56 protein-coding genes, 2 tRNA genes and 1 other RNA gene (2 of these 59 cut by a window edge) are annotated in these 54,864 nt (G+C 73.5%); 22 read left to right on the top strand and 37 right to left on the bottom strand.

The annotated features are described in order from the left end of the window. Nucleotides 1-313, top strand: partial view of an NAD(P)-dependent oxidoreductase gene (locus C1N80_RS08910; protein ID WP_137770433.1) — the 3' end only. The gene continues 470 nt to the left of window position 1, outside the view; only the last 313 of its 783 coding nucleotides appear in the window; its start codon lies beyond the left edge, outside the window; it ends in the stop codon at nt 311-313. Nucleotides 314-553: 240 nt separating this feature from the next. Here C1N80_RS08910 and C1N80_RS08905 read toward each other — a convergent pair. Further along, nucleotides 554-627, bottom strand: a tRNA-Lys gene (locus tag C1N80_RS08905). Nucleotides 628-855: 228 nt separating this feature from the next. Here C1N80_RS08905 and C1N80_RS08900 point away from each other — a divergent pair. Further along, nucleotides 856-1,752 (top strand): NAD(P)-dependent oxidoreductase, encoded by an 897-nt coding sequence (locus tag C1N80_RS08900; protein ID WP_137770432.1) that lies wholly within the window; start codon nt 856-858, stop codon nt 1,750-1,752. A 69-nt stretch (nt 1,753-1,821) separates the two neighbouring features. On the opposite strand, the gene C1N80_RS08895 is transcribed toward C1N80_RS08900, so the two are convergent. Continuing rightward, complete coding sequence (locus C1N80_RS08895; RefSeq protein ID WP_137770431.1) at nt 1,822-2,406, bottom strand: sugar O-acetyltransferase; 585 nt, start codon at nt 2,404-2,406, stop codon at nt 1,822-1,824. Between the two features lie 113 nt (nt 2,407-2,519). On the opposite strand from C1N80_RS08895, the gene C1N80_RS08890 reads away from it, so the two are divergent. Then, on the top strand, nt 2,520-2,957 hold the full coding sequence (locus C1N80_RS08890; protein WP_137770430.1) for a YchJ family protein: 438 nt from the start codon (nt 2,520-2,522) through the stop codon (nt 2,955-2,957). Between the two features lie 59 nt (nt 2,958-3,016). On the opposite strand, the gene C1N80_RS08885 is transcribed toward C1N80_RS08890, so the two are convergent. Both C1N80_RS08885 and C1N80_RS08880 read right to left on the bottom strand, forming a co-directional pair. Further along, the gene (locus C1N80_RS08885) at nt 3,017-3,499 is read right to left on the bottom strand and encodes a hypothetical protein (protein ID WP_240811070.1); all 483 of its coding nucleotides are present in this window, start codon (nt 3,497-3,499) and stop codon (nt 3,017-3,019) included. Nucleotides 3,500-3,552: 53 nt separating this feature from the next. Further along, nucleotides 3,553-4,308, bottom strand: coding sequence for an SDR family oxidoreductase (locus tag C1N80_RS08880; RefSeq protein ID WP_137770428.1), 756 nt, complete (start codon nt 4,306-4,308; stop codon nt 3,553-3,555). A gap of 65 nt (nt 4,309-4,373) precedes the next feature. On the opposite strand from C1N80_RS08880, the gene C1N80_RS08875 reads away from it, so the two are divergent. The 4 genes from C1N80_RS08875 to C1N80_RS08860 all read left to right on the top strand — a co-directional run bounded on the left by C1N80_RS08875 (nt 4,374) and on the right by C1N80_RS08860 (nt 6,497). Continuing rightward, a tRNA-Leu gene (locus C1N80_RS08875) sits at nt 4,374-4,455 on the top strand. A gap of 221 nt (nt 4,456-4,676) precedes the next feature. Further along, a complete protein-coding gene (locus tag C1N80_RS08870) occupies nt 4,677-5,129 on the top strand; it encodes a hypothetical protein (RefSeq protein WP_205750634.1) in 453 nt (150 codons plus the stop codon). 111 nt (nt 5,130-5,240) lie between these two features. Beyond that, on the top strand, nt 5,241-5,891 hold the full coding sequence (locus C1N80_RS08865) for a histidine phosphatase family protein (RefSeq protein WP_137770427.1): 651 nt from the start codon (nt 5,241-5,243) through the stop codon (nt 5,889-5,891). A 69-nt stretch (nt 5,892-5,960) separates the two neighbouring features. Further along, nucleotides 5,961-6,497 carry an NUDIX hydrolase family protein gene (locus C1N80_RS08860; RefSeq protein ID WP_137770426.1) on the top strand — a complete coding sequence of 179 codons (537 nt, stop codon included), beginning with the start codon at nt 5,961-5,963 and terminating at the stop codon, nt 6,495-6,497. Between the two features lie 98 nt (nt 6,498-6,595). On the opposite strand, the gene rdgB is transcribed toward C1N80_RS08860, so the two are convergent. The 6 genes from rdgB to clpS all read right to left on the bottom strand — a co-directional run bounded on the left by rdgB (nt 6,596) and on the right by clpS (nt 10,724). Then, the gene (gene rdgB / locus C1N80_RS08855; RefSeq protein WP_137770425.1) at nt 6,596-7,231 is read right to left on the bottom strand and encodes an RdgB/HAM1 family non-canonical purine NTP pyrophosphatase; all 636 of its coding nucleotides are present in this window, start codon (nt 7,229-7,231) and stop codon (nt 6,596-6,598) included. Then, nucleotides 7,228-7,980 (bottom strand): ribonuclease PH, encoded by a 753-nt coding sequence (gene rph, locus C1N80_RS08850; RefSeq protein ID WP_137770424.1) that lies wholly within the window; start codon nt 7,978-7,980, stop codon nt 7,228-7,230. The genes rdgB and rph overlap by 4 nt, the downstream gene beginning before the upstream one ends. Before the next feature lie 24 nt (nt 7,981-8,004). Further along, complete coding sequence (locus tag C1N80_RS08845) at nt 8,005-8,787, bottom strand: MBL fold metallo-hydrolase (protein WP_137770423.1); 783 nt, start codon at nt 8,785-8,787, stop codon at nt 8,005-8,007. After that, complete coding sequence (gene murI, locus C1N80_RS08840) at nt 8,784-9,647, bottom strand: glutamate racemase (RefSeq protein WP_137770422.1); 864 nt, start codon at nt 9,645-9,647, stop codon at nt 8,784-8,786. Before murI ends, C1N80_RS08845 begins: the two co-directional genes overlap by 4 nt. 126 nt (nt 9,648-9,773) lie before the next feature. Next, nucleotides 9,774-10,406: a DUF2017 domain-containing protein gene (locus C1N80_RS08835; protein WP_137770421.1), complete on the bottom strand. Its 633-nt coding sequence runs from the start codon at nt 10,404-10,406 to the stop codon at nt 9,774-9,776. Further along, nucleotides 10,407-10,724, bottom strand: a complete 318-nt coding sequence (clpS, locus tag C1N80_RS08830) for an ATP-dependent Clp protease adapter ClpS (protein ID WP_137770420.1) — start codon at nt 10,722-10,724, stop codon at nt 10,407-10,409. Nucleotides 10,725-10,812: 88 nt separating this feature from the next. Here clpS and C1N80_RS08825 point away from each other — a divergent pair, with 88 nt between their 5' ends. Beyond that, nucleotides 10,813-12,192, top strand: coding sequence for a nicotinate phosphoribosyltransferase (locus C1N80_RS08825; protein ID WP_205750633.1), 1,380 nt, complete (start codon nt 10,813-10,815; stop codon nt 12,190-12,192). A gap of 15 nt (nt 12,193-12,207) precedes the next feature. Here C1N80_RS08825 and C1N80_RS08820 read toward each other — a convergent pair whose 3' ends face one another. Together C1N80_RS08820 and C1N80_RS08815 are read right to left on the bottom strand one after the other, a co-directional pair. Further along, complete coding sequence (locus C1N80_RS08820; protein ID WP_168198071.1) at nt 12,208-14,016, bottom strand: DEAD/DEAH box helicase; 1,809 nt, start codon at nt 14,014-14,016, stop codon at nt 12,208-12,210. Nucleotides 14,017-14,158: 142 nt separating this feature from the next. Next, nucleotides 14,159-14,527 (bottom strand): DUF3039 domain-containing protein, encoded by a 369-nt coding sequence (locus C1N80_RS08815; protein ID WP_137770417.1) that lies wholly within the window; start codon nt 14,525-14,527, stop codon nt 14,159-14,161. Between the two features lie 95 nt (nt 14,528-14,622). On the opposite strand from C1N80_RS08815, the gene C1N80_RS08810 reads away from it, so the two are divergent. Next, on the top strand, nt 14,623-15,129 hold the full coding sequence (locus C1N80_RS08810; protein ID WP_137770416.1) for a VanZ family protein: 507 nt from the start codon (nt 14,623-14,625) through the stop codon (nt 15,127-15,129). A 40-nt stretch (nt 15,130-15,169) separates the two neighbouring features. Here the strand turns inward: C1N80_RS08810 and C1N80_RS08805 are convergent, their stop codons facing one another. The 3 genes from C1N80_RS08805 to hrpA all read right to left on the bottom strand — a co-directional run bounded on the left by C1N80_RS08805 (nt 15,170) and on the right by hrpA (nt 21,602). After that, nucleotides 15,170-16,627 carry an NAD-dependent malic enzyme gene (locus tag C1N80_RS08805; RefSeq protein ID WP_137770415.1) on the bottom strand — a complete coding sequence of 486 codons (1,458 nt, stop codon included), beginning with the start codon at nt 16,625-16,627 and terminating at the stop codon, nt 15,170-15,172. A gap of 54 nt (nt 16,628-16,681) precedes the next feature. After that, nucleotides 16,682-17,287 (bottom strand): hypothetical protein, encoded by a 606-nt coding sequence (locus tag C1N80_RS08800; protein ID WP_137770414.1) that lies wholly within the window; start codon nt 17,285-17,287, stop codon nt 16,682-16,684. 460 nt (nt 17,288-17,747) lie between these two features. Further along, the gene (hrpA, locus tag C1N80_RS08795; protein ID WP_137770413.1) at nt 17,748-21,602 is read right to left on the bottom strand and encodes an ATP-dependent RNA helicase HrpA; all 3,855 of its coding nucleotides are present in this window, start codon (nt 21,600-21,602) and stop codon (nt 17,748-17,750) included. 178 nt (nt 21,603-21,780) lie between these two features. Here hrpA and tdh point away from each other — a divergent pair, with 178 nt between their 5' ends. From tdh to C1N80_RS08780, 3 genes are all read left to right on the top strand, one after another. Then, nucleotides 21,781-22,845, top strand: a complete 1,065-nt coding sequence (tdh, locus tag C1N80_RS08790) for an L-threonine 3-dehydrogenase (protein ID WP_137771715.1) — start codon at nt 21,781-21,783, stop codon at nt 22,843-22,845. Nucleotides 22,846-22,891: 46 nt separating this feature from the next. Next, nucleotides 22,892-24,106 (top strand): glycine C-acetyltransferase, encoded by a 1,215-nt coding sequence (locus tag C1N80_RS08785; protein WP_137770412.1) that lies wholly within the window; start codon nt 22,892-22,894, stop codon nt 24,104-24,106. Nucleotides 24,107-24,176: 70 nt separating this feature from the next. Further along, nucleotides 24,177-25,382 carry an AAA family ATPase gene (locus C1N80_RS08780; protein WP_137770411.1) on the top strand — a complete coding sequence of 402 codons (1,206 nt, stop codon included), beginning with the start codon at nt 24,177-24,179 and terminating at the stop codon, nt 25,380-25,382. Here C1N80_RS08780 and C1N80_RS08775 read toward each other — a convergent pair whose 3' ends face one another. From C1N80_RS08775 to ssrA, 3 genes are all read right to left on the bottom strand, one after another. After that, on the bottom strand, nt 25,383-26,417 hold the full coding sequence (locus tag C1N80_RS08775) for a phosphotransferase (RefSeq protein WP_240811069.1): 1,035 nt from the start codon (nt 26,415-26,417) through the stop codon (nt 25,383-25,385). Between the two features lie 49 nt (nt 26,418-26,466). Next, on the bottom strand, nt 26,467-27,813 hold the full coding sequence (locus tag C1N80_RS08770) for an MFS transporter (protein WP_137770410.1): 1,347 nt from the start codon (nt 27,811-27,813) through the stop codon (nt 26,467-26,469). A gap of 291 nt (nt 27,814-28,104) precedes the next feature. Then, nucleotides 28,105-28,476, bottom strand: a transfer-messenger RNA (tmRNA) gene (gene ssrA, locus C1N80_RS08765). A 215-nt stretch (nt 28,477-28,691) separates the two neighbouring features. On the opposite strand from ssrA, the gene C1N80_RS08760 reads away from it, so the two are divergent. Continuing rightward, nucleotides 28,692-29,255, top strand: coding sequence for a hypothetical protein (locus C1N80_RS08760; protein ID WP_137770409.1), 564 nt, complete (start codon nt 28,692-28,694; stop codon nt 29,253-29,255). Nucleotides 29,256-29,261: 6 nt separating this feature from the next. Here the strand turns inward: C1N80_RS08760 and smpB are convergent, their stop codons facing one another. From smpB to C1N80_RS08695, 13 genes are all read right to left on the bottom strand, one after another. Beyond that, nucleotides 29,262-29,765 carry an SsrA-binding protein SmpB gene (gene smpB / locus C1N80_RS08755; RefSeq protein ID WP_137770408.1) on the bottom strand — a complete coding sequence of 168 codons (504 nt, stop codon included), beginning with the start codon at nt 29,763-29,765 and terminating at the stop codon, nt 29,262-29,264. Between the two features lie 167 nt (nt 29,766-29,932). Then, nucleotides 29,933-31,237 (bottom strand): murein hydrolase activator EnvC, encoded by a 1,305-nt coding sequence (locus C1N80_RS08750; protein ID WP_137770407.1) that lies wholly within the window; start codon nt 31,235-31,237, stop codon nt 29,933-29,935. 2 nt (nt 31,238-31,239) lie between these two features. Continuing rightward, the gene (gene ftsX, locus C1N80_RS08745) at nt 31,240-32,157 is read right to left on the bottom strand and encodes a permease-like cell division protein FtsX (RefSeq protein ID WP_137770406.1); all 918 of its coding nucleotides are present in this window, start codon (nt 32,155-32,157) and stop codon (nt 31,240-31,242) included. Beyond that, nucleotides 32,154-33,107, bottom strand: coding sequence for a cell division ATP-binding protein FtsE (gene ftsE / locus C1N80_RS08740; RefSeq protein ID WP_137770405.1), 954 nt, complete (start codon nt 33,105-33,107; stop codon nt 32,154-32,156). Before ftsE ends, ftsX begins: the two co-directional genes overlap by 4 nt. Before the next feature lie 178 nt (nt 33,108-33,285). After that, entirely contained in the window at nt 33,286-34,401 is a 1,116-nt protein-coding gene (prfB, locus tag C1N80_RS08735; RefSeq protein ID WP_137770404.1) for a peptide chain release factor 2, read from the bottom strand. Nucleotides 34,402-34,412: 11 nt separating this feature from the next. Further along, the gene (locus C1N80_RS08730) at nt 34,413-35,600 is read right to left on the bottom strand and encodes a glycerate kinase (RefSeq protein ID WP_137770403.1); all 1,188 of its coding nucleotides are present in this window, start codon (nt 35,598-35,600) and stop codon (nt 34,413-34,415) included. A 247-nt stretch (nt 35,601-35,847) separates the two neighbouring features. Continuing rightward, complete coding sequence (locus C1N80_RS08725) at nt 35,848-36,339, bottom strand: pilus assembly protein TadG-related protein (protein ID WP_240811068.1); 492 nt, start codon at nt 36,337-36,339, stop codon at nt 35,848-35,850. 5 nt (nt 36,340-36,344) lie between these two features. After that, nucleotides 36,345-36,878, bottom strand: a complete 534-nt coding sequence (locus C1N80_RS08720; RefSeq protein WP_240811067.1) for a hypothetical protein — start codon at nt 36,876-36,878, stop codon at nt 36,345-36,347. Then, a complete protein-coding gene (locus C1N80_RS08715; protein WP_137770401.1) occupies nt 36,875-37,366 on the bottom strand; it encodes a TadE/TadG family type IV pilus assembly protein in 492 nt (163 codons plus the stop codon). The genes C1N80_RS08720 and C1N80_RS08715 overlap by 4 nt, the downstream gene beginning before the upstream one ends. 58 nt (nt 37,367-37,424) lie before the next feature. Beyond that, entirely contained in the window at nt 37,425-37,652 is a 228-nt protein-coding gene (locus C1N80_RS08710) for a hypothetical protein (RefSeq protein WP_137770400.1), read from the bottom strand. A 79-nt stretch (nt 37,653-37,731) separates the two neighbouring features. Continuing rightward, the gene (locus C1N80_RS08705; RefSeq protein ID WP_137770399.1) at nt 37,732-38,676 is read right to left on the bottom strand and encodes a type II secretion system F family protein; all 945 of its coding nucleotides are present in this window, start codon (nt 38,674-38,676) and stop codon (nt 37,732-37,734) included. Next, the gene (locus tag C1N80_RS08700) at nt 38,673-39,545 is read right to left on the bottom strand and encodes a type II secretion system F family protein (RefSeq protein WP_137770398.1); all 873 of its coding nucleotides are present in this window, start codon (nt 39,543-39,545) and stop codon (nt 38,673-38,675) included. The genes C1N80_RS08705 and C1N80_RS08700 overlap by 4 nt, the downstream gene beginning before the upstream one ends. Further along, complete coding sequence (locus tag C1N80_RS08695; protein ID WP_137770397.1) at nt 39,542-40,768, bottom strand: CpaF family protein; 1,227 nt, start codon at nt 40,766-40,768, stop codon at nt 39,542-39,544. The genes C1N80_RS08700 and C1N80_RS08695 overlap by 4 nt, the downstream gene beginning before the upstream one ends. 218 nt (nt 40,769-40,986) lie before the next feature. Here C1N80_RS08695 and C1N80_RS08690 point away from each other — a divergent pair, with 218 nt between their 5' ends. The 6 genes from C1N80_RS08690 (at nt 40,987) to C1N80_RS08665 (ending at nt 48,451) form a co-directional block, all read left to right on the top strand. Continuing rightward, nucleotides 40,987-42,174: a YihY/virulence factor BrkB family protein gene (locus C1N80_RS08690; protein ID WP_168198070.1), complete on the top strand. Its 1,188-nt coding sequence runs from the start codon at nt 40,987-40,989 to the stop codon at nt 42,172-42,174. A gap of 1 nt (nt 42,175) precedes the next feature. Next, entirely contained in the window at nt 42,176-42,925 is a 750-nt protein-coding gene (locus tag C1N80_RS08685) for an SOS response-associated peptidase (RefSeq protein WP_137770396.1), read from the top strand. A 79-nt stretch (nt 42,926-43,004) separates the two neighbouring features. Further along, nucleotides 43,005-44,348: a sensor histidine kinase gene (locus C1N80_RS08680; RefSeq protein ID WP_137770395.1), complete on the top strand. Its 1,344-nt coding sequence runs from the start codon at nt 43,005-43,007 to the stop codon at nt 44,346-44,348. Continuing rightward, a complete protein-coding gene (locus C1N80_RS08675) occupies nt 44,345-45,073 on the top strand; it encodes a response regulator transcription factor (protein ID WP_137770394.1) in 729 nt (242 codons plus the stop codon). The genes C1N80_RS08680 and C1N80_RS08675 overlap by 4 nt, the downstream gene beginning before the upstream one ends. A gap of 118 nt (nt 45,074-45,191) precedes the next feature. Then, nucleotides 45,192-45,935 (top strand): ABC transporter ATP-binding protein, encoded by a 744-nt coding sequence (locus C1N80_RS08670; protein WP_137770393.1) that lies wholly within the window; start codon nt 45,192-45,194, stop codon nt 45,933-45,935. Further along, nucleotides 45,932-48,451 carry an FtsX-like permease family protein gene (locus tag C1N80_RS08665; RefSeq protein ID WP_137770392.1) on the top strand — a complete coding sequence of 840 codons (2,520 nt, stop codon included), beginning with the start codon at nt 45,932-45,934 and terminating at the stop codon, nt 48,449-48,451. Before C1N80_RS08670 ends, C1N80_RS08665 begins: the two co-directional genes overlap by 4 nt. Before the next feature lie 99 nt (nt 48,452-48,550). Here C1N80_RS08665 and C1N80_RS08660 read toward each other — a convergent pair whose 3' ends face one another. Continuing rightward, a complete protein-coding gene (locus C1N80_RS08660) occupies nt 48,551-48,988 on the bottom strand; it encodes a hypothetical protein (protein WP_137770391.1) in 438 nt (145 codons plus the stop codon). A gap of 311 nt (nt 48,989-49,299) precedes the next feature. Here C1N80_RS08660 and C1N80_RS08655 point away from each other — a divergent pair, with 311 nt between their 5' ends. After that, nucleotides 49,300-49,548, top strand: coding sequence for a WhiB family transcriptional regulator (locus C1N80_RS08655; protein WP_103385108.1), 249 nt, complete (start codon nt 49,300-49,302; stop codon nt 49,546-49,548). Between the two features lie 176 nt (nt 49,549-49,724). Here the strand turns inward: C1N80_RS08655 and C1N80_RS08650 are convergent, their stop codons facing one another. Next, the gene (locus tag C1N80_RS08650) at nt 49,725-51,215 is read right to left on the bottom strand and encodes a sensor histidine kinase (protein ID WP_137770390.1); all 1,491 of its coding nucleotides are present in this window, start codon (nt 51,213-51,215) and stop codon (nt 49,725-49,727) included. 97 nt (nt 51,216-51,312) lie between these two features. Here C1N80_RS08650 and C1N80_RS08645 point away from each other — a divergent pair, with 97 nt between their 5' ends. Continuing rightward, a complete protein-coding gene (locus C1N80_RS08645) occupies nt 51,313-51,819 on the top strand; it encodes a DUF2505 domain-containing protein (protein ID WP_137770389.1) in 507 nt (168 codons plus the stop codon). 101 nt (nt 51,820-51,920) lie between these two features. Here the strand turns inward: C1N80_RS08645 and C1N80_RS08640 are convergent, their stop codons facing one another. The 3 genes from C1N80_RS08640 to C1N80_RS08630 are packed head-to-tail and all read right to left on the bottom strand — an operon-like array spanning nt 51,921 to nt 54,241. Beyond that, nucleotides 51,921-52,361 (bottom strand): hypothetical protein, encoded by a 441-nt coding sequence (locus C1N80_RS08640; protein WP_137770388.1) that lies wholly within the window; start codon nt 52,359-52,361, stop codon nt 51,921-51,923. Nucleotides 52,362-52,373: 12 nt separating this feature from the next. Continuing rightward, complete coding sequence (locus tag C1N80_RS08635; protein ID WP_137770387.1) at nt 52,374-53,609, bottom strand: P-loop NTPase; 1,236 nt, start codon at nt 53,607-53,609, stop codon at nt 52,374-52,376. Continuing rightward, nucleotides 53,606-54,241 carry an SAF domain-containing protein gene (locus C1N80_RS08630; protein WP_137770386.1) on the bottom strand — a complete coding sequence of 212 codons (636 nt, stop codon included), beginning with the start codon at nt 54,239-54,241 and terminating at the stop codon, nt 53,606-53,608. Before C1N80_RS08630 ends, C1N80_RS08635 begins: the two co-directional genes overlap by 4 nt. Nucleotides 54,242-54,467: 226 nt before the next feature. Between C1N80_RS08630 and C1N80_RS08625 the strand changes: the two genes are divergently transcribed. Beyond that, nucleotides 54,468-54,689, top strand: a complete 222-nt coding sequence (locus C1N80_RS08625) for a helix-turn-helix domain-containing protein (protein ID WP_103384782.1) — start codon at nt 54,468-54,470, stop codon at nt 54,687-54,689. Nucleotides 54,690-54,764: 75 nt separating this feature from the next. On the opposite strand, the gene C1N80_RS08620 is transcribed toward C1N80_RS08625, so the two are convergent. After that, a protein-coding gene (locus C1N80_RS08620) for a hypothetical protein (RefSeq protein WP_103384781.1) crosses the window boundary here: on the bottom strand, nt 54,765-54,864 show its end. Its footprint extends 440 nt past the window's final position; 100 of the gene's 540 nt are visible here — the last part of the coding sequence; the start codon falls outside the window, past its right edge; its stop codon occupies nt 54,765-54,767.

Genomic DNA, 54,864 nt, shown 5'->3' with positions numbered 1-54,864 from the left:
CCTCGACGTGATCTCCCTGCGCATCGGCTGGGTCACCGAGGACCCGCTCGAGGCGGAGGAGGACGTGCTGCGCGCGATGTGGCTGAGCCCCGGGGACTGCGTGCGCGTGGTGCGCCGCGCGATCGAGGCGGAGAGCACCTTCGGCCTCTACTACGCGATCTCCGACAACCCCAACCGCCGCTGGTCGATGACCAACACGACGCTCGAGCTCGGGTACCGGCCGCAGGACTCGTGGGTGGACCTCCCGGGCGCCCGCGAGCACGTCGTCGAGGGCGGGGCCGACGTCCCCGACACCTGGCCCGCCGGGTCCTGACCACCACGCCCCGCACCAGACCTGACTGGCCCACCCCGACCCGAGGGCCGATGGTCCCCTGGGGCATGTCCGTTTGCGCGCTGGGGTTCCACAACGGGAACTCAGCCGCGCAAACGGACATGGATCCGGGATGCCAGTCACCGGGCCGGGCGACGCCGGGCACCGGGCCGGATCGTCGGCCGACATGACCCGGGAACGACGAAGCCCCTCGGTCTCTCGACCGAGGGGCTTCACATCGGGTGCGCCATCAGGGACTCGAACCCCGGACCCGCTGATTAAGAGTCAGCTGCTCTAACCAACTGAGCTAATGGCGCCAACGGAGAAGAACATTACCGCCCGTCCGGCCGTGCGCCAACTCCAGAGGGCCCTCTGTGAGGGAGCTGACAGCGACGACCGCCCGGCGCGCCCGCCACGGCCCCGCGCCCGCCATCCAGCCGACTCCCCGGCCCCACCTGGAGGATCGCCTAGACTCGACCTCCTAGACTCGGACGCCCGGACCGTCGCACCCCGGGCGGTCCGCCACCACCGCACAGGAGGTCTGCGTGAGGATCGCCGTCACCGGAGCCACCGGCGTGCTCGGCCAGGAGGCCGTCGAGGCACTGGTCGCCGCGGGCCACGAGGTCACCGGGGTCACCCGTCGTGACTCCGGCGTCCCCATCATCGAGGGGCGCGGCGGCAGCGCCGTCGTCGCGGACGTCTTCTCCTCCGGGGACCTCGCCCGCGCGTTCCGCGGCCACGACGTCGTGATCAACACCCTCGCCCACGTGCCCGTCGGCATGTCCGGCCTGCGCCCCCTCGCCTGGCGCGAGGACGACCGCCTCCACCTCGAGGCCTCCGTCGCGATCGCCGAGGCCGCCGCGCACGCCGGTGCCAGGCACCTGGTCCAGGAGTCCACGGTGTACCTCTACCCGAGCAACGGATCGGACTGGATCGGCGAGGACGAGCCGCTCTCCGTGCGCAACCAGGCGTTCCGCCCGCGCGTCCGGGAGATGCGCGCCGCCGTCGACTTCGCGACCGCGGGCCGCACCGCCGTCGTGCTGCGCCTCGGCCAGCTGTTCGGCCGTGACCAGCACACCACGCATGCCCTGAAGGCCGTCCGCCAGGGCGACCCGATCCTCCTGGGCGGCCAGCAGGACTACATCACCCTGCTGCACCACAGCGACGCGGGTCGCGCCTTCGTGGCCGCCCTCCGCGCCGGCAGCGGGTTCTACAACGTGGGCGGGGAGCCGATCACGAAGGGTCGCTGGGCGAAGGACCTCGCCACGGAGGCCGGCGCCTCGGCCCCGGCGAAGTTCTACCCGGAGATCACGCAGGCGATCGTCGGCACCCGGCTCGAGACGCAGCGGCGCTCGCTGCGCGTCTCCTCGGTGCGCTTCATGTCGGAGACGGGCTGGCGCCCCACCGTCGGCCCCTCCACCCCGGGCTGGTCCCGCCGCTGAGCGCAGCAGCTCCCAGAGCGGAGAGGGGCCCCGCCGTCCACGACGGCGGGGCCCCTCTCTGCTGTGCGCTCAGAGTGTGCGGATGACCTTCGCGGGGCTGCCGACCGCGAGGGAGCTCGCGGGGACGTCCCTGGTCACCACGGAGCCGGCGCCGATCACGGAGTCCGCGCCGATGCTCACGCCGCCGATGATCGTCGCCCCGCCGCCGATCCACACGTTGTCCCCGATGGTGATCGGCTCCGCGGCCTCCCAGCCGGCCCGGCGGGGCTCGGCCTCGAGCGGGTGGATCGGGGTCAGCAGCTGGATGTTCGGGCCCAGCTGGCAACCCTTCCCGATCCGGATGTCCACGACGTCCAGGGCGGTGAGCCCGTAGTTCACGAAGGTGCCCGCGCCGATGTGCAGCTGGGTGCCGTAGTCCAGGCGCAGCGGGGCGCGCACGTGGGCGCCCTCGCCGAGCTCGCCGAGCAGCCCGCGGAGGATCTCCTGGGAGCCGTCGGGGTCCTCGGGATAGGCGCGCTCGAAGCGGGCGGCGGCCTCGAGGGCGCGGCGGTAGGCCTGCTGGATCGCGGGGTCGTCCGCGATGTACCAGTCCCCTGCCTGCATGCGCTCGATCGCGGGGCGCGGGTCGTTCTCATCGATCTGGAAGGGCTTCATGGGCCAAGCGTACGGGCGTACACCCGGGGAATCCGCCGCACACGATGAGGCGCTCGGCACGCTCGCGGCGACGGCCGCACCGCGCCGACCCCCGCCGCCCCGATAATCGGGGGATGAGCATCTCCCCCACGCCCCTCGAGGACTCAGCCCGCTGCCCCTGCGGGAGCGGCGACACCGTCGGCGGATGCTGCGGTCCGCTGCTCGCGGGCACGAAGCGCGCCGCCACCGCGGAGGCGCTCATGCGCTCGCGCTTCACCGCCAACGTGGTCCACGACGCCGATCACCTGCTGCGCACCTGGCACCCCCGCACGAGCCCCTCCTACCGGGACCTCGAGTCCTCCTTCGACGACGGGTTCGTGTGGAAGCAACTGCTGGTCACGGCGACCGAGGCGGGCGGGCCCTTCGACGCCGAGGGGATCGTGGAGTTCACCGCGATCGCCCGCACCCCGGAGGGGCGGCGGGAGCTGCGGGAGCGCTCGAGCTTCGTGCGGGAGGACGGCACGTGGCTGTACGTCTCCGGCGAGCTGACGAACGCGCCGGGCTCGCACTGACGACGGACGCCCCGGGGCCGCGCTGAGGCGGGCCCGGGGCGTCCGGTCGGAGAGAACGATCAGCGGCCGACGGCCGCGGCCTTCTTCTCCGCGCGCTTCGCGGCCTCCTGCAGGAGCGACGCGAGCTCGCCGGCGTAGCGCTCGGCCTCGTCGGTCCCCGGCAGGGTGGACTTCTTCAGGGCCTTCTGGACGTCCTTCGCAGACCGACCGGTCTGCTTGCGGCCCTGCTTGATGGCCTTCGCGGCCTTCTGACCGCGGGTGGGCTCGCGGCGGGAGGCGGCGACCGCGATCGCGACGCCCGCTCCCAGCACCGCCACGCCGATGACGCCGCCCGCGATGGCCTTCAGGGGCACCGCGGGGGACTTCCCGTCACCGGCGTCGGAGAAACCCTTCAGCGACGCGACGAGCTCGTTCTTCCAGCGCAGCGCTGCATTCTTGGGATTGACGCGGTCGATCAGCTCGTCGATGTCAGCGGCGAGGTTGTCCTGACGCCGGTAGGCCTCGTCGCGCATGTCGTCCAGGCTCTGCTTCTTGGCCACCATTGCCTCCGTGCGGGTTGCGGTCTCGGTTGCGGGAATCGTATCGCGAGCGGGGATCAGCCCTGGGTGCGGGCGAGGAAGTCGCCCGCACCGCCCACGAGCTCGACGTGTCCGGAGGGGACGTCGGCGGTCGCAGCCTTCACGACCTCGGTCGCGAACTCGTCCACCGAGTAGAGCCGGCCGGCGGCCTCGCGCCGCGCCTCGAGGGCGCCCGGCTCGGCACGGTTCAGCAGGGTCGCGGTCACGGTGCCCTCGATCATGTCCCCGGAGACGACCACGAGGGAGACGCCCTTCTCGGCGAGCTCGGGGAGGCGCGCGGTGAGCGCGTCCTCACCGGCGCGCTTGGAGCGGGCGACGGCCTCGTACTGCGCCATGGTCTCCACCTCGTTGATGAAGTGCGCCTGGTGGCTCGTCACGAACACGACGCGCGAGCCCTCGCCGAGGTGCTCGAGACCGGCGGTGAGGGCGTCGTCCTGGGCGTCGCGGTTGAGCTTCATCGCGTAGTCCTCGCCGAGGTCGCTCTCCATGCCGCCGGAGGCGTTCAGGACGAGCAGGTCGAGGCCGCCGAAGGTGTCCACCGCGGCCTGCAGCAGGGAGCGGACGCCCGCAGGATCGGTGAGATCGGCGCCGACGGCGATCGCGTGGCCGCCGGCGGCCTCGATCTCCGCGACGACCTTGTTCGCGCGGGGCGCCTTCTGGCGGTAGTTGACGACGACGTTCGCACCCTGGGCGGCAAGCTGCTTCGCGGTGGAGGCGCCGACGCCTCGGGAGGATCCGGTGACGACGGCGGTCTTGCCTGCGAGGGCGCTCATTGCTTCTCCTGTGGGACGGGGACGTGACCCGGGAAGCCTACCGGTTGCGGCTACCCTGGTCCGGCGCGCGAGTGGCGGAATCGGTAGACGCGCTGGATTTAGGTTCCAGTGCCCCAGGGCGTGGGGGTTCGAGTCCCCCCTCGCGCACGCGACGGCCGCCGGGCACGAGGATCGCGGACCCGTCGGCGGTGACGACCAGCTGCGCGCGGGCCCGGGCGGGGGGCCGGGCAGGCGGCTCGCGGAGGTGCGGGCGGTGCCCACCGGGGAGAGGGACGCGACGGGCTCGACGGCGACGTCGGCGCGGTGCCCCGTCACCCGCGAACGGCGTCAGGACGTCCCGTCGGCCTTCCTGCGCAGCCCTCGCGCAGATGGGTTCCTCCCTCGCCATCGCCGGCATGATGTTCGGCCTGATCCTGCACTTCCAGTACGCGAACGGCTGGAGCCCGCTCGTCGCCGGCCTCGCGAATCTCCCGATGATCGCCGCGGCCATGGTCGTGCTCACCCTCGGGATGCGCACGGTGATGATCATCTGCGCCGTCGCCCTCGTCGAGGCGATGCCGCAGAACCGCACCTCGCTCGGCGCCGCTCTCAACGACACCGCCCAGGAGCTCGGGACGAGCATCGGCACCGCCCTCGCGGGCACGCTCATCGCCGTCCTCGTCGCCTCCGTGCTGCCCGCCGGCACCTGGGACACCGCGCTCGTCACGCTCTTCCACCACGGCGTGGCGCTCACCGACGGCGCGCTCGCGGTGGTCGTGGGGCTGCTCGCCGGATGGGGCGCGCTCCCCCTCACCGACTCGCGCACGGCCGAGGCGCACTGACCCCAGCCCCGCCCCACGGGCGGCACGCCGATCACCGCGCCGACCACCGACGGTACGCTGGCGGGCGTGCGCCGCGACCGCCCGCACGCACCGACCTCGAGGAGATCCCCGATGACCCTGTTCGGTCTCGTCCGCCACGGCCAGACGGAGTACAACCGGCAGGGCCTCTTCCAGGGATCCAGCGACGTGCCGCTGAACGAGACGGGGCGCGAGCAGGCCCACGTCGCGCTCGACACCGTCCCCCCGGTCGACTGGGATCTCGCGATGTCCTCCTCCCTCTCCCGGGCGGAGGAGACCGCGCGGATCATCGCGGAGGACCACGACATCCCCGTCGCGGGCACCGAGCCGCGGCTCGTGGAGATCGACTGGGGCGCCGCGGAGGGCAACCCCGTGGCCGATATGGAGGAGCGCTACCCCGGCCGCGCCTTCCCCGGCCGCGAGACCACCCAGTCCGTCGTGGACCGCGCCGCCGAGGCGCTCGAGGACCTCGCCGAGCAGCACCCCGGGAAGAACGTCCTGATCGTCGCCCACGGCACGCTCATCCGCCTGCTGCTCTCCGGCGTCACCGGCGAGCACCTGCCCTCGATCCCGAACGGGACCCTCTCCCTCATCGAGGTCGAGGGCGAGACCTGGCGGGTGCGCATGGTCGCCGGTGACGAGGTCGAGTTCCCGGCCGTCACCGTGCCGCGCGACCGCTCCCCCCGCTTCGCCCTCGAGGACCTCCATCTGCGCCCGCAGGGCCTCGAGCCCGCCCGCGACTGACGCGGGACCGCCCCACCGGCGGCACCGGCCGCCTGGACCGATCCGTCGACACACCACCGAGGAGACACCGTGAACCGCACCGCCGTCGACACCGAGGGAGCCTGGTTCGAGCCGGAGCGCATCACCGAGCTGCGCCGCCTCCTGCCCATCCCCTACGTGGACGTCGTGCCCGTGCGCACCGACGTGGACGGGACCGTCACCGACGTGGGCCTGCTCCTGCGCGCCTCCGGCAGCGGCCGGATCGTGCGCACGATCATCTCCGGCCGCGTGCTCGTCCACGAGACCCTGCGCGAGGCGATCGCCCGTCACGTCGAGAAGGACCTCGGGCCGATGGCCATGCCGCGGATCCCCGCGTCCCCGACGCCCTTCACCGTCGCCGAGTACTTCCCCACCCCGGGGCAGTCCCTGTTCACCGATCCGCGGCAGCACGCGATCTCCCTCGCCTACCTCGTCCCGATGGGCGGGGAGACCGAGCCGCAGGAGGACGCCCTCGAGCTGGCCTGGCTGCCCGTGCAGGAGCTCCTGGACTCCACGATCCTCGACGAGATGGAGGGCGGTCACGACATCGTCGTGCGCCGCGCCCTCGCGCACGCCGGGGTGATCTGAGCCCTCGCGCCGCCGCGCGCACGCCACGAGACGGCAGCAGGCCCCCGAGGACGTCCCCGGGGGCCTGCTGCATGCGACGGTCGATCGTGTCGAGGGGTTCAGCCCTCGAGCAGCTTCGCGACGTGCCCGGCGATCGCGCGGAACGCCTTCCCGCGGTGCGAGATCGCGTCCTTCTCGGCGGCCGTGAGCTCCGCGGAGGTGCGGGTCTCCCCGTCGGGCACGAAGAGCGGGTCGTAGCCGAAGCCGCCCTCCCCGCGCCCCGCGGTGAGCAGGCGGCCGGTCATCTCCCCCCGCAGGACGATCTCGCGGCCGTCCGGGGAGACGAGCGCCGCGGCGCACACGAAGCGGGCGCCGCGGTGGGCGTCCGCGATGTCGGAGAGCTGGGCGAGCAGCAGGGCGTTGTTCGCCGCGTCGTCCCCGTGCCGGCCGCTCCAGCGGGCGGAGAAGATCCCCGGGGACCCGCCGAGCACGTCCACGGCAAGACCGGAGTCGTCGGCCACGGCGAGCAGTCCCGTCGCCGACGCCGCGGCCCGGGCCTTGATCAGGGCGTTGCCCTCGAAGGTCACCTGGTCCTCGACGACGTCCGGCAGCGCGATCCCCGCGGAGGAGACCACCTGCTCCGGGGCGAGCGAGGGCACGGCGTCGGCGAGGATCCGCCGCAGCTCCTCGAGCTTGCCCGTGTTGTGCGAGGCGAGGACGACGCGTGCTCCGCCGAGGACGGAGTGCACGCTCATCGCTGCTCCGCCAGCACCTCGCGCTGGATCCGCGCGAGATCCGCGCAGCCGCCCTCGGCGAGATCCAGCAGCTGCGTCAGCTCGGCGCGGGAGAAGGGGGCGCCCTCGGCGGTGCCCTGCACCTCGACGAGGCCGCCGCTGCCGGTGACGACGACGTTCATGTCGGTGTCCGCGGCGACGTCCTCGCGGTACTCGAGGTCCAGCAGCGGGCGGCCGTCGACGATGCCCACGCTGATCGCGGAGACGGAGTCGGTCAGGACCTCGGCGGTCGCGGAGAGGGAGGTGTGGCGACGCCCCCAGGTGATCGCGTCCGCGAGGGCCACGTAGGCGCCGGTGATCGCGGCGGTGCGGGTGCCGCCGTCGGCCTGGAGCACGTCGCAGTCGAGCTGGATCGTGTTCTCCCCGAGCACGTCGAGGTCGATGACGGCGCGCAGCGAGCGGCCGATCAGGCGGGAGATCTCATGGGTGCGCCCGCCGATCTTGCCCTTCACGCTCTCGCGCTGCGAGCGGGAGTCGGTCGCGCGCGGCAGCATCGCGTACTCCGCGGTGACCCAGCCGGAGCCGGAGCCCTTCTTCCAGCGCGGCACGCCCTCGGTGAAGGAGGCGGCGCACAGCACCCGGGTGCGGCCGAACTCCACGAGCGCGCTGCCCTCCGCGCGGTCGAGCCAGCCGCGCGTGATGCGCACCTCGCGGAGCTGCTCGGGGGTGCGTCCGTCGACGCGCGGGGCGGAGGTGGCAGGGGTGGTCATCGGGGTGATGCTCCTCGGAGTCGTTCAGCGGGACAGGTCGAGGATATCCATCGGGGCGACGAGGCGGGCAGGGCCGTCGAAGACCTCGCGGGCCTCCGCGAGCGGGACGGCCGGGTCGGTCCAGGCCGGCACATGGGTGAGCGCGAGGGAGCGCACGCGCGCCTGCTCCGCGATCAGCCCGGCGCGGCGGCCGGTGAGATGCACGCCCGCGAAGCGGTCGTCGCGGCCCTCGATGTAGCCGGCCTCGCAGAGGAAGAGGTCCGCATCGGCGGCGAGGTCCAGCAGCGCCGGGCAGGTGTCCGTGTCCCCCGAGTAGGCGAGCACCTGGCCGCCGCTGGTGATGCGGAAGCCGTAGGCCTCCACCGGGTGCAGCACGGCGCGCACCTCGATGCGCAGCGGACCGATCTCGAGGAGCTGGCCGTCCTCGATCGCGCCGTAGGCGAAGGGCACGCGGTCCACGCCGTCGGGGACATGGCCGTCGCGGCTGAGCACGGCCGCGAGGCGGTCCGGCAGGGCGGCGGGGCCGTGCACGGGGAGCTGGGGCAGGTCCGTGCGCTCGTGGTACGCCCAGAACACCTCGAGGCCGGTGACGTCGAGGAAGTGATCCGGGTGCAGGTGGGAGACGATCACCGCGTCGAGCTCCGTGGGGTCGATCGCGGACTGGAGGGGCCCGAAGGCGCCCGAGCCGAGGTCCAGGAGCACGCGCCAGGTGCGGCCGGCGGCGTCGGTCTCCTCGAGCAGGTAGCTCGAGGCCGCGCTGTCCGGGCCGGCGAAGCTGCCGCTGCAGCCGATCACGCGGATCCTCATGGCACCACCACCGGGAGGGTCGTCGTCATCGTCACGGCCGGGCCCAGGAAGCGGCGCGACAGGCGGGCGAACATCGAGGGCCCGCCGAGGCCGTCCGCGGTCTCCGCGAAGACGTGCTGCGGGGGCCGCGCGTCGGTGCGCTGGATGCCGGCGGCGCGCAGCTGCCGGTAGACGTCCAGCGCGGTCTCCTCCGCGGAGGAGACGAGCGTGACCTCGGGCCCCATGACGAGCCGGATCGGTCCGGCGAGCATCGGGTAGTGGGTGCAGCCGAGCACCAGCGTGTCCACGCCGGCGGCCTTGACCGGGGCGAGGTACTCCTCCGCCACCTCGACGATCTCGTCGCCGCTGATCTCGCCGCGCTCTACGAACTCCACGAAGCGGGGGCACGCGGCGGAGGTGATCTCGAGCGCGGGGGCGGCGGCGAAGGCGTCGTCGTAGGCGCGCGAGGAGACGGTCGCGCGGGTGCCGATGATGCCGACCTTCCCGTTGCGGGTGGCGGCGACGGCGCGGCGCACCGCCGGCTGGATGACCTCGACGACGGGCACGTCGTAGCGCTCACGGGCGTCCCGGAGGACGGCGGCGCTCGCGGTGTTGCAGGCGATGACGAGCATCTTCACGTCCCGCTCCACGAGCGAGTCCATGATGTCCAGGGCGAGCGCGCGGACCTCCGCGATGGGGCGGGGCCCGTAGGGGGTGTGGGCGGTGTCCCCGATGTAGAGGATCTCCTCGCCGGGCAGCTGGTCGAGGATGGCGCGGGCGACGGTCAGCCCGCCCACACCGGAGTCGAAGACGCCGATCGGCGCGCTGCCGGAGGCCGGGCCGTGCTCGCCCGGACCGCTCGTCCCCACCACGCTGTCCATCCCAGAAGGCTAGGGCGCGCGCGCCGCGCGGGCAGTGACGGCGCGCTCAGTGGGTCGAGGGTCACAGCGCCGCGCCCCGGGCGCGAGGGGGCCGGGGAGCGATGGGCGCAGCAGGGCCGACGGGGATCAGTCGAGGGCGCGCAGGAGCGACTCCTGCAGCCAGGAGAGCAGCTCGTACACCGCGATGACGACCTCGGAGCCCACGTGCTCGTCGTCCTCCGGGGAGGCGCCCTCGACGCGCTCCCCGATCTGCTGGAGCATCCGCACGGTGTCGAAGTCGCCGTCCCGCTCGAGGCCCAGGCGGTCCGCGAGCACGATCCGCACGTCGTTCAGGGCGCGCAGGACGACGACCGCCTGCTCCTCGTCGATCACCACCTCGCCGTGCCCGGGACCGGACCCGTCGAGGATCGACATCACGGTGCGCAGGTCCGCGAGCTTCGCCTCGGCGAGGTCCTGCTGGCCGAGCCGCCGGTACTCGGCGGCCAGCTCCGGGTCCTCGCTCGCGGCGGGGAACAGGCGCCGGACCGCGCTGTCGGAGGGCTCCCGCGCCTCCCGCGCCGCGAACTCCGCCTCGAGCCGCTGGAGGGGGTCCTCGCTGCGCGCGGCGCGACGGAGGGAGCCGTTCCCGGTCTCGATGCCGAGGTCGGTGCGGATGAGCTCGGCGGTCTCCTGGGCGACCTGCGCGAGGATCGCCTTCTCCTCACCGTCGAGGCGGCAGGCGAGGGTCGAGTCGGGCCGGCGGCGGAACGCGTGGGCCATTCAGTCCTCCCCCGCCCGCTCGAGGGTGGCGCGCAGGCCGTAGGAATGCATCGCCTGCACGTCCGTCTCCATCCGCTCGCGGGAGCCGCGGGACACGATCGCCCGGCCCTCCTCGTGGACCTGCGTCATCAGCGCCTCGGCGACCGGGCGCGAGTAGGCGAAGTGGCGGCGGAACACGTAGACGACGTAGCTCATGAGGTTCACGGGGTCGTTGTGCACCGCGGTCGCCCAGGGGCCCTCCGCGGTCGGCCGCTCCTGCGGGCTCACGTCGGTCGCTGCGCCCGGCGCGGATCGGGGCTGCGACAGCACGGCGGGCATGACATCTCCTGACGGGACGGGGGAAGGCAGGGGCGATTCTACGTGGCGCGCCTGCGCCGGAGGTGGCCGTACACATTACGGTGGGGCCGTGACCTCCTCCCTGCTCACCGACCTGTACGAGCTGACGATGCTCCGCGCCGCCCGTGAGGCGGGCACTGCGGAGCGCGCCTGCGTGTTCGAGGTCTTCACCCGCTCCCTCCCCGAGGGCCGTCGCTACGGCGTGCTCGCGGGCACGGACCGGGTGCTGCGCGCGATCGCCGACTTCCGCTTCGACGAGGCGGACCTCCGCTACCTGCGGCGCACCGGCATGCTCGACGAGGACACCCTCGCCTTCCTCGCCGACTACCGATTCACGGGCGACGTGCACGGCTACGCCGAGGGCGAGCTGTTCTTCGAGGGCTCCCCCGTCCTCCGCATCGAGGGCACCTTCGCGGACGCCGTCATGCTCGAGACCGTCGTGCTCTCGATCCTCAACCACGACTCCGGCGTCGCCTCCGCGGGCTCGCGGATGATCACCGCCGCCCGCGGCCGTCCCTGCATCGAGATGGGCGGGCGCCGCGTCCACGAGGACGCCGCGATCGCCGCCGCCCGCGCCGCCTACCTCGTGGGCTTCGCCTCGACCTCGAACCTCGCCGCGGGCGCCCACTACCGGATCCCCGTCGCGGGGACCTCCGCGCACGCCTTCACCCTGCTCTTCGACACCGAGGAGCAGGCCTTCCGCGCGCAGATCGCGTCCCAGGGCGCCGGGACGACGGTGCTCGTGGACACCTACGACGTCGAGCAGGCTGTCCGCACCGCCGTCGACATCGCCGGACCGGAGCTGGGCGCCGTGCGCCTGGACTCGGGGGACCTCGGCGCACAGGCGCAGGAGGTCCGCGCGCTGCTGGACTCCCTCGGCGCGACGTCGACCCGCATCACCGCGACGAGCGACCTGGACGAGCACCGGCTCGACGAGCTCGCCGACGCCCCGATCGACGGCTACGGCATCGGCACGCGGCTCGTCACCGGGGGCGGTCACCCCGCTCCCGGCTTCGTCTTCAAGCTCGTCGAGCGCGAGGGGGCAGACGGCGCCATGCACCCGGTCGGCAAGCGCTCCGCGGACAAGCAGACCCTCGGCGCCGGCAAGAGCGCCTACCGGCTCCTCGTGGGCGACCGGGCGCGGGCCGAGCTCGTGCTCCCCGGCGAGGCGGAGGTCGCGGAGTTCGATCGGGAGCTCACCGCGCAGCTGCTCGCCTCACAGGCCCCTGCGGAGTGGGCGCGCACGCGGCTGCGGCCGCTCCAGGTGCCGCTGCTCCAGGACGGGCACCGGGTCTGGGACCTCTCCCCCGTCGAGGCGCTCGAGCACGGGCGGGAGCGGCACGCCTCCTCGCTCGCGGAGCTCTGCCTGCGACCGGAGGACGGCCCCGACGGCCCGATCGCGATCCCGACCCTGACCGACGGCGCCCAGGCGGCCCGCGCGCTGGGCTGACGCTCCGCCCGGGGGCTACTTCCGGCCCACGAACCAGCCGCGCAGCAGGTCGATCCGCGCCTGGATCTGCTCCGCGCTCGCCTGGGCGACGGCGGGGCCTCCGGTGCGGGAGCGCAGCGAGCTGTGCACCGAGCCGTGGGGCGTGCCGGACTTGCGCGACCAGGCGCCCACGAGCGAGCTGAGCTCCTTGCGCAGCTCCATGAGCCGGCGGTGGTCCACGACCGGCACCTGCCGCTCCTCGGCGCGGGAGCCGCCCGCGCGCCGCAGCCGCTCCTGCTGATCCGCCTGGTGCTGCTGGAGGACGGTGCGCATCTGGTCCGCGTCCAGCAGGCCCGGGATCCCCAGGAAGTCCTGCTCGTCCTCGCTGCCCTCGACGCCGCCGGAGCCGTACTCGCCGCCGTCGAACAGCACCCGGTCGAAGGACGCCTTCGACTCGAGCGCCTCAAAGGACATCTCGAGCTGGTCGGAGGCCTGCTCGGACCGGTTCGCCTGCTCGATGAGGGACTCGTCGAGGCCGGTCTCCGCGTCGCCCTCCGCGGGCCGACGGTCCAGCACGTGGTCCCGCTCGGCCTCCATCGCGGCGGCGTGGGCCATGAGGATCGGCACCGTCGGCAGGAAGACGCTCGCGGTCTCGCCGCGGGTCCGCGAGCGCACGAAGCGCCCCACGGCCTGCGCGAAGAACATGGGCGTCGCGGTCGAGGTCGCATAGACGCCCACGGAGAGCCGCGGCACGTCGACGCCCTCGGAGACCATGCGGACCGCGACCATCCAGCGGTCCTTCGAGGCGGAGAACGCCTCGATGCGGGCGCCCGCGCCGGCGTCGTCGGAGAGCACCACGGTGGGCTGCTCGCCGGTGATGTCGTGCAGGGTCGCGGCGTACGCGCGGGCCGCCTTCTGGTCCGTCGCGATGACGAGGCCGCCGGCATCGGCCACGTGCCGGCGCACCTCGGTGAGGCGGCGGTCGGCGGCGGCGAGCACCGTCTGGATCCAGTCGCCCTTGGGGTCGAGCGCGGTGCGCCAGGCCTGCTGGGTGATGTCCTTCGTCTCGAGCGCGCCGAGCTGCGCGGAGACCTCGTCGCCGGTCTTCGTGCGCCAGTGCATGCGCCCGGAGTAGGTCATGAACAGCACGGGGCGCACGACGTGGTCCTTGAGCGCCTCGCCGTAGCCGTAGGTGTAGTCCGCCTTCGAGCGCAGGAAGCCCTCGCCGTCCTCCTCGTAGGTGACGAAGGGGATCTGCGAGTCGTCGGAGCGGAACGGCGTTCCCGTGAGCGAGAGCCGCCGCACGGCCGGGTCGAACGCGTCGCGCACGCCGTCGCCCCAGGTGCGGGAGTCGCCCGCGTGGTGGATCTCGTCGAGGATCACGAGGGTGCGGTCCGCCTCGGTGCGCGCCCGGTGCAGCGCCGGATGCATGCCCACCTGCGCATAGGTGAGCGCGACGCCCTGGTAGTGGGCGCCGTGGCGGCCCTGGGCGTTCGAGAAGTTCGGGTCCAGGGAGATGCCCACGCGCGCGGCGGCGTCGGCCCACTGGGTCTTGAGGTGCTCGGTCGGGGCGACCACCGTGATCCGGCGGACGGTCCCCTCCTGCAGCAGGCCGGCGGCGATCTGCAGGGCGAAGGTCGTCTTGCCGGCGCCGGGCGTCGCGACCGCCATGAAGTCCTTGGGGGACCTGCTGCGGTAGAGCTCGAGGGCCTCCGCCTGCCAGGCGCGGAGCTTGGTGGCGGTGCCCCACGCGGCGCGCTCGGGGTAGGCCGGGGACAGCGATCGCGCGGCCGCCTCGGAGGGGTGGCGCGGGTCGCTCGCGGAGAAGAGGGAAGGAGTCGTCACAACGCCGTCCACCGTACCGTCGCGGGCCGACGAACCCCCTGCAGGGACGATGTGAGGAAGTCGCCCCGGCGCGTCGTCACGGACGCGGGCCCGCACCCTCCCCGGTCGGGACGGGCACGGGCCCGCGGGGCCGATGCGAGGATCAGCGGCGGCCGCCGAAGAAGCCGCGGAAGCCGCCGCCCTTCCCCCCGCCCTTGCCGCCCTTGCCGTCGCCGCCGTCGGCGGGCTCGCGCAGGCCCTCGTAGATCTCCTTGCACTCCGGGCAGACCGGGTACTTGTTCGGGTCGCGGCCGGGCACCCACACCTTGCCGCAGAGGGCGATCACGGGCGTGCCGTCGAGGGCCGCCTGGGTGATCTTGTCCTTGCGCACGTAGTGGGCGAAGCGGTCGTGGTCGCCGCCGTCGGTCTCCTGCTCCTGGGCCTGCTTCTGGCGGTCGAGCACGGCCGTCGAGCCGGAGCCGGGCTGATCGGCGTAGGGGTCGGTGCGCGACGGGTCGGAGGTGGAGGACATGACGGCTCCCTGGGGCGATGGCGCGGGCGGACCCCCCCGAGCCTAGCGGCCCCGCCTCCGCGCTGTCAGGGAGCGGCGGTGGGACGATGCGGGGCATGAGCACCGGGACGGACCTGCCCCCGACGATCCCCGCGCGAGCGGCGGCGTTCCTCTCCCGTGTCCCCGCCGAGGTGCGCCGCGCCGGCGGCTCCCCCGCCGCCCGGATCGCGGTCGCGGCGCTCGCCCTCGTCCTCAACATCGGCTTCTTCCTGCCCTCGCTGCCCGAGGGCACCCCCGGGGTCGGCGTGCCGGGGATGGACAAGCTCTGGCACCTGCTCGTCATGGCGCTCACCGTGTGGGCGATCGGCCGCCTGCTCGCCTCGCGCCGCCGCTTCCCGATCGGCTGGGTCGCGATCGCCGTGGTCCTCGAGGCGGCGCTCGTGGAGATCCTGCAGGGGGCGCTCATGCCCGGGCGCTCCGCCGATCCGCTCGACCTCCTCGCCGGGGTGATCGGCGTGGGCGGCGGCGTGACCGCCTGGTCCCTCGAGCGGCGGCGGGCGCGGGGACGGCGACGGGCCGCCGAGGACGAGACGGAGCTCGCCGTCGACGGCCCGCGGGCCTGATCCGGGTCACGCCCGGGGCGCGGCCAGCGGCCGCGCACGCTCAGCGCTCGAGGACGATCTCGTCCGCGTAGACCGGCCGCATGGCGCCCGTGATCGTGTCCACCGTGCCGGCCTCCTCGCGGGCGACCTCCTCGACCGCGCTCGCGACCGCCTTGGTCACCCCGTCGTGGAAGACGCTCGGGACGATGTAGGTGGGGTTGAGCTCGTCGGCCGAGACGACGTCGGCGAGGGCCTTCGCGGCGGCGAGCAGCATCCGGTCGCTGACCTTCGTGGCGTGCGCGTCCAGCAGCCCGCGGAACACGCCCGGGAAGGCGAGCACGTTGTTGATCTGGTTGGCGAAGTCGCTGCGGCCGGTCGCGACGACCTCCGCGTGCTTGGCGGCCTCCGCCGGGTCGATCTCCGGGGTCGGGTTCGCCATCGCGAACACGATCGAGCGCTCCGCCATCGTCGCGACGTCCTCGGCCGAGAGGATGTTGCCGGCGCTCACGCCGATGAAGACGTCCGCGTCGCGGATGGCGTCGGAGAGCGTGCCCGTGAGCTCGCGGGGGTTGGTGACCTCCGCGATCCACGGCAGGCGGCCCTCGAGCTGCTCGCGCCGCTCGTGGACGATCCCGTGGATGTCCGTGACGACGACGTCCCGGGCGCCCGCGGCGCGCAGCAGGCGCAGGATCGCGGTGCCCGCGGCGCCCGCGCCGGAGAGCACGATGCGGGCGCTCGCGATGTCCTTCTCGACGACCCGCAGCGCGTTGCGCAGCGCGGCCACGACCACGATCGCGGTGCCGTGCTGGTCGTCGTGGAAGACGGGGATGTCGAGCTCCGCGCGCAGGCGGTCCTCGATCTCGAAGCAGCGCGGGGCGGAGATGTCCTCGAGGTTGATGCCCGCGAAGACCGGGGCGATCGCCTTGACGTGGGAGACGATCTCGTCCACCGAGTGGGCGTCCAGGCAGATCGGGAAGGCGTCGATGTTCGCGAAGCGCTTGAAGAGGGCGGCCTTGCCCTCCATGACCGGCATCGCGGCGAGCGGGCCGAGGTCGCCCAGGCCCAGGATCGCGGAGCCGTCGGTGACGACCGCGACGGTGTTGCGCTTGATGGTGAGGCGACGGGCGTCCTCGGGGTTCTCCGCGATGGCCTTGACCACGCGGGCCACGCCCGGGGTGTAGATCATCGAGAGGTCGTCGCGGTGGCGGATCGGCAGCTTCGACTCGACGGTGAGCTTGCCGCCCAGGTGGGCGAGGAAGGTGCGATCGGAGACCTTGCCGAGCTCCACCCCGGAGAGGTCCTTGAGGGACTCCACGACCTGCATCGCATGGTCGTGGCCGGCGGTGAGCACGGTGATGTCCGCGCGCATGCGCTCGGGGCCCGAGGCGGAGACGTCCAGTGCGGTGACCGTGGCCCCGCCCTGCTCGAGGCGACTGGTGATGTCGCTGACCGCGGCGGAGCGGGCCTCGAACTCGAGGCGGATCGTGATGGAGTAGCTGACAGACGGCGACGGTGACATGAGGCACAGCCTAACGAGCGCGGGGCGCTCGGGCGCACCACCCCGTCGGACTCGTCAGTCGGTGTAGGGGTCCACCTCGGACTGGAAGCGGTCCCAGATCGCCGCGGCGGCCTCAGCCTGCTCCTGGTAGCGCTCGGGGAAGGCGCTGGCCTGCACGGCCTGCGCGGCGCTGCCTACGTCCCAGCTCTCGTAGTCGGGGGCCACGTCGAGCAGGCCGGGGGCCTCCGAGTGGTCGCCGAGGCCCAGGAAGGCGTCGATCGCGCGCTTCTTGTGACGGACCTGCTCCGCGGTGCCCCAGCCCATGGAGGGACGCTGCTGGAACATGCCGCCGGAGTCGAGGTCGACGGCCGGCTCGTAGTTGTACAGCCACGCCTCGACGATCGCGGTCGCGAGGACGATCTGGGCGCCGTGGGCGCTGATGCCGTGGCCCTTGCACACCGCGATGACGAAGCGCGCGTTGTCGGTCTGCCAGTCGTCCATGTCGTCCAGCGCGAAGTACTCGCGGTTCTCGGCGCGCGTCAGGAACTCCTCGGTCCACTCGTCGGAGGCCTCGGCGGGGGCCGACGGGGCGGCGAGCGCGGTCGCGGCGAACGTGGGGACGGAGACGGCGGCGAGGCCCAGCGGAGCGGCGCGGAGCAGGTGGCGGCGGGAGACGGACATACGGGAGAGCACCTTCGGGCGGGGCGCCCCGGAGGACGCGGTCGGATCCGCGGCCGGGGACCCGGCGGCGGACCGGGGCTGCGGGCCAGGAGATGGGCCGACCGCGCCCCGGTGGGAGTCCGATCGACGGTACGGACCGCTCGCAGCGCTGTGAACAGGGGTTTCGCGGATCACACCGGGAAAGTCCGCCTCGCCGGAGTGCCGTTTTGCCGACGCATGACGATCCTTGACCGTCCTTGACGGCGTTTCGGACACCTGCCTGTCAGGGCATCGTCGCCGGTGACCGCCCGGGAACCGGGCGCGACCGGGGCCGGAGCCGCTCCGCAGCGCCCGCGCCGAGGATCCGACGGCAAAAGTTCGACCACCGGGCGCGTCCCGTGAGCGCGAGCACGCTTCGACGGCCCTGGCATGTGCGCCCGACCACGCGGACGGCACCGCTCGGAGCGCCGCCGCGCCGTCCTCAGAGCGCCGCGATGGCGCTGCGGATCCGCTTGTCGGAGACGGTCATCGCGGTGCCGAGGGTCTGGGCGAACAGGCTCACCCGGTACTCCTCGAGCATCCGGTCGATCTCGAGCACGTCGGCCTCGCGCCGGCGGCGCGGCGAGAGGCGGCCGCGCACGGCGTGCCAGTGCTCCTCGGCCATCCGCAGCTGCCCGTCGAGCTGCTCGTCGCGGCGCGGGTTCTCGGCGAGCTTCTGCAGCCGCAGGCGATCCGCCTCGAGGTAGCGGCGTAGATCGCCCAGGCGCTCCACCCCGGTGCGGGAGACGAAGCCGTCCCCCAGCAGCGAGGCGGCGTGCTCGCGCACCCGGGTGAGCTGGCCGAGCACCGACAGCGAGGGCACCCGGGAGAGCTCCTTCTGGAGCTTCCCGTTCACCGCGAGCGCGGCGGCGGCGTCCTTCACCGCCTGGGCGGCGAGGTCGTCGTGCCGGGCGCGGACCTCGGCGACGAGCGCGTCGAAGGCGGCGCGCTCGCGCACGTCCCCCTCCCCCACGAGCGCGGAGGTCGCGGCGCGGGAGGCGTCCTCGAGCAGCGCGGCGGTGCTCGCGTACGGGGAGCCGGCGACGGCGAGCTTGGTGGGGTTCGGGAGGGCGTTCAGCACGCCCTGGAGGTCCGTGCCGACGGCCCGGTCCACGAGCGCGACGACGCCCTCGCGGTGGGCGAGCGCCTGCTCGTCCGCGGTGGCGAGCACGGCGAGGTCCACGCGCTGCAGGCGGCCGTCCTCCCCGCGGCGGGCGACGAGCGCCGGATAGCCGGTGACGGTGAGCCCGCCCGTGCGGGAGACGTGCGTGCGCGGCACCCCGGCCTCAGGGAAGCCGGGCAGGTCGGTGCGGGCGAGGTCGTCGCCCTGGGTGGAGACGGTCGTGTCGATCCGGGCTTTGAGCTGCGTCTTGAGCGCCGCGAGGTCGTCCCCGGCGCCGATCTGGCGACCCTTCGCGTCCACGACCCGGAAGTGCATGCGCAGGTGCGGCGGCAGCTTCGCCGTGTCGAACTCGGGGCCGTAGAGGCCGAGGTCGTCGGGCACGCCGGGCAGGCCCACGAGCTCGTCGGCGACCGCCTCGAGGAAGGGCTCACCGGCGTCGGGGTCGTCGTCGTGGAGGGTCGCGGCGACCGTCCTCGCCCGCTCGGGGGCGGGCACGAGGTGGCGGCGGATGGGCTTGGGAAGGGAGCGGATCAGCTCGGTGACGAGCTCCTCGCGCATGCCTGGCACGAGCCAGTCGAAGCCGCGAGGCTCGAGCCGGTTGAGCACGGCGAGCGGCACGGTCGCGGTGACGCCGTCGGCGCCCTTCGCGCCGACCTCGCCGAAGGAGTAGCTGAGCGGGAGGGTGAGGTCCCCCTGCACCCAGACGTCGGGGAACTCGGCGAGCAGGGTCTCGGCGACGTCGTCCTCCGCCGCGAGCAGGTCCTTCTGGGTGAGGGTGAGCAGGTCCGGCGTCTCGTGGCGCTGCTTCTTCCACCAGGAGTCGAAGTGCCGGCCGGAGACGACCTCGCGCGGGATCCGGGCGTCGTAGAAGCCGAACACCTGCTCGTCGGAGACCAGCAGATCCCGCCGGCGGGTCTTCGCCTCGAGCTCCTCGAGCTCGGCGACGAGCGCCCGGTTGTCGCGGAAGAAGTGGTGGCGGGTGCGCCAGTCCCCCTCGACCAGGGCGTTCTGCAGGAAGATGTCGCGCGCGGCCTCGGGGTCCACGCGGCCGTAGCCGACGACCCTATCCGCGACGAGCGGCACGCCGTAGAGCGTGACCTTCTCGTGGGCCATGGCGCTCGCCTGCTTCGAGGACCAGTGCGGGGCGGAGTAGGAGCGCTTGAGCACGTGCGCGCCGACCTCCTCCGCCCAGGCGGCGTCGATGCGGGCGGCCGTGCGCCCCCACAGCCGGGACGTCTCCACGAGCTCGGCGACCATGACCAGCTCGGGCCGCTTCTTGGCGAGGGCGGAGCCGGGCCACAGGGCGAAGCGGGCGCCGCGGGCGCCGGAGTACTCGCGGGTGCGGTCGTCGTAGAGGCCGACGTGGCTGAGCAGCCCGGCGAGCAGCGACTGGTGGATCGCGGCCGGGGAGGCCGGGGTGTCGTTCGCGGAGAGCCCGGCGTCCTTGGCCATGTCCCGCAGCTGGGCGTGCAGGTCCCACCACTCGCGGATCCGCAGGTAGTGCAGGAACTCCTGGCGCACCTCGCGCCGGAAGGCGGAGGAGGAGAGCTCGTCGCGGCGCTCCTTGAGGTGGTTCCAGAGGTTCAGCAGGGCGAGGAAGTCGCTCGTCTCGTCCTCGAAGCGCTTGTGCTTCTCCCGGGCCTGCTGCTCCTGGCCGAGCGGCCGCTCCCGCGGGTCCTGGATGGAGAGGGCGGCGACGATGACGAGGGCCTCGCGCAGGGCGCCCAGGCGGTCCGCCTCGATGAGCATGCGCGCCATCCGCGGGTCCAGCGGGAAGCGGGCGAGGGTGCGGCCCACGCGGGTGAGGCGGCGGCCGCCCGGCGAGCGCGGGTCGTCCTCGATCGCGCCGAGCTCCTCGAGCAGGCGCACGCCGTCGATGATCGCGCGGCTCGCGGGCGGCTCGACGAAGGGGAAGGACTCGACGTCGCCGAGGCCCAGGGAGGTCATGAGCAGCACGACGGAGGCGAGGGAGGTGCGCAGGATCTCCGGCTCGGTGAACTCGGGGCGACCCTCGAAGTCCTCCTCGGAGTACAGGCGCACGGCGATGCCGGCGTGGGTGCGACCGGAGCGGCCCGAGCGCTGGTTCGCGCTCGCCTGCGAGACGGGCTCGATGGGCAGGCGCTGGACCTTGGTGCGCTGGGAGTAGCGGGAGATGCGGGCGAGGCCCGAGTCGATGACGTAGGTGATGCCGGGGACCGTCAGCGAGGTCTCGGCGACGTTCGTGGAGAGGATGACGCGGCGGTAGGTGCCCGCCGAGGGCGGTGAGAAGATCTTCTGCTGGTCCTGGGCGGAGAGCCGGCCGAACAGCGGCAGCACCTCGACGGGCAGGGCGGCTCGGCCGCGGGTGCCGCGGGCGAGGTGCGCGGTGAGCGCGTCGGAGATCTCGCGGATCTCCCGCTCCCCGGGGAGGAAGACGAGCATGTCGCCGGGCCCCTCCGCCGCGAGCTCGTCGACCGCGTCGAGGACGGCCTGGGTGAGGTCGCGCTCGACGGAGTGGACGTCCTCGAGCTCGTCGTCCTCCTCGAGGTCCGGCTCGAGCACGAGCGGGCGGTAGCGGACCTCGACGGGGAAGGTGCGCCCGGAGACCTCGATGATCGGTGCGGGGACCCGCTCTCCGGAGGGAAGGGTCGCGGCGAAGTGCTCCGCGAAGCGCTCCGGGTCGATGGTCGCGGAGGTGATGACGACCTTGAGGTCGGGCCGCTCGGGGAGGATCTGGCGGAGGTAGCCGAGGATGACGTCGATGTTCAGCGAGCGCTCGTGCGCCTCGTCGATGATGATCACGTCGTAGCGGCGCAGCAGCCGGTCGCGGCCGATCTCCGCGAGCAGGATGCCGTCCGTCATGAGCTTCAGCCGCGCCCCCTTGGCGGTCTGCTTCGTGAAGCGGACCTGGTAGCCGACGGTCCCCTCGCCGAGGGTCTCGCCGAGCTCGCTCGCGATCCGGCTCGCGACGGAGCGCGCCGCGATCCGTCGCGGCTGGGTGTGGCCGACGAGGCGGCCCTCCGCCCCCAGGCCCATCTCGAGCAGCATCTTGGGGATCTGCGTGGTCTTGCCGGAGCCGGTCTCGCCGGCGACGACGACGACCTGGTGCTCGCGCAGCGCCTCGACGATGTCGTCGCGGCGCTGGGAGACGGGGAGGTCCGCGGGGTACTGGATGCGCAGGGCGGGCGTGGTCATGGCGGATCGATTCTACGGGCCGACGACCTGGACGGTCACGGGGATTCCCTCCGCCCCGCAGGACGGTGCGAAGCCCCGCGCTCCTGCGGCCCGGCCCCTAGACTCGTGCCCTGCGTCCGGAGACCCCGGCGCACCCCGAGCGATGGAGCCACGGAGACCACCCATGTCCCAGCCCCCCATGCGCGCACTGCGCAAGACCTCCCCCGCCGCCGGCCTCGAGCTCGTCGAGCTGCCCCGGCCCGCGTGCGGCCCCCACGACGTCCTCATCCGGGTGCTGCGCGCCGGGATCTGCGGCACCGACCTCCACATCCAGGACTGGGACGACTCCGCCCGCGCCATGTGCGACACGGTGCCCTTCACCCCCGGCCACGAGTTCTACGGCGAGGTGGTCGAGGTCGGCGCCGAGGCCGGCGACGTGCGCGTGGGCGATCGCGTCTCCGGCGAGGGGCACGTCGTGTGCGGGACCTGCCGCAACTGCCGCGCCGGCCGCAGGCAGATGTGCATCCGCACCCGCAGCGTCGGCGTGCAGCGCGACGGCGCCTTCGCCGACTACGTCGCGATCCCCTACCTCAACGTCTGGGTCCACGAGCACGAGGGCCGCACCGACCTCATCTCCCCCGAGCTCGGCGCCCTCTTCGACCCCTTCGGCAACGCCGTGCACACCGCGCTGAAGTTCCCGCTCGTCGGCGAGGACGTGCTCATCACCGGCGCCGGGCCCATCGGCCTCATGGCCGCCGCGGTCGCCCGCCATGCCGGGGCCCGCTTCATCGCCGTCACCGACGTCCACGAGCACCGCCTCGAGATGGCGCGCGCCGCCGGGGTGGACCTCGCCCTGAACGTCGCGACGACCACCGTCGACCGGGCGAAGCTGGACCTGGGCCTCAAGGAGGGCTTCGACGTGGGCCTGGAGATCTCCGGCCAGCCCTCCGCCCTGCAGGGCATGATCGCGACGATGAACCACGGCGGGAAGATCGCCCTGCTCGGACTGCCGGCCCGGCACTTCGAGCTCGACTGGACCACCGTCATCACCCACATGCTCACGCTGCAGGGCATCTACGGCCGCGAGATGTACGAGACCTGGAACGCGATGAGCGCCATGATCTCCACCTCGCCCGTGCTGCGCGAGCGGGTCCTCGCGACCGTGTCCCACGTCCTCCCCGCCGCCCGCTGGGAGGAGGCGTACGACGTTGCCCGCTCCGGCAGCGGCGGGAAGGTGCTCCTGGACTGGGAGCACTCGGACTGACCCGCCCCGCGCCCATCCCCGTCACCGCCACCCCGGAAGGACCCCCGTGTACACCGACCTCAAGGACCAGCTGACCGCCGAGCTCACCGCGATCGAGGAGGCCGGCACCTTCAAGCACGAGCGCGTCATCACCACGCCCCAGGCCGGCCGGATCACCGCCGGGCCCGCCGGCCGCGACGGCGCCGAGGTGCTGAACTTCTGCGCCAACAACTACCTGGGCCTGGCCGACGACCCCCGCCTCGTCGACACGGCGAAGCGGGCGCTCGACGAGCGCGGCTTCGGCATGGCCTCCGTGCGCTTCATCTGCGGCACCCAGGATCTCCACCTCGAGCTCGAGCAGGCGCTCAGCGCCTTCCTCGGCACCGAGGACACGATCCTGTTCTCCTCGTGCTTCGACGCGAACGGCGCGGTCTTCGAGCCGCTGTTCGGCCGGGAGGACGCGATCGTCTCCGACGCCCTGAACCACGCCTCCCTCATCGACGGGATCCGGCTGTCCAAGGCCGTGCGCTACCGCTACGCGAACGCCGACCTCGCGGACCTCCGCACCCAGCTCGAGGCGACCCGCACCCAGAACGACGGCGCGCCCTCCCGCCGCACCGTGATCGTCACCGACGGCGTGTTCTCGATGGACGGCTACCTCGCCCCGCTCCCCGGGATCTGCGACCTCGCCGAGGAGTTCGGCGCCCTGGTCATGGTCGACGACTCCCACGCCGTGGGCTTCATGGGCGCCACCGGCGCGGGCACGCCCGAGCACTTCGGCGTCTCCGACCGCGTGGACCTCTACACCGGCACCTTCGGCAAGGCCCTCGGCGGGGCGAGCGGCGGCTACGTCTCCGGCCGCGCCGAGATCGTCGCGCTGCTGCGGCAGAAGGGCCGCCCCTACCTGTTCTCCAACTCCCTCGCCCCCTCGATCACCGCGGCGACCCTGCAGGCGCTCGAGCTCGTCGAGGGCAGCGCCGAGCTGCGGGCGACCCTCTTCCGCAACGCGGAGCTGTTCCGGACCCGGATGACGGAGGAGGGCTTCGACCTGCTCCCCGGCGAGCACGCGATCGTGCCCGTCATGCTGGGCGACGCGGCGCTCGCCGGGCGCATGGCCGACGCCATGCTCGAGCAGGGCGTCTTCGTCACCGCCTTCTCCTACCCGGTCGTCCCGCAGGGGAAGGCGCGGATCCGTGTGCAGCTCTCCGCCGCGCACACCGAACAGGACGTCGAGGCCGCGGTGCGCGCCTTCGTCGCCGCCCGCGCCGCCGTGCAAGGCTGACGGTCCGTCCGCACGAGAACACCCGACACTCGCTCGCCCCGGTGCCCGGGCCGCACATACGGTCCTGCGCATGGACGTGATCAGGCTCGCAGGACCGCCCGGGGCCGGGACGTCGACGCTCGCGCAGAGGATCGCGCAGGAGAAGTCCTCGGCCCGCCCGTCGGTCGGGTACGTGGACGTCGATCAGCTCGGCATGCTCTACCCCGCGCGGGAGGGCGACGACGACCGCTGGGCGCTCAAGGAACGCGCCCTGATCGCGCTCGCCGCCGTCCACCGCGGGCGTGGCACCCGCCTGCTCCTGGTCTCCGGGGTCGCCGATCCCGTCGCACCGCCGCCGCAGACCGCACCGGGCCGCACCCGCTCGCTGTGGCTGACCGCGGAGCCGGAGACGCTGCACGCACGGCTGCAGGGACGCGGATGGGGACCGTCCATGGTCGAGGAGACCGTCGCGACCGGCAGCGCCGAGTCCCGGCGGCGGCACCCCGACTGGACCGGTCTCCCGGTCGACGGCGTCGACGAGGCACAGGCGGCCGCCGCGGTCCAGGAGCACCTGGCGACGGCGGCGGGATCCGCCCCGCCCGGAGAGGGGGAGGCGCCCGGAGGACGGCTCGCCGACCACGCACCCAGCGACCGGGAGCGGCGCGCGGAGCACGATGCGCTCAAAACACCGGTGCCGTGTGTGACCGGACCGCGCTGCGCGGGCGCCTCGAGGGTCGCCAGGTCCCTCGCGAGCGGCGGCTGGGCGCAGGGACGCCCCACCGGGTTCCTCGATCTCGCCCAGCTCTCCTTCCGGAGCTCCGACGGCGGCGACGGGTCCGACGCCGCGGAGGCCGTCTCCGCAGAGCCCGTCTCCGCAGAGGCCTGGCAGGATCCCGCGCTCGGTCTGGACGTGCTCGCGGCCGTCGCCGCTGTGCTCGTCGGGGCGGGGATGCAGGAGCTCGTCGTCACCGCGCCGTTCCCGGTCCGGCCGGCGCAGGTCGTGCGGCTGGACGACGAGCCCGGCGCCCTGCGGGAGCGGGCGCTGCGCCGACGCGGGGGCGAGGGGCCGATGCTCGCGGGCGACGACCTCCTCGGCGCCTCGGACGAGCAGGTCGAGGCGGTCCTGGAGCGCGCCTCGCGCGAGCGGGCCGTGCCGCCGCGCGACGGGGAGAAGACCCTCGAGGTCCACGGCCGGACCCCGGAGGAGCTGGCTACGCTGATCCGGGACGGCGCCGGCCCGTCCGGTGACGCGCGTGATCCGGCGCCCGGTGCAGCCCGGGACGAGGCGGGACGCTGATCAGGCGTCGAGCAGACGATGCCCCACCCGTCCCAGCGGGTGCTCCACCGGGTAGGCGGTGACCAGCGCGAGGGCGAGCCGCACGGACCACGCGCCTGCCCGCTCGGCGAGCGCCGCCCAGAGGGCCGCGTCCTCGATGCCCGGCCAGGTGGCCGCCGCGCGGTAGCGCGCGAGGATCCCCGCATCCGGGCGGTGGAGCAGCAGGGCGCCCAGGTCGCTCGCGGGGTCACCGGGGGTCGCATCACCCCAGTCGATGAGCACGGGCGGCTCGGCGCCGGCCTCCGGGACCACGAGGTTCCCTGGATGGGGGTCCCCGTGGAGCAGCAGGTCCGGGCCCGCCCAGGTCGCGGCGCGGAGCCCGCGGTCCCAGCGACGGCGGGCCTCGTCGCGGGCCCGGCCGGGGAGCTCCGCCCGGTCGAGATCGTGCGTGAAGGCCGCGGCCCGGGTCACGAGCGGCACGCCCCGCACGGGGTTCCGCTCGAGGGAAGTGTCGAGGGGGAGGGAGTGCACCGCGCCGAGCATCTCCGCGAGCGCCACGGCGGCCCGCTCCTGCTGCACGGCCGGGGCCGAGGCGGCGACCTCCCCGGACGTCCAGGTCACCAGCAGCGCGTCGGTGTGCGTTCCGAGCAGATCAGGGATGCGCATCGGCAGCGGCCCGGCACCGTTCAGCAGGCGCAGCACGATCGCCTCGCGCATGAGCAGCGGCCGCGCCGCCTCCCGTCGGACGACCCGCAGCACGACCGGTCGGCCGTCGGCCCCGGCCTGCTGCCGATGCCCCCGCTCGGGCCGCTCCTCCCCCACTGGCCGGTGCTTCCCCACGGGCCAGAGCACGTTGTCCCATCCCTCACCGAGCGGCGCGGGCCCGATGCGCAGCTGCAGCGACGCGCGCTCGACGCCGGGCTCGAGGTCCAGCTCCCCCAGCAGACGCCGGACCCGCCGCTCGTCGACAGGGAGGTCGGCGGGCGGCGGGCTGACGGTCGACGGACTGACAGGCAGCGGGGCCGACGGAGGCGGAGGGACGGGATCCGAGGTCACCGGGCCACGATAGGCGGCCGCGCCCCTGCTCCCTCCGACGGGCGAGGGATCAGATCGCGCCGTCGAGCACCGCGGCGGTGCGGGCGTCCTGCTTGGCGCGGTCCCGCGGGTACACCTTGTAGAAGCCGAACCACAGGACGGCGTTCAGCAGGTAGGGCACCGTCATGAACCACAGGAAGGTGCCGCCCAGGCCGATCGCGTCGGCGATGTTGCCGGCGAACATCGAGAACAGCGCCGCGATGCCGCCCTGGACGAAGGAGAACAGGAACGCGAAGGCGGTGGCGCTCAGCTGCAGCGGGACGACGGTGGAGATCATCGGCAGCACGCAGCCGGAGAACCCGATCGAGAACACGAGACCCATCACGAGCGCCGAGCCGTACACGAACGGACGGTTCTCGAAGGGCAGCTGGGTGGTGAGCGCGACGGTGATCGCGAAGGTGACCAGGTAGATCTGCATGAGCATGACCCGGCCCTTCGCCCCGAAGCGCTTGTCGAAGAGGTCCCCCAGGTAGCCGCCCAGGAACGCGGAGAACATCGTGCCCAGCGAGTACACGGCCATGATGACCGTCGACTCGGGCACCGAGTAGTGACGCACGTCGACCAGGAACGTCGAGAAGAACGGGATCACGGCCACCGAGGTCACGAGGGGGATCATCGCGACCGTGAGCGCGATGGTCGGGATCCGGAACAGCTTCAGCGCGTCGGAGAAGGAGAAGGTGCCGGAATCGGGGTCCGCGCTGATGAGCGCGGAGGAGACGCCGCGGGTGCTCGGCACCCACAGCAGGATGAGGATGCCGGAGAGGATGGAGACGCCGCCCATGGCCCACATTGCGTAGCGCCAGCCGTCGGGGTTCGCGCCGAACATGCCGATCGCCGGGCCCATGACGATGCCGACGCCGCCGCCGATCCCGCGCACGAGCCCGTAGGCCTTCCCGCGCTCCGACTTCGCGAAGATGTCCGGAAGCAGGCCGTTGAGGATCGGCTCCGAGGCGACGGTGCCGATCGCGGAGATCGCGAAGAGCACCACGAGCACGGTGTAGTTGGGGGCGAAGCCCGCGAGCACCGTCCACAGGCCCCAGACACCCGTGACGAGGAAGAGGATCCTCTTGCGGCCGAAGCGGTCCGCCATCATCGCCCAGAACGGGCCGAAGAGCATGCGCGCGAGGCGCGGGATCGCGGTGAGCATGCCGAGCGCGCCGTAGTCGAGGCCGAAGGCCGTGCGGATCAGCGGGAAGAAGACGTTGATGAGGCCGGACTCGGAGTTGTCGACGGCCTGCGAGAAGCCGAGCGCGGCGACCGTGCGACCGCGCCCGGGCGGGGCCGCGCCGGGCGCGCCGCGGCTGGGGGTCGGGGCGCCGGAGCCGGTGAGCTCGGCGGTGTCGTGGAGCTGAGACATCGATGTCTCCTTTCATGGGCCGCGTGGAGCGCCGGCGGCGGGCCGCGGTGGCCGCGGCTTCGACTGCTGCGCGGGAGAACGAGGCCTCTGCGGTACGGCCCCGGCGCCGATCCTGGGGCTCGTTGCAGTCCTCCCTGCATCCGTTGCCAACCCTTGCCAGGGGCAACTCCCGGCAACTCCGGCGGGCCCTCGGAGCGCCTGCGAAGGCCTCTCCTCGACGACCTGCGGGCACGAGAAAGGCCCCTCCCCCGCGCGGCTGCGCAGGTGAGGGGCCTTCGTCGGTGAGTGCAGTCGTGGAGACGGCGGGAATCGAACCCGCGTCCGATAGTGCGAAGCCAGGGCTTCTCCGGGCGCAGTCCGTGAAGGCGTTTTCTCAGTCCCGACGATCACACGGACACGTCGTCGACGGACTCAGTCACTCTGAGGTGTTCACCCGACCTCGATGACGAAGGTCGGCAGCAGTGGCTCCTTTGATGATGGAACGATCCGGGTCAGGAGCAAGCCCGGGGTTCCAGACTGCTCACGCTGAATCAGGCAGCGAGAGCGAAGTCAGTGCGCTTGGTTTCGGCACTTATGGGTTTCCGGAGGACATTAACGAGTTGACTCCGGGTTCTCGGCCCGCTTCCCCTCGCAGGACAACTACCGTCGAAACCGATCGTCCCCTTGCGTGGGTTGCAGCACGTAGGTGACGGCCCTCGGGCCGTCCCTGCACTCACTCTTCTGTTGTCAAGCAACCCGTCCCCGGCAGCCGCACGCGGTCCCCGGGAGCGAGGACGAGTCTACTCCCCCTCGGCCTCGCTGCCCAGCGGATATCCGTCAGCTCACGGCGAAGCGGCTCACCCTGGACCTCGCGGCGCCCGCGGCGGGATGATGCGGCGATGAGCGGATTCCTCGCCGAGGGCGTACCGGTGACCATCGACGAGTCCACCCTGCGCGAGGTGGTCGAGGATCCCGCCACCCTCGCCGCGTGGTGCGATGCGCACCCCGAGGATCCGCGGACCGTCGCCTATCTGCGGATGCTGGGCCGGCTCGACGAGGCGGCCGCCGCCGGCCGGCGAGGGCTCGAGGACACGGCACTGCCCCCGCTCGTGCGGGCCGTGCGCCGCGCCCGCTACGCGCAGGTGCTGCAGTGGCAGGGCGCCTTCCTCCCGGCGGACGAGCAGTTCGACCTCGCCGCCGAGGAGACCGGTCTCGAGGACCCGACGACGCCCTCCTCGCTCTCCGTGCTCGCCGCGGTGTTCCACCAGCGGGCGCTCAGCCGCTTCGAGCATGCGCGGGCGGAGCTCGGCCGGGAGCGACCCAGGGCGGCGGAGCGGCTGCGCACGAGCGCGCTCGAGGACGCCCGGCGCGCGCTCATGATGCGGGAGCACCTCGCCGCGGACGACGAGGACCTCGTGGACGCGAGCCGCCGCGCGGTGCGTCGCCTCGAGCTCGGCCTCTGAGCGGCGTCAGACCAGCTCGCGCTGGCGCATGGCGCGCTGCGCCTCGCGCATGTCCTGCTGCTCGCGGAGGGTCTGCCGCTTGTCCCATTCCTTCTTGCCGCGCGCGAGGCCGATGCTGACCTTCGCGTGGGAGCCGAGGAAGTAGATCTCGAGCGGCACGATCGTGTAGCCCTTCTCGCTGGACTTGCCGGCGAGCTTGAGGATCTCCCGCTTGTGCAGGAGGAGCTTGCGCTTGCGGCGCGCGGCGTGGTTGGTCCACGTGCCCTTGACGTACGGGGCGATGTGGACGGCCTCCATCCACACCTCGCCGCCCTCGATGAAGCAGTAGCCGTCGACCAGCGAGGCGCCGCGGTCGCGCAGCGACTTCACCTCGGTGCCGGTCAGCACGATGCCCGCTTCCCAGGTGTCGTCGATGAAGTAGTCGTGGCGGGCGCGCTTGTTGGAGGCGATGAGCTTCTTGACGGGGCCGTCGTCGGTCGCCGCCCGGCCCTTGTCGGTCTTCTTCGCCATGGAGTCCTCCTGTCGCTCGCCCGCGGTGTGCCGCACCCTTCGTGCGGCGGACGGACACCCCAGCCTACGCGGCGACGCGCCGTGCGACGAGCCGTTTTCCTGCGCCCTGGGCGGACGTCACCACCCGCCGCCGGCCTACCCCGGGCCGCCGCGTACGGGGCGGACGGTCACACGTAGCCGGCGGGGTCCACGGCGTTGCCGTCCTCGTGCACCTCGAAGTGCAGATGGCAGCCCGTCGAGGATCCGGTCGTGCCGACGTAGGCGACGGTCTGCCCGGCCTTGACCGACTGTCCCGTGCTCACCGCGAAGCTCTGCAGGTGGTGGTACGAGGTCGTGATGACCTTGCCGCCGGAGATGCCGTGGCTGAGGATCAGCTTGTTGCCGGCGCTGTGGTTGGAGGTCGTCGCGAGGACGCGCCCGTCGTGCGCGGCCTTCACGGGGGTGCCGCAGGCGACCGGGAAATCGACGCCCGCGTGCAGCTTCCGCGTGTGGTAGATCGGGTGGTAGCGCCATCCGAAGTTCGAGTTCATGCGCGATTCCACGGGCCGGATCCAGCCGCCCTTCGCGGAGCTCGAGCCGCCGGTGTCCCCACCCGAGGGCGCCGGGGTGGACGCGGCGGCCGCCTGCTCGCGCTCCTTCTCCTGGCGGGCGAGCTCGGCGATCTCGTCGTCGAGCGTGCCGCCGCGGTCCTCGAGATCGCCCTCCTGGTCCTGGTACTTCTTCTTCTTCGCCTCGAGGTCGTCGCGCTGCTGGGTCTGCTGGGCGTAGAGGTCGTCGAGGGAGGACTTCGCGTCGGAGGCCTTCTGCTCCGCGTCCTCCGTGCGCTGGACGGCGTCCTCGGACTGCTGCTTGAGGTCGTCGATCTCCTCGCGCACGGCGGTGAGGCGGTCCGCGGAGTTCTCGGTGAGCGCCTGATCGGTGCGCAGCGAGTCCAGACGACTGCCCTGGGAGGCCAGGGTGAGGCGATAGTTCATCGAGCGGTCCACCGCGTCCTGCGGGGTCGCGCTGTCGAGGTACACGCTCGCCGGGCTGGGCAGCCCGCCGCCCTTGTAGGCCTCGATCGCGACCTGCTTGAGCTCATCGTCGGAGGAGTCGACCTCCTGCTGCCCGGTGTCGACCTCGCCGGAGAGCTCATGCTCCTCCTCCTGAGCCGCCTCGAGCCGGTCACCGGTCTGCTGGTCCTCCTGGCGCGCCGCCTCGAGCTCCGCCTGGGCGTCGTCGAGATCCTGCTGCGCCTGCGGGATCAGCAGCTCGGTCTCCGCGAGGTCGAGGTAGGTCTGGGCGAGGTCGTCGTCGACGTCGCTCAGCTCGATGCGGAGGTCCTCGAGCTGCTGGTCGACCGAGGCGCGCTCGGCGATCTTGTCGTCCTTGGAGCCCTCGGCGAGGGCCGCCGGTGCGGTGAGCAGCGGCCCCATGAGCAGGGCCGCTGCGGCGAGCACGGTCAGCGGGCGGCGCAGCGCGGAGGGCCTCATGCTCACACCTTCAGGTAGCGGTTCAGGGACACCACGGAGGCGCCGATCGCGAGCACGGCGCCGAGGACCACGAGGATCGGCGCGGCCCACAGCAGGTCCCCGGTCGTGATGGTGATGAGCTCCGCGCCGAGGGTCGGTGTCAGCCAGTCCTCGACGATGTAGTGCAGGCCCAGCCAGAGCATGCCCGAGGCGATGACGCCGCCGATGATCGCGGCGACCGCCCCCTCGAGCAGGAACGGGGCACGGATGAAGACGTTGGACGCGCCCACGAGGCGCATGATCGCGATCTCCCGCCGCCTGCCCGCGACGGACATGCGGATCGTGGTGGCGACCAGCAGCGCGGCCGCGATGAGCATGAGCACCGCGAGCCCGAGGGCGAAGAGCGTGGACTGGTTCAGCACGTCGATGAACGGGGCGAAGGCGCTCAGGAGATCGGTGACCTCGTCGACGCCGTCCCTGCCCTGGAAGAACTCCACGACCGCAGCGGACTGCTCCGCGTCCTTGAGCGTGAGGTGGAAGGAGACGGGCATGTCCGCGGCGGTGAAGTTCGAGACGAATCCCTCGCCGGAGAACTGGTCCTGGTAGATCTCCAGCGCCTCCTCCTGCGACCGCTCCTCGTAGGACTCGACGTACGGGGAGAGCACGTCGCCCTCGAGGGCGGTGCGCACCTCCTCGATCTGGGCGTCGCTCGCCGCTCCCCCGGCGCACGAGGCGGCGGTCGAGTGCGGGGAGCACAGGTAGATCGTCACCTGCGACTGCTCGACGAGCGTGGACTTCATGTCCATGATCTGCTTCTGCATCAGCAGACCGGCGCCCACGAAGGAGAGGGACACGGCGGTCACGATGACCACGGAGATCACCATGGCGACGTTGCGCCAGAGCCCGGTGAGGATCTCCCCGAGGATGTAGCGCGCCCTCATCGGTGGTCCTCCTCGTCCTCGGCGAAGGCGGCGTCGTCGGCGTCCAGGTGCTGGGCCTCGCGCTCGTCGATGAGGTCCTCCTCGAGGACGTCCTCGGAGGCTCGGACCTCGTCGACGTGATCACGGCCGGCGCGATCGGCGCTCTCGGCGCCGTCGGGAGCGGGCGTCGGGTCCGACGGCCGCGTGGGATCGGCCGGGTCGGCGGTGCCGGCGGCGGTCACCGACTCGCCGTCCTCCGCATGGCCCGAGATGACGCTGTCCTCGACGGCGGACTCGTAGCCGCCGCCCTCCTCGTCGCGCACGACCACGCCACCCACCATCTCGACGACGCGGCGGCGCATGCGGTTCACGGCGGCGCGGTCGTGTGTGGCCATGACGACCGTCGTCCCGCGCTCGTTGATCTCGGCGAGCAGGTCCAGGATGCCCTCCGCGGTGGCCGGGTCGAGGTTGCCGGTGGGCTCGTCGGCCAGCAGGATCGAGGGCCGGTTGACGTAGGCGCGGGCGATCGCGACGCGCTGCTGCTCACCGCCGGAGAGCTCGTGCGGGAGGCGGCGGCCCTTGTCCTCCAGGCCCACCATCTCGAGCATCTCGGGGACCAGGCGCCGCACCACCTTGCGGGGCGTGCCGATCACCGCGAGCGCGAACTCGATGTTCTGGTAGGCCGTCTTCGAGGGCAGGAGCCGGAAGTCCTGGAACACCATGCCGATGTCGCGGCGCAGCGCAGGCACGCGCCACGAGGGGATCCGGGCGAGGTCCTTGCCGGCCACGTGGACGGAGCCGCGCGTGGGCGCGACCTCCTTGAGGACCATCCGCATGAGGGTGGACTTCCCCGAGCCGGAGGCGCCGACGAGGAACACGAACTCCCCGCGGGCGAACTCGATGTCGAGGTTCTCCACCGCGGGGCTCTGACCGCGCAGGTACGTCTTGGTGACGTTGTCGAAACGGATCACGGGAGGGGATCGGTGCCTGTCACATCGGGGGCGTCGTGCCGTTCCAGGGTAGAAGGCGCGCGGGGCGGCGCGCCGCACGGCCCGCCCGGATCGAGGTCAAGACCTGGTCAAACCTGATCGGGGCGGAGGCGCGGCGGCCCGCAGGAGCGGCGGGCGGCGGGGTGGTCCGCCCCGGGGATCAGTCCTCGGAGCGGTTCTGCCCGGCGCGCCAGCGGATGCCGGCGTCGATGAACTCGTCGATCTCGCCGTCGAACACCGAGGAGGGGTTGCCCTCCTGGTACTCGGTGCGGAGGTCCTTGACCATCTGGTACGGGTTCAGCACGTAGGAGCGCATCTGGTCGCCCCAGCTGGCCTTCACGTCACCCGCGAGCTCCTTGCGCTCCGCGGCCTCCTCGGCCTTCTTCAGCAGCAGCAGGCGGGACTGCATGACCCGCAGCGCCGCGGCGCGGTTCTGGATCTGCGACTTCTCGTCCTGCATCGAGACCACGATGCCGGTGGGGAGGTGGGTCATGCGCACGGCCGAGTCGGTCGTGTTGACGCTCTGGCCGCCGGGGCCCGAGGAGCGGAACACGTCCACCTTGAGCTCGTTCTCCGGGATCTCCACGGAGTCGGTGGACTCGATGAGCGGGATGACCTCGACCGCCGCGAAGGAGGTCTGGCGGCGGCCCTGGTTGTCGAAGGGGCTGATGCGCACGAGGCGGTGGGTGCCGCCCTCGACGGAGAGGGTGCCGTAGGCGAAGGGCGCGGAGACCTCGAAGGTGACTGACTTCAGGCCCGCCTCCTCCGCGTAGGAGGTGTCCATGATCTTGGTCGGGTAGCCGTGGCGCTCCGCCCAGCGCACGTACATGCGCAGGAGCATCTCGGCGAAGTCCGCCGCGTCGACGCCGCCGGCGCCCGCGCGGATCGTCACGACCGCGTTGCGCTCGTCGTACTCGCCGGCGAGCAGGGTGCGCACCTCGAGCTCGTCGAGGGACTTCTTGATCGAGCGGTACTCGGACTCCGCCTCGGCGAGGGTGTCCTCGTCGTCCTCCTCCGCGGCGAGCTCCACCATGACCTCGAGGTCCTCGATGCGGCTGTCCAGCTCGGAGATGCGGCGGCGCTCGGCCTGCGCGTGGGAGAGGGCGGCGGAGACCTTCTGGGCGTTCTCGACGTCGTCCCAGAGATCCGGCGCGGAGGCCTGCTTCTCGAGCCCCGCGATCTTCTCGTCGAGGGCGTCGATGTCCGTCACCTGCTCGATCGACGAGAGCGTCGAGCGCAGATGGGGGATCTCTTCGGAGAAGTCGATGGAAGCCACGAGGAGGGAGTCTACGGCAGGGTCGCGGGCGGGCCTGCGGGATCGCCGGGAGCGGCGGCCGCGGGGCGTCCCATCTCACGGACGTGACCCGCCTCGATCGCCTGCCCGATCTCCTGCCCGATCGCCTCCAGCAGCTCCTCGCCGCGGGCGATCGCGTCCTCGACGCCGCCCGCGCGGGAGACGAGGTCCAGGGCACGACTGATCCCGGCCTGCTCGAGCTGTTCCGCGCCGAGGGTGACGGCGCCCGCGACCGCCCACACCGGGATCCCGGCGGCGACGGCGCGGCGGGCGACCTCCGCGGGCCCCTTGCCGTGCAGGGTCTGCTCGTCGAGCTTCCCCTCCCCCGTCACCACGAGATCGGCGCCGGCGAGGCGCTGGTCGAAGCCGGCGAGCTCGAGGACGACGTCCGCCCCGGAGCGCTGGGTCGCCCCGAGCAGCAGCAGGGCGAAGCCGGTCCCCCCGGCAGCCCCGGCGCCAGCGGCGCGCGCGTGCCCACCCTCGGAGTCCAGGAGCGCGGCCGCGCTCGTGAGGATCGCCTCCGCCTCGCGCACACCGTCCTCGTCCAGGCCCTTCTGCGGGCCGTACACCGCGGCCGCGCCCTCGGGGCCGAGCAGGGGGTTCGCGACGTCGTTCGCGGCGATCAGGGTCACGCCGTCGAGGGCGGCGAGGGCCGGGGCGACGTCCGCCTGCGCGAGCTGCTCGAGCCCGGCGAGACCCGGGGCGATCGGCTCGCCGCCGGCGGTGAGCAGTCCCGCGCCGAGGGCCTGGAGCAGTCCCGCGCCGGCATCGGTCGAGGCGCTCCCGCCGAGACCCACGACGATCGTGCGGGCTCCGGCGCCGACGGCCGCGTGGATCAGCTCCCCGAGCCCGCGGGTCGAGGCGGCGCGCGGGGCGAGGTGCCCGCCCGGGAGCGCCGCGAGGCCCACGGCGCTCGCGAGCTCGAGCACGGCGACGTCCCCGTCGAGGGCCCAGGTCCCCTCGCGCGGCTCGCCCGTGGGCCCGGTGATCCACGTCGTGCGCTCCTCGGCGCCGGCGGCGATCGCGGCGTCGACCGTGCCGTCGCCGCCGTCCGCGATCGGGCAGCTCGCGAGCGAGGCTCCGGGAGATGTCGCCGTGATCCCGCGGGCGAGGGCGGCCGCGACCTGCGCGGCGGTGAGGGAGCCCTTGAACTTGTCCGGGGCGAGCAGGACGGCCGTCATGCCGAGGCTCCCGGGTGCGGGGAAGGAGCGGTTCTCGGGTGCGACGGCGTCATCGGCGGGTCTCCGGGTGGTGCGGGCGGGACGGGCGCTGCGGGCGGCGGCTCTGCGGCGCGTGCTGCACGCACGCTAGTCGACGGCGCTCACCGGGGTCGACGTGCGGCCACGGGTCGGGAGGGGCGTGAGCCGGGCGCGCGCATCCTGCCCATCGGTCGGTGCCGGGGTCGGCGGGCGGGTGCGCCCGTCCCGATCAGCGGGCGCGCGACTCGCCCTCGACATGGAGCGGGATCGAGGTGCCGCTCCCGCGCGTGAACCATCCGGCCAGCGGCGGGTCCGTGCGCGCGGAGAGGACGATGCGCACGGTGCCATCCGCCTCCACGCTCACCTCGTCGAGCCCGATGTCGTGGGTGCGGGTGGTGTCCAGCGGGTAGCGGGAGAGCTGCTCCTCCGCGGCGGCCCGGGCCGAGGACTCCGTGATCGGGGAGGAGTCGCCGGCCGTGTAGATCTCCTCCATGTCCACTCCCTGGGCAGCGGCGAGCGCGATCGAGTCGGCCGCGGACTGCAGCTCGTTGCGCTCGAGGTGCATCCCGGTGATCGCGGCGCCCACGGCCATCACCAGCAGGATCACGACGAGCACCCCGGTGGTGAGGACGGTCATCGATCCGTCGCTCGCGCGGATCGCCGCGCGCAGGGAGCGCGGTCCGGGACCGTGGGGGCGGGCGCGATGCACGGGACGGGGCACGGCGCTCATCCGTTCGGCGCCCGATAGCGGTCCACGGGCACGGCATGGGTAGCGCTCACGGCGACCGGTCCCCCACCGCCGAGGAAGGGTCCGAGGCCCGGCACCGGCACGGGGATCCGCACCTGCGCGGTGACGAGGCCGCCGGGGGTCGAGCAGGGATCCTCGGTGCAGGAGATCGTCACGACGTCCTGGGCCTCGAGGCCGAAGTCCTCGAGCACGAGCCGGGTGTGCCGGGCGGCGCGGTCCCGGGCCGTGCCCGGATCCTCCTCGACGGCGTGGATGCGGGCGGCGTCGCGGGCGACGACGTCCGCCGCGAACACCGCGGACTGCACCGAGCCGAGGGTCAGCACGAGGTACAGGGTCGGGATCAGGAGCGCGACGCCGAGCACGACGAACTCCACGAGGGCGTTGCCGTCCTCCCCCGCGGGCCCGGCGGTCCGGACGCCGCGCCGCGCGCCCGCCGGGAGGTGGCGGCCAGTGGCGAGGCGGAGCTCGGCGCCGGGTCCCCGCCGCCGTCGCGGGACCGGCCGCCCGCTCACCAGGACTCCTCGTCCAGGGCGCGCCCCTCGACGTGCAGGGAGGCCTCGGGACCCAGCAATCCCACGAGCGGGAGCGTCGCCTCGACCTCGACGGTCACGAGGCCGTCGGCGTCCTGGGAGGCCACGGCATGCGCGTCGTATCCGGAGCCGAAGCGCTCGGCGATCAGCCGCTCCGCCCGAAGCGCACCGTCCTCCGGGGTGGCGCCCACGAGCGCCGCCCGGTGCGCGCCCTGGACGGCCGCGTCGGTGAGCGTGTTGCGCGTGTGCAGCAGCATCGCCGCCTGCACGATCGTGAGGGCGATGACGATGATCAGCGCCGCGACCATCGGGAACTCGGCGACGGCGGAGCCCCGTTCCGAGGCGAGCCGGTCCCGCAGTCGGTCGAGGCGGGTCGACCGTGCGCGTGCGGAGGCTCCGGTCGCCGTCGCCACCGCCGTCGGGCGCGGCGCCGGACGAGACGCCGGGGACAGGTCTGATGGACGCGTCATCGACGAGGACCTCCTCTCCGGTCTGGTCGTGCGGGGTGTCAGGACGGGCCGGGACAGCTCAGAGCGAGCCGCCGAGGAACGGCGCCATCGCGTTCTCGAAGATCTGCACGATCTGGTCGCTCGCCACGGCCCACAGGGCGATGACGATCCCGGCGGTCATCAGGGTGATGAGGACCCAGCCGGGGACGTCCCCGCGCTCGGAGCCGAGGCGGGAGGCGAGAGCGGCGAGCAGCCGGCGGTGGACCGGCGGCTTCGGGCGGGCGAGGTGGGTGCGGTGCACGGTCATGGTGTCCTCCTCGGACGATTCGGTGTGCGTGCGATGCAGGGACGGTGGGGCGGGGTGGGACAGGACGGCGCGGAGCGCCTCACAGCGCGATCTCCAGGACGGCGAGGCCGGGGAAGATCGCGAAGACGATGACGAGCGGCAGGACCAGGAACACGACGGGGACGAGCATGACCACCTCACGGCGGCCGGCGGTCTCCATGAGGTCCCGCTTGGCGGACTCCCGCGCGTCCTGCGCCTGGGCGCGGAGCACGTCCGCGAGCGGGGTGCCGCGCTCGATGGCGACGGAGACGCCCTCACCGAACCGGGCGAGTGCCGTGAGCGGGGTGCGCGTGCCGAGCGCCGCGAGCGCCGGGGCGACGCCGGTCCCGGCGTGGATGTCCGCGACGGTCGCCGCGAACTCGTCCGGCAGCGCACCGGTCGAGGAGCGGGCGACCCGCTCCATCGCCCCGATGGGGCTCTCGCCGGCCGCGACGGCGAGCGCGAGGAGATCGGCGACGGTGGGGAACTCCCGGGCCATGCGCGAGGCGCGGCGCTTGATCTCCATGGTCAGCAGGTAGTCGCGCAGGAGGACCCCGAGGACCACACCGATCGCGACGATGAGCAGACCCATGAGGGGGCTCGTCCCGCGCAGGCCGATCGCGGCGAGCGCGACGCCGAGCCCGATCACGAGTCCGATCGCACTGAACACCACCTGCTCGATGCGGAAGGAGTCCACGCTGCTGCGCCGACCCGCGAGGCGCAGCCGCTTCTCGAGCTGCTCCGCGCCTCCCGTGAGCCGCTCGAGCAGGCCGAGCGCGTGCTGGGCGACGGGGCCCAGGAGGTTCTCGACCACGAGGCGGGCGCGGCTGGAGGAGGGCGAGGCGTCGAGCAGGGCGCTGCCCGCGGCGCGGCGCAGGTACGGGTCGACGCGCGCGGCGAGGTCGCGGCGTCGCAGCCAGGGAAGGAACCCGCTGATGAGGACCAGCCCGACGCCGAGCATGAGGCCCACCAGGGCTCCCGCGACGACGGTGCTCGGCCCGGTCATCGCAGCACCCGCTCGTCCTGAGGGAGCCGCGCGATGACGAGCATGACGCGGTAGGCGATCACGGAGACGACGGCGCCGCCGAGGATCATCACGAGCCCCGCGCTCGAGTCGTAGGCCTGCGCGGCCTCGGGCCGCGTCGCCATGAGGGCCAGCACGAGCCACGGGGCGACGAGGGCGAGGCGCGCGGCGTTCACGGTCCAGGACTGGCGCGCCTCGATCTCCGAGCGGGTGCGGGCGTCCTCCCGCAGGAAGGCGGAGAGGGTGCGCAGCAGCGCGCCCAGGTCGGTGCCGCCCACGTCGCGGGTGATGCGCAGGGCCTCGACGATGCGGTCGCCGACGGGATCCGCGAGGCGCACCTTGAGCCGGTCCAGGCTCGCCGCGAAGTCACCGCTGGCCTGGTAGTCCCGCCCGAACTCGGTGAACGCGGGACGCAGCTGCTCGGGGCCCTTGCGGCTGAGTTGGACGAGGGCCTCGGGCAGCGAGAGCCCCGCCCGGATGGCGGAGTTGATGTGGTCGACGGCCTCCGGCCACACCTCGCGCAGGGCGGTGGCGCGACGCCGCGCGGCGGAGCGCAGCAGCAGGACCGGGAGGCCGCTCGAGGCGGTGCCGATCGTGACCGAGGGGACCACCGCGCCGGAGACCGCCCACAGCGCCGCGGCGACCACCAGCCCGAGGCCGGCACTCAGCAGGGGGACCGCGATCGGCGGGACCGTCCCGAGGCCGACGACGACGAGGTCATCGCGGAGCCGGTCGAGAACCTCGCCGATCCGGCCGCGGCGCACGGCGGACCCCTCCTGCTCCCACAGCGACCACCAGATCGCGAGCAGCCCGAGGCCCAGCACGAGGCCGACGAAGGCGCCGTCGATCATGCCGCCTCCCCGGGCGCAAGGATCCCGCGGAGGTCGACGCCGGCACGGGCGAAGCGGTCGGGGTGCGGCGGGTGCCCGTCGCCGCGGACGAGGCGGTCGCCCTGGACGCTGAAGAGGTCGGAGACCTCGATGACCTCGTCCTCGACGCGCCCGGAGAGGCCCACGATCTCGCGGACCCGCCGGCGGCCGTCGGCGAACATGTCGAGGTGGACGACGATGTCGATCGCGCTCGCGACGGTGGGGACGACGAAGCGGCTCGCGACGTTCTCCCCGGCGAGCAGCGGCAGCGTGCAGAGCTTCGCGACCGCTTCCCGCGCGGAGTTCGCGTGCAGGGTGCAGAGCCCGGGAAGGCCGCTGTTGAGGGCGATGAGCATGTCCAGTGCCTCCGCCTCGCGCACCTCCCCCACGACGATGCGGCTGGGGCGCATGCGCAGCGCCTCCTTCACGAGGCGCCGCATGGAGATCTCGCCGGTGCCCTCGAGGTTCGCCTGGCGGGTCTGGAGGGCGACCACGTCCCGCAGCGGCAGCGCGAGCTCGAAGACCTCCTCGATCGTGACGACGCGCTCGCGGGGCCCGACGGACTGGGCGAGGCAGCGCAGGAAGGTCGTCTTCCCGGCGCCGGTCGCGCCGCTGACGATGACGTTGAGACCGGCGGCGACGGCGGCGTCGAGGAAGGCCGCGGCCTGCGTGGTGAGCGAGCCGAGCTGCACCATGCCCTCGAGGTCGTGGGCCTTGGCGACGAACTTGCGGATGTTGACGGAGGCGTGGCGCCGGGTGACCGAGGGGATGACCACGTGGAGGCGGGAGCCGTCCGGCAGGAGGGCGTCCACGAAGGGGGTGCTGAGGTCGAGCCGGCGCCCGGAGCTCACGAGCATCCGCTCGACGACCCCGCGCACCTCGTCGTCCGTCATGACGATCGTGGTGAGCTCGCTGCGCCCGTTGCGGGCGCAGAAGATCTGGGTAGGCGAGTTGACCCAGATCTCCTCGACGCCCGGGTCGTCCAGCAGGTCCTGGAGGGGCCCGAAGCCGCCGATCCTCGCCGCGACCTCCGCGACCACGAGGTCCGTGTCACGCACGGTGGGCACGGCGCCGCCGGCCGCGCGGCGGTCGTAGTCGGTGACGACCTCGCGGATGAGCGGCTCGAGCCCGTCGGCGCGCGCATCGAGGCCGCGGCGGCGGATCAGCTCCCGCGACTCGGCCTCGATGATGGTGGCGGCGTCCATCCCACTCCCCTCGGTGGTCCCACGATCGCGGGCGGTGCCGACCCCTCGGTCGGTCCCACGTCGTTCCTCGCCGGTCACTGTAAGAAGCGCGGCGCCCCGCCCGCTCGCCGCTCCCCGGGAATGTGGACAACTCTCCCAGACTCCATTCGTGCAAGGATGTCGGTGCAGGTGACACACCGTGGCGCCGCCGCGCGCCCCGTCCCGTCAGGAGCACGTCCATGGCACTGTCCTCCGCATCGCCCGGCTCGAACGGCGAGCTCGACTCCTCCCCCCGGCTCAGCCGGCCCACGCTGAAGTACATGGCCAAGCGGGTCCTCTCGGAGTTCTCCCGGGACGGCGGCACCGATCAGGCCGCGAAGCTGACCTACTTCATGGTGCTGTCCATCGCGCCGACCCTGCTGGCCGTCTTCTCCCTCGCGACCCTGCTGCTCTCGAGCATCAAGGACCAGATCTCCCAGCTCCTCGTCGACGCGATCAACAGCGCGGCCGGCGGCAGCGGACTGGGCGCCGACGAGGCGGTGAAGTCCACGGTCGACTCGCTCATGGGCTCCGCGAGCGGCGGCACGATCGCGCTCATCATCGGTATCGCGACCGCGCTGTGGTCCGCCTCCGCGTACGTGAAGGCCTTCGGCCGCGTCGCCAACGACATCTACGAGGTGCCCGAGGGCCGCGGCCCGATCCGCCTGAACGGCGGGATGCTCGCCCTCACCGCGGCGCTCGTGCTCGGCATCCTGCTCGTGCTGATCTCGATCCTGCTCAACGAGACGATCGTGCAGGGTGTGCTGGGCCCGATCGCGGACACGATCGGCGCGGGCGGCGTGCTCACCTTCCTCATGGATTCCTTCCTGCCGATCTGGGCGTGGGCGAAGTGGCCGGTCATCCTGCTGCTCGCCTTCGCGCTCATCTCGCTGCTCTACTGGGGTGCCCCGAACGTCGAGAAGCCGTTCCGCCTCATCTCCCCCGGCGGCGTCGTCGCGATCATCGGCGTGGCCGTCGCCGCGGTCGCCGTCTCGATCTACATGTCCACCTTCGCGAGCTACTCGAGCTACGGCGCGATCGGCGGCATCATGGCCGTCCTGTTCGCCCTGTGGATCATGAACATCGTGGTGCTGATCGGCGCGGAGGTCGACGCCGAGTTCGAGCGCGCCCGCGAGCTCGAGGCCGGGCGCCCCGCGGAGGACGGCCTCGCCCTCCCGCTGCGCGGCGAGAAGGGCGCGGAGAAGGCGGAGTCCAAGCACGAGAAGCTCGTGGACGAGGGCCGCGACATCCGCCTGCGGAACCTCCACCGCGACGCCGACTCCTACACCTCCGAGGAGTACCGCCTGACCCCGCGCGACGCGAGCGGGGAAGGCGCCGCCGGCGGCGAGGGCGCTGGGACGGACGAGACCGGGTCCAAGGACTCCTGACATGTGCGGTCGCTTCGCCTTCTACCAGGAGATCGATCCGCTGCTCGACGACCTCGACGCCGTGGACCTCACGGACGGCGAGCTGCGCCGGCGCTGGAACGTGCCGCCCACCGCCCCCATCCACGTGGTCACGGAGTCGGTGGACAAGGAGTCCGGTGAGGTGGTGCGCGCCCTCCGGGTCGCCCGCTGGGGCCTGCTGCCGCCCTTCGCGAAGGACGAGGCGTTCTCCTCGCGCACCTTCAACGCGCGCCGGGAGACGATCGAGGAGAAGCCGAGCTTCCGCGGGAGCCTGGGCCGCTACCGGGCGATCGTCCCGATGGACGGCTACTACGAATGGGTGCGCGGCGAGGGCGGGCGCTCCAGGAAGCAGCCGTACTTCATCACCCCGCAGGACGGCTCGCGCCTGTACATGGCCGCGCTCGTCTCCTGGTGGAAGGGCCCGGGCCATCACGAGGGCCCTGCGGCCAGCGAGGACGGCACCTTCCTGCTCAGCGCCACGATCATCACCCGCGAGGCGACCGGGGAGCTCGCCCGCATCCACGACCGCACCCCCGTCATGCTGCGCCGCGACGCGGTGGACGCCTGGCTGGACACGTCGATGGACGACCGGCACGACGCGGCCGCCTGGATCCGCGACGACGCCCACCTCCTGGACGATGCGACGCTCGAGCTGCGCGAGGTCCGCCCCGCCGTCGGGAAGGTCGGCAACGACGGCCCCGAGCTGATCGAGCCCGAGGAGCGGCTGCTCTGACCCGCCCGACCCCGGGCGGAGGCGCCCTCCGCCCGCAGGATGACGACCGCGGGCGGCGCCGGCCCCTACGCTTCCGGACATGACCCCTTCGAGCCACCCGGCACCGGTGCGCCCCGAGCGCGGCCGCCGGGACCCCTTCCGCTGGGTCATCGACCATCCGGGCACGGTGGACTCCGCCGTCTTCGGTGCGGCGGCCGTCGCCCTCCTGGGCTTCACGCTGCTCACCGGCGCCTGGGGCTGGTGGCTGCCGGCGACCCTGCCCATGCTCGGCGCGGCCGCCGTGTGCCGCACCCGCCCGGGGCTCGGCGTCGCGCTCATGGCCGCGTTCGCGCTGCTCCACATGCCGCTCGTGCCCGTGGTCCTCGGCGACGCGCTGACCTTCTACGCGATGTTCTGCGCGATCGCCTACGGCCGCCCGCTCGTCCACGCCCTCGGCATCGTCGCGGGCGTCGTCGGCGCGCTCGTCCAATCGGCGTACTGGGCGCTCCACGCGCTGCTGAGCGGCTCGTCCTCCCCGCTCGAGGCGCTCGTGACCCTCATAGGGCTGCTGTTCGCGGGGACCGTGGTGCTCGTCGCCGTCTGGGCGCTCGCGAACCTCCAGCGCGCCCGCGTCCAGCAGATGCGGCTCGTCGCCGAGCGCGCGGAGCAGGCGGAGCGGGAGCGGGAGCAGCGCACCGCCCTCGCGGTCGCCGGCGAGCGCAGCCGCATCGCCCGGGAGATGCACGACGTCGTCGCCCATTCCCTCTCCGTGATCATCGCGCAGGCCGACGGCGGACGCTACGTCGCCTCGGTGCGCCCGGAGCAGGCGGCGGACGTCCTCGCGACGATCGCCGACACGGGCCGCTCCGCCCTCGCGGACATGCGCTCGCTGCTCGGCGTGCTGCGCCAGGACGACGAGACGAGCTACGGCCCCCAGCCGGGTCCCGAGATGCTGCAGGAGCTCGTGGCCCGGGTGCGCACGGCAGGACTCGACGTCGACCTGCACGTGGACGGGCGCCTGGACGACCTCCCCCGGTCCGTCGGCACCTCCCTGTTCCGTCTCGTGCAGGAGGCGCTGACGAACACGCTCAAGCACGCGGGCCCACGGGCGACGGCGGCCGTGCGCGTGCGGCGCTCCGCCGGGGGCCTCGAGGTCGAGGTGATCGACGACGGCCAGGGCACCGATCCGGCCTCCGACGGGCAGGGCCACGGCATCACCGGCATGCGCGAGCGCATGAGCGTGCTCGGCGGGACGCTGCAGGCGGGCCCGCTGCCCGGGCACGGCTTCCGGGTGCTCGCCCGGATCCCCCTCGGCGCCCCCGCATCGACCTCGCCATCGGCCCCGACGTCGTCGCCGCCCTCGAGCTCCTCGTCGGCTCCCGCGGCCCCGTCGGCCCCGCCGTCACCGAACGTCCCGCCCCATCCCGAGAGGACACTCCCGTGAGCACTCCCGCCTCCTCCCCCGACGCCACCGGCGGCCGCCCCCTGCGCGTCGCCCTCGTCGACGACCAGCCCCTCGTCCGGGCGGGCTTCGCGATGGTGATCGGCACGCAGGACGACCTCGAGGTCACCGTCCAGGCCTCCGACGGCGCCGAGGCGGTCGAGCAGCTGCGCGCCCACCGGGTCGACGTGGTGCTCATGGACGTGCGCATGCCGCGGATGGACGGCATCGAGGCCACCGCGCGCATCCTCGAGCAGTCCCCGCCGGACCGCGCCCCCAAGGTCATCGTCCTGACCACCTTCGACCTCGACGAGTACGTCGTCTCCGCGATCCGCGCCGGGGCGAGCGGCTTCCTGCTCAAGGACGCCCAGCCCGAGGACCTCCTCGCCGCGATCCGCACCGTCCACCGCGGCGACGCCGTCATCGCCCCCTCGGCGACGCGCCGCCTGCTCGAGCGGGTCGTGAGCACCCCCGAGCCCCAGCAGCGCGACACCTCCGTGCTCGACGCGCTCACGGACCGTGAGCGGGAGGTGCTCGTGCTCATGGGCCGCGGCTGCTCGAACCAGGAGATCGGCGCCCAGCTCTTCGTCGCCGAGGCCACCGTCAAGACCCATGTGGGGCGCGTCCTCGCGAAGATCGGCGCACGGGACCGCGTGCAGGCCGTCATCATCGCCTTCGAGACCGGGCTCGTGACGCCCGGGGAGGGCGGGGCTCCGCCCTCGGTATGACATCGGGGGCGTCCTTCCCCCTCCCGCGGTGGAGGGCGCGGGGCCCGTGGACGGATGCCCGGGGTGCCCGGCGCGGGCGAGGATCGACGAGAATCCCGACCCCGTCCCGAGGAGAGCCATGAGCCAGCCGTCCCCGTCCGCCCTCGCCCCCGCCACGAGCGCGGGCCCGGGCCCCGCCCTCGTCGCCCGCGATCTCGTGCGCACCTACGGCAGGGGCGAGGGCGTCGTCACGGCCCTCGACCACGTCGACGTGGACATCGAGCGCGGCGCCTTCACCGCCGTCATGGGCCCCTCCGGCTCCGGCAAGTCGACCCTGCTGCACGTGCTCGCCGGACTCGACACCGTGGACTCCGGCTCGATCCTCCTGGACGGCACCGAGATCACGGGCCTGCGGGACGACGCGCTGACCCGACTGCGCCGCGACCGCATCGGCTTCGTCTTCCAGTCCTTCAACCTGCTGCCCATGCTCACCGCGGAGCAGAACATCCTGCTCCCCCTCGAGCTCGCCGGCCGCCGCGCGGACCGCGCCTGGCTCGACACGATCACCTCCGCCTTCGGGCTCACCGACCGGCTGGGGCACCTCCCCTCGCAGATGTCCGGCGGGCAGATCCAGCGCGTCGCGATCGCCCGCGCCCTGGTCACCTCCCCCGCCGTCGTCTTCGCGGACGAGCCCACCGGCAACCTCGACTCCCGCACCACGGAGGAGGTCCTGGACTTCCTGCGCCTGAGCGTCGACGAGTTCGACCAGACCGTCGTCATGGTCACCCATGAGCGGGACGCCGCCGAGCGCGCGGACCGCATCATCACCCTGGCCGACGGCCGCCTGGCCTCCGACGAGGACCTCCGCGGGGCCCGCCGATGAGCGCCTCCGCACGCCGCGTCCCGATCCGCCTGACCCCGATGCGCCGCCACCTCGCGGCGATCCTCACGGTGGCCCTCTCCTGCGCGTTCGTCGCGGTGATGGTGCTCGCCGGCAACCTCGTGCAGGAGTCCCTGCGCGCCTCCACCGCCCAGACCTACTCCGGCGCCGACCTCGTCGTCGAGCAGGAGATCCCGGACGACGCCTGGGAGAGCACGACGCCGCTGCCCGCCCCCGAGGTCGCCGGCACCGAGGACGTCTGGCCCCTCACCCAGGGCTTCGCGCAGCTCACCTCCTCCGCCGTGGCCGACGGTCCCTACCTGCAGGTGGTCCTCACCCCGCCCGGCGAGGACACCCTCGAGGAGGGCTCCCCCGCCGCGGACGACTCCCAGGTGGTGCTCGACCGGACCGCCGCCGACGCCCTCGAGGTGGGGGTCGGCGACACTGTCACCCTGCCCGCGGGCACGATCGTCCCCGAGGACACGACCGATCACACGCTCACCGTCTCCGGCATCGCCCCGGCCGCCGAGGGCGCGGCCCTCGGCGCGACCCCGCGGATCCTCGCGGACGACGCGAACTCCGCGCTCCTGCTCGGCCCCACCCGCGGCACGACGACGGACACCTGGCTCGCGACCGTCCCCGCCGGCACCGATCCCGCCGACGTCGCCGCCGCGGCGAGCACCGGCGGCACGACCGTCACCACCGTCGAGGACGCCGAGCAGGAGGCCGTCGACCAGCTCATGACGGGCTTCGCCGCCCTCGGCGTCATCCTCGGCGTCTTCGTCGTCATCGCGCTGTTCACGAGCGCCGTCGTCATCGCGAACACGTTCACGGTGACCGTCGCCCAGCGCACCCGATCGCTCGCCCTGCTGCGTACCCTCGGCGCGACCCGCGGCCGCGTGGGCCGCATCGTGCTGCGCGACTCCGCCCTGGTGGGCGTGGTCGGCGCGGTGCTCGGCGTGATCGGCGGGCACCTGCTGGTGCAGGCCGCGCTCGCGGCCGCCGCCGCCGCCGGCTGGCTCGACGCGGTCATGGCCGTGCCCGTCTCGCCCACGTCCGTCCTCGTGCCGATCCTCGCGGGTCTCCTCCTCACCGTCCTCGCGGGCCTCGCCCCGGTGCGGGCGGCGACACGGGTCGCCCCGCTGCAGGCGCTGCGCTCCGTCGCCGCCCCGCCCCGCGGCGGCTTCGGGGTGCGCGGCGTGCTCGGCGTGATCGGCGCCGGGGTGGGTCTCGCCCTCATGATCGGCGGCGCCGTGCTCGCCGGCTCCCACCCCCTGCCGGGCATCCTCCTGGCGGTGCTCGGAGGGCTGCTGAGCTTCGGCGGCATGCTGCTCGCGCTCGTGGTCCTCGCCCGGCCGCTGGCCCTGCTGCTGGGGCGCGTCGCCGGCCGGATCGGCGGTCTCCCCGCGCGGATCGCCGCGGCGAACATCGCCCGCAGCCCGGGCCGCAGCGCCGCGACCGTCGCCGCCCTGCTCATCGGCACCACGCTCATGACGATGATGGCCGTCGGCGCCCGCACCACCGAGGCGTCGCTGACCGCGGAGCTCGACTCCAACCGTCCCATCGACCTCGTGGTCTCCGCCGCCGCCATGCCGGCGGACGCCGCGGCGCAGATCGGCGCCGTGGACGGCGTGCGCGTCGCCGAGTCCGGCACCGTCGGCAGGATCGACGTCGGAGCCGACGAGCCCCTGCTCGTCTACGGCCTGGACCCCGAGACCGTGCGCGAGACCTCGCACCGCCCGGCCGTGGCCGACGAGCTCGCGGACGACACCCTGCTCGTGGGTTGGGAGCGCGCCGAGGAGACAGGCCTGCAGGACGGCGAGAGGATCACCGTCCCCACCGCCGACGGCGGCACCCGCGAGCTCACCGTCCGCTACGACGCGAACCTCAAGATGCCGATGCTCACGCCCGGCACGCTCGAGGCCGTCGCCCAGGGCGGCACCCGCCCCGTGGTCGTCGCCGACTTCGAGGACGAGGGCACCGCCGCCCGCGGCGACACCGACGCCTACGGCATCGTCGACGCCGTGTACCAGGTGACCTCCGGGGACGGGTACTCGGAGGCCGACGTCGTCGCCGGCGGCGCCGAGCGCGAGATGTACGGCCAGGTCCTGCGGGTCCTGCTCGGCATCACGGTGGGCCTGCTCGCCGTCGCCGTGCTCGTCGCGCTGGTCGGCGTGGCGAACACCCTGAGCCTCGGCGTGGTCGAGCGGCGCGGGGAGAACGCGCTGCTGCGGGCGCTGGGAACCACGCGCCGCCAGATGCGCGCGATGCTCGGCTGGGAGGGCGTGCTGCTCGCGCTCATCGGCGCCGCGCTGGGGATCGTCCTCGGCGCGGTCTACGGAGGGCTCGGCGTCATCGCGCTGCTGGGCTCCGCCGTCGCGGTGACCGTGACGATCCCCTGGGGCCAGGTGGTCCTGGTGGTCGTGGCCGCCATGCTCGCCGGCTTCCTGGCCTCCGTGCTGCCGGGTCGCTCCGCGGCCCGCACGGCCCCGGCCGCGGCGCTCGCCGCCGCGGAGTGAGGCCCCGCGGCGGGGGCCGTCACCGCCGCTGACGCGGAAGGGCCCGGAGGATCGCTCCTCCGGGCCCTTCTTCTCGGTCTCCTGCGGGTCGGGGCCCGCTCAGCGCCCCTCACCGGTGGGCAGCGGGGTCGAGCGCACCAGGGAGAGCAGCAGCAGGAACGCGGCGATCGCGACGACGAGGGCGAGCGCGCCCTGCCAGACGAGGCCGCCGCTCAGCATGCTCGCCCCGACGAGGGCCTGGAACAGCTGCCAGGTGATGCCGTAGCCGAGGCCGAAGCGGCCCCGCACGAGGATCGAGCGCGCGGCCACCGCGGCGCCCGCCGCGAACAGCAGGAGGAACACGCCGAGCCCGGTGCCGAAGCGGCCGTCGAGCTGCCCGCCGGAGACGCCGACGAAGCAGAAGGTCGCCACGGCGACGAGCAGGACCGCCTCGAGGGCGAGCAGCGCGGCGGCCACGGGGCGGATCCGCGGGTCGCGCTCGCTCGCGGTGGCGGGGGCGGCAGGGCTCTCGGAGCCGGGACGGGAGGCGCGGGGCATGGAGGCACTGTATCCGCCCCTATGCCCCTCCCACGGGCTCCTGTCCAGCGCTCCGGGAGCGGCATCACAGGACCCGCAGGACCGTGTGGGAAGTGCCACCCAGGCTTTGCGGCCAGGCCCTTGTCGCCGCCGGGAGCGGTGCTGAGAATGGATGAGGCCCCTCCACGGCGAGGAGAACCGCGGCGGAGTCCCTCCGTCACGGGGACGCTCCGGCGGGGCCGCCGACCCCGAGCACGCCCCTTGCGGGGGCAATCCTCGCCTCGCGCCACCGCAGCGGTGGGACGGGGCGATTCCGGAAAGTGAGAGTGACGATGGACTGGCGCCACCGTGCCGAGTGCCTCAACCATGATCCCGAGCTGTTCTTCCCGATCGGGAACACCGGACCGGCGATCACGCAGATCCAGGAGGCGAAGGCGGTGTGCCAGAAGTGCGAGGTCATGACCGCCTGCCTGAAGTTCGCCCTCGAGTCCGGCCAGGACTCGGGCGTCTGGGGCGGCCTGTCCGAGGACGAGCGCCGCTCCCTCAAGCGTCGCAACGCCCGCGCCCGTCGCGCGAGCTGATCGCACCGCCGCACCGCCTGCGGCACCCCTGACCTGATCAGGGCCTCGTCCCGCGCGCCGCGGGACCCCTGCTCCGCCACGGCGCGGCCGACCCTCCGTCGGCCGCGCCGTCGTCGTCGGAGCACCCGGCCCCTCGCCGCCCGCCCCGCGGGGGCCGGCGGCTCGGGGCCCCTCCCTCAGAGCCCGATCGGCTCGAGGTACACGTCGATGACCGCGCTCGTGCCGCCGTCGGGCAGGTTCTGCCAGGTGAGCGTGCCGCCGAGCTGGCCCTGGACGAGGGTCTGGGCGATGTTCGTGCCGAGGCCCGAGGGCTTCGCCGTCCCCATCCCCGCACCGTCGTCCTCGATGGAGATCACGAGGTGGGCGCCCGTGCGCTCGCTGCGGATCGTGAGCGTCCCGCCGGTCTCGGAGAGACCGTGCTCGACGGCGTTGGTCGCGAGCTCGGTGACGACGAGCGCGAGCGGGGTCGCCTCGTCGGCGCGGATCTGCCCCACGCGCCCCACCTTCTCGGTGCGCACCTCGACCTGGCTGTCCGCGATCCGCGGCGAGCCCTCGCGGTGCACGGTCGCGCTCGCCGCGTCGACCGCGAGCCGCAGGCAGCGGTCGATGACGTCGTCGAAGACCACGGCCTCCTGCGAGCCCTGGAGGAGCGACTCGTGGACCAGGGCGATCGTGGACACGCGGCGCATCGCCTCGGCGAGCGCGTCCCGGGCCTCGTCGGTCTTCATGCGGCGCGACTGCATGCGCAGCAGCGCGGCGACGGTCTGGAGGTTGTTCTTCACCCGGTGGTGGACCTCGCGGATCGTCGCGTCCTTCGTCATGAGCTCCCGCTCCCGACGGCGCAGCTCGGTCACGTCGCGCACCAGCACGATCGCCCCCGTGCGGGCGCCCTGCTCGGTGATCGGGACGGCGCGCAGGGAGAGCGTGCCGCCGCGGGCCTGCATGTCGGAGCGCCAGGCCGCGCGCCCCATGAGCACGAGCGGCAGCGACTCGTCCACCGGTGCGCGGCTCTGGAGCACCTCCGTCGCGGTCTCGGCGAGCGTGCCGCCGAGCATGTCCCCCGCGATGCCGAAGCGGTGGAAGGCGGAGAGCGCGTTGGGGGACGCCCACTGGACCACGCCGTTCTCGTCGAGCTGCACGACGCCGTCGCCCACACGGGGCGCTCCGCGGCGCGGCGGGATGGGCGCGCCGTCGATCGGGAAGGCGCCGTGCTCGATCATCCGCAGCAGGCGGGTGCCGAGCTCCTGCTGGTGCGTCTCGCTCGAGGAGGGGTTCGAGGTCGGCGCGGGCGACTCGACGGCGAGGACCGCGAGGGTCCGGCCGTCCTTGCGGACCGGGGTGAGCAGACCGCGGGCCTCCCGGCCCTCCCGCTCGAGGACGACGACGCCGCGCTGACTGCGCTCCCCGTCGAGCAGGGCGTCGAGGTCCGCATCGGCGCCGCGCGGGAGGCGGTCGCCGACGGGATCCTCGAAGTACACGGTCGAGCCGGTCGCGGGACGGCAGTGGGCGACGGCCATGGGGCCGTCCTCGGCGCGGACCCAGAGCACGAGATCCGCCCGCAGGAGGTCCGAGACGAGGTTCCAGTCGCCGACGAGGTGCTGCAGCCAATCGGCGCCCTTCTCGGAGAAGGAGCTGATGTCGGAGAGGTACTTGGACAGGCTCGGCATGAGCACAGGATAGGCGCCGCGGCCCGTGCTCCTGGGAATCGACCGCGACGCCTGCCGTAGGCTGGCGCCGTTGCCCGTTCCCGCTGGAAGGACGCCTGTGAAGCTCTCCGAGAACCTGACGATCCCCGCCTCGGCGGCCGATGCCGCTGCGATGTACGCCGACGAGTCCTACGCCGAGGTGCGGCGCGCGACGCTCCGCGCGAGCTCGGCCTCGTCCCGGGTGGAGGGCGACTCGGCGGGCGCCTTCACCGTGCGCACCGAGATCGCCATGACGACCGAGAAGGTGCCGGACGTGGCCCGCCGTTTCGTGGGTGCGACGGTCACGATCCGCGAGGAGCAGGTGTGGTCGGCCCCGGCGGCCGACGGCGCCCGCACGGGCACGATGTCGATCGACGTCGCCGGCACCCCCGCGACCTTCACCGCGGCGCTGGCGCTGACCCCGCAGGGCGAGGCCACGAGCCAGGTGGTCATCGACGGCGACCTGACCGTCAAGGTACCGCTGCTCGGCGGCAAGCTCGAGAAGACGGCCGTCCCGTACGTCTCCAAGGTCCTGCGGGCCGAGGAGCGCGCCGCGCGCACGTACCAGGACTCGCGCACCCGCTGATCCCGCTCACCGGATCATGACGGCGCCCTCCCCCTGCACGGGGGAGGGCGCCGTCGTGTCCGGCCCGGGGCGGGGCCCCGGCCGGGGCGTCGTCGGAGGGGTCAGCCGTTCCCGTCGAGATAGGCGATCGCCTCGCGCCCCTCGCTCGGGTCGAACCAGAGCAGGGCGGGGTCGGTATCGTCCTCGGCAGCGGCCTGCGCCGTGAGCTCGGTGACGTGCACCGCGGCGAGCGACGACGTGACCGTCTCGAGGAGCACGGCGCCATAGGCGCCGCCGGTCTCCTCGGCGAGGCCGAGCGCACGGTCCGGCACGTCGAGCGCGAGGACGAGCCCGCGCGAGGTGGGACCGGCCTCGGACAGCGCGACGTGCACCGCGTCCTGCAGCGCGTCGTACTCGAGATCCTCCTCGTCCTCCCCGGGCCGATCGGCGCGGGCGGGCGCGGTGACCGCCCAGGCCGGGCGACCCGCGGCGATCTCGATCCGGGTGCCCGCGGCGCTCAGCACGGAGCGGTCCTCGGCGGTCAGGGGAAGGAAGATCCTCATGCGGACATCCTCTCATCCGGCCCGGGCGGGCTCCGGTGCGGCCTCCTCCGCCGGCCCCGTGCTCGGGGCCTCCCCCTGGAGGGCGGGCGAGGCGGCGAGGTCCCGCAGCGCGCGGCGCAGCGGTGAGCGCGGTGAGCTCTCGGCGAGCAGCGCACCGTCCCACACGGCGGTGCGGCACGCGCCCGGATCGTCCGGGAGCAGGTGCAGGCTCGTCGTCGGCATCCGGGTGCCGAGGAGCTCCTTCACCCGATCCCCCGGCACCGGTGAGCCCATGCGGTTCACGACCACGTGGAGCTCGCGCACGCCCAGGTCGCGGAGCCGGTCGTTCTCACGCAGCAGCCGGGTCAGGCTCACCGGATCCGCGGTCGCGGTCGCGATGACGGCGTCGGCCCGCTGGATCGCGGTGAGCGACGCCCCGTTGCGCTGCGGGGCGGCCGTGTCGTAGCTGAGCTCCTCGTCCTCCTCGAGCGGGGCGGCGACGTCCACGATCACGAGCTCACCCCGGCGGGACAGCGCCCGCCAGAGTCCGTCGAGGGAGCTGCGTCCCAGCTCCGCCCATCGTGAGGGGACCCCGATCCCGCTGAGGAGCCGCAGGCGGGGCTGGACGACGGGCAGCAGCGCGTCGAGCGTGCGCGAATCCAGGGTGTCCCGGTCGAAGGCGCGGCAGGCCGCGACGATCCCCGGGGCCTCGTCGAGCACGCCGAGCAGCTGGCCGAGCGCCGGACCGTAGGTGTCCGCGTCGACGAGGACGGTGTCGCGTCCCGCGCGGGCGGCCTCCGCGGCGAGGTTCAGGGCGAGGGTCGAGCGTCCCGGGGCGCCCGCCGGCCCCCAGACCACGACCACGCGGCCGCCCTCGGGGGCGTCGTCCAGGACCGGGTCCTGCGTCCAGGGCTCCGCGGTCTCCTCGCCGTCGATCGCGGCGGAGATCGCGGCGAGGATCTCGTCGATCGGCGCCCCGGCATCCACCACCTGGCGCAGGCCGAGGGAGGTCTGCTCGGGGGCGGTCTCCGCACGCAGCCCGATGACGGCGACGTGCTCGAGCAGACCGGCGAGCACGTCCCGGCCGAGCCCGCGCACCGAGAGGTCCAGCAGGACCGCCTGCCCGATCCCGGCGCCGACCACGGCGGCGGTCTCGGCGAGATCGGCGCAGCGGCGCACCACCCGGACGTCGTGATCGCCGTCCTGGGCGAGATCGTGGACGATGCGGACCTCGTCGGCGCCCGAGGCGCACAGCACCAGGTCGATCATGTGCCGACCCCGTAGGCACCCGGCACCCCGATGACGTCGAGCCGCTCCTCCCGGGAGAGCACCTCGAGGACCCCGGCGAGATCGTCCCGCGGCACGAGCACCTCGACGGCCATCGACCGCATGCCCAGGGTGCTGCCCTCGTCGATCGTCCTCACGACGGCGTCCTCGACGAGCAGCTCGGCCTGGCCGGTGCCCTCGTCCACCTCGCCCGTGTGCCAGAGCTCGACGGTGCTGCCGGCCTGGACCGACTGCGCGACGGAGGAGTCCACCGGGATCACCACGGGCCGCAGGTCGACGTCGGCGCTCTGGCCGACGGCGGCGGCGGGCAGCAGCTCCCCGGCACGGACCGGTTGCGTGGCGACCGCGCCCTCGGGGATCGCCTCGAGCGAGCCGACGTACATGCCGTCCTGCTCGCCGAGGCGCAGCTCGACGACGGTGAGGTCCTCCGGGGCGAGCGCCTGCCCGGGGACGATCACGGAGCGTGCGACCAGCACGGGCGTGGTCTCGGCGAGACGGGAGACCAGCAGGGCGCCCATGAGCACGCTGCCGAGGACGAGCACCACGCCGACGATCAGCCGCGGGTCCTTCCACCGCGGCCGCCGCAGCCTCATCATTCCTGTGCTGGCCCCCACGGTCCCCTCCTGCGCTCCGCCCGATCGTTTCCCGACCGGGTCCTGGCCGGGAGAGTACGGGAGACGGCGCCTCGCCTACCCGGGAGGGCGGCGGATTGTGGACAGCCCGCCGCGGAGGAGGGGTCGTCGGCCGTTCGTCCACAACCCCCCTACGCCCGGGCGCCGGAGGTGTGAGACTGTCCCGGACCGTCCGACCCGCCAGGCCCCGTTGCCGGAAGGAGCGCCGATGCAGCCCCGTTTCGTGCCGCTGACCGACGTCGCCGAGATGCTCTCGATCTCGGCATCGCAGGCCTACGCGCTCGTGCGCACGGGAGAGCTGCGCGCCATCAAGGTGGGGGGCCGCGGTCAGTGGCGTGTCGAGATGACCGAGATCGAGTCCTACATCGAGCGCAGCTACGCCGCCACCGAGCGGGTGCTCGAGGAGGAGCGGGAGCGCACGCACCGCTGAGCGGTGCCGAGCCCATCGGCGCGGGCCTGATCCGAGCGGAGCTCAGGCGCGCGACGCCGAAGGACGCCGGGTCACTCAGCTCGAGGAGACCAGGAGCAGGCCGCCGAGCGCGACGGTGATCGACCCGGGCCCGGACGCGGCCCCGGCCTCCCCCGTCGGCACCGTCCTCAGGTCC

Source organism: Brachybacterium sp. SGAir0954, assembly GCF_005490785.1.
GTDB lineage: Bacteria > Actinomycetota > Actinomycetes > Actinomycetales > Dermabacteraceae > Brachybacterium > Brachybacterium rhamnosum.
This window is presented reverse-complemented; position numbering and strand designations above follow the sequence as displayed.

Coding starts and splice junctions, on each gene's coding strand:
- C1N80_RS08895 (WP_137770431.1), bottom strand. CDS start 2,406: ATGAAGCCCTTCCAGATCGATGAGAACGACCCGCGCCCCGCGATCGAG.
- C1N80_RS08890 (WP_137770430.1), top strand. CDS start 2,520: ATGAGCATCTCCCCCACGCCCCTCGAGGACTCAGCCCGCTGCCCCTGC.
- C1N80_RS08885 (WP_240811070.1), bottom strand. CDS start 3,499: ATGGTGGCCAAGAAGCAGAGCCTGGACGACATGCGCGACGAGGCCTAC.
- C1N80_RS08880 (WP_137770428.1), bottom strand. CDS start 4,308: ATGAGCGCCCTCGCAGGCAAGACCGCCGTCGTCACCGGATCCTCCCGA.
- C1N80_RS08870 (WP_205750634.1), top strand. CDS start 4,677: ATGGGTTCCTCCCTCGCCATCGCCGGCATGATGTTCGGCCTGATCCTG.
- C1N80_RS08865 (WP_137770427.1), top strand. CDS start 5,241: ATGACCCTGTTCGGTCTCGTCCGCCACGGCCAGACGGAGTACAACCGG.
- rdgB (WP_137770425.1), bottom strand. CDS start 7,231: ATGAGCGTGCACTCCGTCCTCGGCGGAGCACGCGTCGTCCTCGCCTCG.
- rph (WP_137770424.1), bottom strand. CDS start 7,980: ATGACCACCCCTGCCACCTCCGCCCCGCGCGTCGACGGACGCACCCCC.
- C1N80_RS08845 (WP_137770423.1), bottom strand. CDS start 8,787: ATGAGGATCCGCGTGATCGGCTGCAGCGGCAGCTTCGCCGGCCCGGAC.
- murI (WP_137770422.1), bottom strand. CDS start 9,647: ATGGACAGCGTGGTGGGGACGAGCGGTCCGGGCGAGCACGGCCCGGCC.
- C1N80_RS08835 (WP_137770421.1), bottom strand. CDS start 10,406: ATGGCCCACGCGTTCCGCCGCCGGCCCGACTCGACCCTCGCCTGCCGC.
- clpS (WP_137770420.1), bottom strand. CDS start 10,724: ATGCCCGCCGTGCTGTCGCAGCCCCGATCCGCGCCGGGCGCAGCGACC.
- C1N80_RS08815 (WP_137770417.1), bottom strand. CDS start 14,527: ATGTCCTCCACCTCCGACCCGTCGCGCACCGACCCCTACGCCGATCAG.
- C1N80_RS08810 (WP_137770416.1), top strand. CDS start 14,623: ATGAGCACCGGGACGGACCTGCCCCCGACGATCCCCGCGCGAGCGGCG.
- C1N80_RS08805 (WP_137770415.1), bottom strand. CDS start 16,627: ATGTCACCGTCGCCGTCTGTCAGCTACTCCATCACGATCCGCCTCGAG.
- C1N80_RS08800 (WP_137770414.1), bottom strand. CDS start 17,287: ATGTCCGTCTCCCGCCGCCACCTGCTCCGCGCCGCTCCGCTGGGCCTC.
- hrpA (WP_137770413.1), bottom strand. CDS start 21,602: ATGACCACGCCCGCCCTGCGCATCCAGTACCCCGCGGACCTCCCCGTC.
- tdh (WP_137771715.1), top strand. CDS start 21,781: ATGCGCGCACTGCGCAAGACCTCCCCCGCCGCCGGCCTCGAGCTCGTC.
- C1N80_RS08780 (WP_137770411.1), top strand. CDS start 24,177: ATGGACGTGATCAGGCTCGCAGGACCGCCCGGGGCCGGGACGTCGACG.
- C1N80_RS08770 (WP_137770410.1), bottom strand. CDS start 27,813: ATGTCTCAGCTCCACGACACCGCCGAGCTCACCGGCTCCGGCGCCCCG.
- C1N80_RS08760 (WP_137770409.1), top strand. CDS start 28,692: ATGAGCGGATTCCTCGCCGAGGGCGTACCGGTGACCATCGACGAGTCC.
- smpB (WP_137770408.1), bottom strand. CDS start 29,765: ATGGCGAAGAAGACCGACAAGGGCCGGGCGGCGACCGACGACGGCCCC.
- C1N80_RS08750 (WP_137770407.1), bottom strand. CDS start 31,237: ATGAGGCCCTCCGCGCTGCGCCGCCCGCTGACCGTGCTCGCCGCAGCG.
- ftsX (WP_137770406.1), bottom strand. CDS start 32,157: ATGAGGGCGCGCTACATCCTCGGGGAGATCCTCACCGGGCTCTGGCGC.
- C1N80_RS08730 (WP_137770403.1), bottom strand. CDS start 35,600: ATGACGGCCGTCCTGCTCGCCCCGGACAAGTTCAAGGGCTCCCTCACC.
- C1N80_RS08715 (WP_137770401.1), bottom strand. CDS start 37,366: ATGACGCGTCCATCAGACCTGTCCCCGGCGTCTCGTCCGGCGCCGCGC.
- C1N80_RS08710 (WP_137770400.1), bottom strand. CDS start 37,652: ATGACCGTGCACCGCACCCACCTCGCCCGCCCGAAGCCGCCGGTCCAC.
- C1N80_RS08705 (WP_137770399.1), bottom strand. CDS start 38,676: ATGACCGGGCCGAGCACCGTCGTCGCGGGAGCCCTGGTGGGCCTCATG.
- C1N80_RS08700 (WP_137770398.1), bottom strand. CDS start 39,545: ATGATCGACGGCGCCTTCGTCGGCCTCGTGCTGGGCCTCGGGCTGCTC.
- C1N80_RS08695 (WP_137770397.1), bottom strand. CDS start 40,768: ATGGACGCCGCCACCATCATCGAGGCCGAGTCGCGGGAGCTGATCCGC.
- C1N80_RS08690 (WP_168198070.1), top strand. CDS start 40,987: ATGGCACTGTCCTCCGCATCGCCCGGCTCGAACGGCGAGCTCGACTCC.
- C1N80_RS08685 (WP_137770396.1), top strand. CDS start 42,176: ATGTGCGGTCGCTTCGCCTTCTACCAGGAGATCGATCCGCTGCTCGAC.
- C1N80_RS08680 (WP_137770395.1), top strand. CDS start 43,005: ATGACCCCTTCGAGCCACCCGGCACCGGTGCGCCCCGAGCGCGGCCGC.
- C1N80_RS08670 (WP_137770393.1), top strand. CDS start 45,192: ATGAGCCAGCCGTCCCCGTCCGCCCTCGCCCCCGCCACGAGCGCGGGC.
- C1N80_RS08665 (WP_137770392.1), top strand. CDS start 45,932: ATGAGCGCCTCCGCACGCCGCGTCCCGATCCGCCTGACCCCGATGCGC.
- C1N80_RS08660 (WP_137770391.1), bottom strand. CDS start 48,988: ATGCCCCGCGCCTCCCGTCCCGGCTCCGAGAGCCCTGCCGCCCCCGCC.
- C1N80_RS08655 (WP_103385108.1), top strand. CDS start 49,300: ATGGACTGGCGCCACCGTGCCGAGTGCCTCAACCATGATCCCGAGCTG.
- C1N80_RS08650 (WP_137770390.1), bottom strand. CDS start 51,215: ATGCCGAGCCTGTCCAAGTACCTCTCCGACATCAGCTCCTTCTCCGAG.
- C1N80_RS08640 (WP_137770388.1), bottom strand. CDS start 52,361: ATGAGGATCTTCCTTCCCCTGACCGCCGAGGACCGCTCCGTGCTGAGC.
- C1N80_RS08635 (WP_137770387.1), bottom strand. CDS start 53,609: ATGATCGACCTGGTGCTGTGCGCCTCGGGCGCCGACGAGGTCCGCATC.
- C1N80_RS08625 (WP_103384782.1), top strand. CDS start 54,468: ATGCAGCCCCGTTTCGTGCCGCTGACCGACGTCGCCGAGATGCTCTCG.